This is a genomic window from Methylobacterium sp. A49B (assembly GCF_053346215.1).
The window spans coordinates 1-55462 of record NZ_JBKFBO010000084.1 but is presented as its reverse complement, the minus strand read 5'-3'; the positions used below and the strand labels follow the sequence as shown (position 1 = coordinate 55462).

Genomic DNA, 55462 nt, shown 5'->3' with positions numbered 1-55462 from the left:
TCGACGGCGCACGCCTCGCGGCCCTGCCGGAGGCCGTGGCCCTGCGCTGCGTCGATCTGGCCCTGTCGCGGGCCGGGGCCGCGCCACGCCGTCTCGACCGTCTCGAGGCGCTCGTCCTCGAATCCCTGCTGCCGGCCCTGCGGCGCAACGCGCCGATCCGGCGCACGCTGGCCGGGATTCTGATCGCGTCCGACGCGGCGGCGACCGTGAGTCTGGCCCCCGCGCCGCCGCGACGACACCCGCAAGATGCTGCCCTCGCCGCAGGGGATCCCCGATTACTTGGCAAGGGAGGGCCCCCCGCTTACATTGGCGAGGTGTGCACGGATGGGCCGGCCGAGCCGGGTGACGCGTCCATCCGGGGGCCGCACACGCCAGGGATTGATCGATGAACCCGAATTTTCGCAACTTTGCCTTGTGGGTCGTCATCTTCCTGCTGGTGCTGGCCCTCGTCACCCTGTTCCAGAATCCGGGACACCGGGGCGGCGGCAGCGAGATCGCCTACAGCCAGCTCCTGAACGACGCCGATTCCGGCAAGATCCAGTCGGTGGTGATCTCCGGGCAGGACGTGTCCGGCACCTATGTCGGCGGCGGCAACTTCACGAGCTACGCGCCCAACGACCCGAGCCTGGTCTCCAAGCTGCAGGGCAAGGGCGTGACGATCACCGCCCGTCCCCCGTCCGACAACACCCCCTGGTTCATCCAGCTGCTGGTGAGCTGGCTGCCGATCCTCGTCTTCATCGGCGCCTGGATCTTCCTCTCGCGCCAGATGCAGTCGGGCGCCGGCCGCGCCATGGGCTTCGGCAAGTCGAAGGCGAAGCTCCTGAACGAGGCCCACGGCCGCGTGTCGTTCGACGACGTCGCGGGCGTCGAGGAGGCGAAGGAGGATCTCCAGGAGATCGTCGAGTTCCTGCGCGACCCGCAGAAGTTCCAGCGGCTCGGCGGCCGGATCCCGCGCGGCGTGCTGCTCGTCGGCCCGCCCGGCACCGGTAAGACCCTGATCGCCCGGGCGGTCGCGGGCGAGGCCAACGTGCCGTTCTTCACCATCTCGGGCTCCGACTTCGTCGAGATGTTCGTGGGCGTCGGCGCCAGCCGCGTGCGCGACATGTTCGAGCAGGCCAAGAAGAACGCGCCCTGCATCATCTTCATCGACGAGATCGACGCGGTCGGCCGCCACCGCGGCGCTGGCCTCGGCGGCGGCAACGACGAGCGCGAGCAGACCCTCAACCAGCTCCTCGTGGAGATGGACGGGTTCGAGGCCAACGAGGGCGTGATCATCATCGCGGCGACCAACCGCCCCGACGTGCTCGACCCGGCCCTGCTGCGTCCCGGCCGCTTCGATCGCCAGATCATGGTGCCGAACCCGGACGTCACCGGCCGCGAGCGCATCCTGCGCGTCCATGTCCGCAAGGTGCCGCTGGCCCCCGACGTCGACCTGAAGACCATCGCGCGCGGCACCCCGGGCTTCTCGGGCGCCGACCTGATGAACTTGGTCAACGAGTCCGCGCTGCTCGCCGCCCGTCGCGGCAAGCGCATCGTCACGATGCACGAGTTCGAGGACGCCAAGGACAAGGTCATGATGGGCGCCGAGCGGCGCACCCTGGTGATGACCGAGGACGAGAAGCGGCTCACCGCCTACCACGAGGGCGGCCACGCCATCGTCGCCCTCAATGTCCCGGCCACCGACCCGGTGCACAAGGCGACCATCATCCCCCGCGGCCGGGCGCTCGGCATGGTCATGCAGCTGCCCGAGCGCGACAAGCTCTCCATGAGCTTCGAGCAGATGACCTCGCGGCTGGCGATCATGATGGGCGGGCGCATCGCCGAGGAGATGATCTTCGGGCGCGAGAAGGTGACCTCGGGCGCGCAGTCGGACATCGAGCAGGCGACGCGGCTCGCCAAGATGATGGTCACCCGCTGGGGCTTCAGCCCCGAGCTCGGCACCGTCGCGTACGGCGACAACAACGACGAGGTCTTCCTCGGCATGTCGATGGGCCGGCAGCAATCGGTCTCGGAGTCGACCGCCCAGAAGATCGACGCCGAGGTCCGCCGCCTCGTCGAGACCGGCCTGGAGGAGGCGCGCCGCATCCTGGCCGAGCACAAGGACGACTTGGAGGCCCTGGCGCAGGGGCTCCTCGAGTACGAGACCCTCTCGGGCGAGGAAATCCGCAACCTGCTCAAGGGCCAGCCCCCGATCCGCGACGGCGGCGACGTGCCGCCGACCCCGGCCCGGGGTTCCTCGGTCCCCTCGGCGGGCCGCGGCCGGCCGAAGGAGACCGACGGCGGGCTGGAGCCCCAGCCGCAGGCCTGAGACCCTCCTGAAACCCTACGGGTCGGATGAGCGAAGAGGGCGCCGCGAGGCGCCCTTTTTCGTTGCGCGTGCCGGTTCGGGATAGCGCAGTCCGGATCGCGCAGACATCTCGCCCTCGGGCTTGCAGAGTCGGGATTCAGATCGGCGATGCGTTCTCGGGAGTTGCAGCCCCATTCCGGGACGGCCGGCGCTCCGCGCTTGGTCCGGGTGGCCACCCGGACCAAGCATCCCGCTTGCGCGGAACGGCCTGACCTTAGCAACACCGCAACAGACAATTCCGGGGCGCCGAAGGCGAGCCCGGACCCGAAGGGGCACGCCGGAGGCGGGCGATCCAGAACCTCTATCGGTGCAAGGTCTTGCCGCACCAGCGTCTCTGAATCCCGGGCTCCGCTGCGCGGCCCCGGGATGACGGGATGAAACGGAGACGCTGCGATACAGAGAAGAGAATCGAGACATTCCCGCAAACAGGAGATGACGATCGCCCACTGTGCAACCCATAGCCCGTGCGGGAAAGGGACAGGGTGAGGGATCGGGTCCGTCCGGAAGTGGCTCGTCGCGCGCGCGACGATGGCGGGTCCTATCCGGATCCGTCGTATCCCTCACCCCAACCCCCTCCGCACGGGAGAGGAGCCTGTCGCCCCCGGCCGCGCGCGTCGGTATTCGCCAAAGCCGCGGGCTCATCGTTGCGCCGAGAGGATCGAAGAACGCATCGCGTCTCCCGTGACAAACCGCTTCCCCTGTCGGCAAACCGACGCTGCCAGCTTGGCCGGAGCCTCGGCCTCCCACCGCGAATCGGAAACACAGGGTCCTCCTCCAGGCAGCGCACCCAAAAGCCCCGATGCCGGTCTCGACCTATCTCGTCGTCGCCCTGGGCGCGGTCGTCGCCGGCTTCGTGCAGGGCCTCTCGGGCTTCGCCTTCGGGCTCGTCTCCCTGTCGTTCTGGGCCTGGGTGATCGATCCGCAGCTCGCCGCCGTTCTGGCCGTGTCCGGCGCCTTCACCGGCCAGGTCGTGGCCGCCCTCTCGGTCCGGCGCGGGTTCGACCTCCGGCGCCTCGCGCCCTTTGTGCTCGGCGGCCTCGCGGGGATCCCCCTCGGCCTCCTCCTGTTGCCGCGGCTCGACGCCGACTGGTTCAAGGCCCTCCTCGGCGCCCTGCTGATGGTCTGGTGCCCGGCCATGCTGTTCGCCCAGAACCTGCCGCGGATCACGGCCGGCGGCCGGCTCGCCGATGCCGCGGTGGGACTCGGGGGTGGCCTGATGGGCGGGCTCGGCGGCTTCACCGGCGTGCTGCCGACCCTCTGGTGCACCCTGCGCCGCTACGAGCGCGACGTGCAGCGGTCGGTGATCCAGAACTTCAACCTCGCCATGCTCAGCGTGACCATGGCGACCTATCTCGCCTCCGGGCTCGTCACCCGGGCGGCGCTGCCGATGCTGGCGGTGGTGCTGCCGGCGATGCTGGTCCCGACCTTCCTCGGCGCCCGGATCTACCTGGGCATCAGCGAGGCCGCGTTCCGCCGGCTCGTCCTCAGCCTCCTGACCCTCTCGGGTCTCGCGCTGGTCTCGGCCTCGGTGCCGCGGCTCCTGGAACGCGGCTTCCGGAGCGCGCCGGGCGCCGCATTTCGACCGCCTTTGTCGCGGAGCACCCGATTCATCCTTCCGGTCACTAGGCATCCGGAAGCACCGGTCATCTGCTAGGCTATGTCGGGTCCGCGGCCCGGCATCGGAGACGTCATGGCGCGCAAGTATTTCGGAACCGACGGCATCCGGGGCCGGGCCAACGGGGTGATCACCCCCGAACTCGCCCTCAAGGTCGGTCAGGCGGCCGGCCTCGTGTTCCAGCGCGGCGACCACCGCCACCGGGTGGTGATCGGCAAGGACACGCGCCTGTCCGGCTACATGATCGAGACCGCGCTGGTGGCGGGCTTCACCTCGGTGGGCATGGACGTGCTGCTGCTCGGGCCGGTGCCAACGCCCGCCGTGGCGATGCTGACGCGCTCCATGCGGGCCGATCTCGGCGTGATGATCTCGGCCTCGCACAACCCGTTCGAGGACAACGGCATCAAGCTGTTCGGGCCCGACGGCTTCAAGCTCAACGACGCGATCGAGCACGAGATCGAGGGGCTGATCGACGCCGACATGCACAAGCGCCTCTCCGGCGCGAACGACCTCGGCCGGGCCAAGCGGATCGAGAGCGTGCATGCCCGCTACATCGAGTTCGCCAAGCGCACCCTGCCGCGGCACGTGACCCTCGACGGCCTGCGGGTCGTGGTCGATTGCGCCAACGGCGCCGCCTACAAGGTCGCCCCCGAGACCCTGTGGGAACTCGGCGCCGACGTGATCGCCATCGGCACCGAGCCGGACGGGTTCAACATCAACCGCGCCGTCGGCTCCACCGCCCCGGCGGCCCTGATCGACATGGTCCGCGAGCGCCGGGCCGATATCGGCATTGCGCTGGATGGCGACGCCGACCGGGTGCTGATCGTCGACGAGAAGGGCCAGGTGGTCGACGGCGACCAGCTCATGGCCGTCGTGGCCCGCTCCTGGAAAGAGGACGAGCGCCTCACCCAGCCGGGCGTGGTGGCGACGATCATGTCGAATCTCGGCCTGGAGCGCTATCTCGGCGGCCTCGGCCTGACGCTGGCCCGCACCGCGGTGGGCGATCGCTACGTCCTCGAGCACATGCGCGAGCACGGCTACAACCTCGGCGGCGAGCAGTCCGGCCACATCATCATGTCGGACTACACCACCACGGGCGACGGCCTCGTGGCGGCGCTGCAATTGCTCAGCGTCGTGCAGCGGCAGAACCGGCCGGTGAGCGAGGTCTGCCACTGCTTCGACCCGCTGCCGCAGATCCTCAAGAACGTCCGTTACCGGACCGGGGAGCCGCTGCGCCAGGACAGCGTGGTCAGCGCCATCGAGCACGCCCGCCAGCGGCTGGGCAATGCCGGGCGTTTGGTGATCCGCCCCTCCGGCACGGAGCCGGTGATCCGCGTGATGGCCGAGGGCGACGACCGCAGCCTCGTCAACGAGGTGGTCGACGAGGTGGTCGACGCCGTGACCCGCGCGGCGGCCTGAAACGGGCCTCAGCCGGCCTGCTCACGCGTCCTGGTAGAGGGCGCGCAGCTCCGGCGGCGCCGTCCTGCGCCACGCCGCCAGCAGGGCGTCGCGCAGCGTGTCCTCCGCGCACAGGTCGAGGTCGAGGTTGGTCCAGCCGCGCCGGCCCCAGGCTCCGTCCAGCGGCGTGAACAGGTCGGGCTCGGCCTCGCACAGGGCCGCCTGATCCTCGGGCGCGAGGCGCAGCACCACCCGCGCCTCCTCGACCCACAGGGTGGCCAGCACCCGGCCGCCGACGCGGAAATCCGGGTTGCCGCTGTGCGCGCCCGCCACCGTCTCGGGCAGCATCAACGCCAGGATGCGCACGTCCTCCGGCAGCACGGAGCGCTCAGCCGACCTGAAGGGGCCGGGCCGGTCGGCCCTGGCCGCCCGGAGGGCCGTCCGCGATCGGATTCACCATGGGCACGCCTTCGTACGTAGAGTTGATGCCCGGAACGCCGCAGCACGGCGCCAAGAAGATAAACAAATACTTCCCGTTCGCCAGTTTCGAAGGACGCGCAATGAACGTGCAAGCATAACATTTAACGTTAAGCCGGATTTAAGACCTTCCGGACATCCTTCACCAAGTGTCCCCGAGCCGCGCGCTGCGTGTCCGCTCATGAGTCCGGAAGGAAGTCCTATGGCCCGCTCCAAGCTGAACGCTTTGGTGCGTAGCCTGACGCTCGCGGCGAGCGTCGGCGCGCCCTGCCTCGCCGCCGCTGCAGATCTGCTGCCGCCACCCCCGCCGCCTCCGCCCCCCCCGATCGAGGTCGGCGGCGGCTGGTACCTGCGCGGCGATGTCGGCGCGAGCATCTACACCCGCCCGAAATACAGCGAGGCCTACGACTACACCGGCTACGCCGACGCCAACCGCTCCTTCGGGAACGTCATCGGCAGCGGCGGCTTCGCGGGTGTCGGCGTCGGCTACCAGTTCACCCCGTTCTTCCGCGGCGACATCACCGGAGAGTACCGCTACTCCACCGGCCTGCGCGGCAGCGAGTACTATCGCGGCCCCGACTACGACGACGGCCTCGGCTCCTACGGCGTGAACAAGTCGAGCGGCAGCTTCGACTCCGCGGTAGTGCTCGCCAACGCCTACTTCGACCTCGGCACCTGGTATGGCATCACGCCGTTCATCGGTGGCGGCGTCGGCTACGCCTTCAACCACGTCTCGTCCTACTCGACCAACCAGCAGTTCACGAGCCCGACCTACGGCTACGATTACGCCAACCCGATCTACGGCTGCGACTGCGGGGCACCCTCGTACAACTACAGGCCGGTCTACGACAACAACGGCAATCCGGTCTACAACACCAACAGCGGTACCAAGTTCTACAAGGACAAGTCGAGCGGCAGCTTCGCCTGGGCGCTCCACGCCGGTCTGGCCTACAACGTGACCGACGCGTTCAAGGTCGAACTGGCCTACCGCTATCTGAACCTCGGCAAGGCCGAGACCGGCGCCGGCTATGTGCCGTGCTGCACCGGTGCCCTGCCGGCGGTCAAGGTGAAGGACATCGAGGCGCACGACGTGAAGATCGGCCTGCGCTACTACCTCGGCGGCTTCGTCGCGGCCCCGCTGCCGCCGCTGATGCCGGAGCCGGTCCCGGGCCCGCTGGTGCGCAAGTACTGAGCACCGACCGGACCTGATCTCACCGCCAAGGCCTGACGGCGCGGAGCTTCTCCGCGCCGTTTCGCGTTTTCACGGCCGCGCCGCGGTCCATGCCGGACCTGCGAGGAAGATCAGTCCTGAAGCCCGGCATTTCCGTCAGAAACAGGATTGTTTCGGCGGGAAACCCGAGATTACCCCGAAGCAACGGACAATTAAGGTTACTCGTCTATCACTGCGTCGAGGCTCGATCAGCCGTCCGCCTCGTAGTGCCAGGACGATCCCGATGCGTACCGTCACCTTTCCGTTGTTGGCAGTTCTCGGCCTCTGCGGCGTGAGCACGGCCCGGGCCGCCGATCTGGACTACGATTACCTGCGCGGCGCCGAGTATGATCCGCTGCCCGCCCCCGCGGTGGTCGACTGGAGCGGCATCTATGTCGGCGGCCACGGCGGCTACACGTCCGCGGCCCTGGGCAGCCGGGGGGCGCTCCAGCCGCTGATCTACCGCGACTCGCACAACACGACCGGCGAGTCCGACTTCGGCGCCTCGACCCTCCTGAGCCCGCCGTCGCGGCGCGTCGGCGACATGAGCTTCGGCGCCTTCGCGGGCTACAACGTCCAGTACGATCAGTTCGTCTTCGGCGTGGAAGCCGATTACACCTATTTCGGCCGGATGGGCGTGTCGAGCGACGGGCTCGGGCGCAGCCAGATCTCGGCCGCGGGCCAGTACGAGGCCGTGAACCTGTCGGGTTCCACGGCCACACGGGTCAACGATTACGGGACCCTGCGCGCCCGCATCGGCTACGCGTTCGAGAACTTCATGCCCTACGTGACCGGCGGCGTGGCCATCGGCCGGGCGCGCATCGCCGACGCGACCAGCTACCAGAATTACGGGTTCAACCTGACCGCCTACAACGCGACGCTGGCAGGGACGCCGACCTCCGTGAGCAACTTCGGCTACGCGAGCTTCAACCCGGGCGCGCCCTACAGCAGCACGCCGTACACCTCCCTCCAGGCGCAGTCGAAGACCAAGGTCGTCGCCGGCGTGGCGGCGGGAGCCGGCATCGAGTACGCGATCACGCCGAACATCCTGCTCCGCGCCGAGTACCAGTACGTGCTGTTCAACGATTTCGACGGGCACAAGGTCAACCTGAACACCGTCCGCGCCGGCGCCGCCGTCAAGTTCTGAAAGCCGGGCCCGCGGCCGGCGACCGCGGGTCGATGTCCCTCTCGTTGAAGCGCCTCGTCTTGAAGCGCCTTGTCTTGAAGCGCCTCGTGCCGCGCTGGCGGAGCCTGCACATGCGAACACACCGGTTCCTCCGGCTTGCCGCGCCCCTCCTGCTCGCCGGGCTCGTCCTGGCACCGGAGCCCTCCGCAGCCCGGCACGGGCACGGATACAGGCATGAAGACAGGCATGGACACAGGCACGCGCCGCGCGTGATCCGGCACCACCGGGTCCGCCTGGACCCGGTCCCGGTCGCGCCGCCGCCCGTGCTCTTCCGGGACTATCTGCCGCGCAACCACAACGTCCCGATGTACAACGAGCCGCCCCGGCGCGGGCCGGCCTGGTGACGCGTCGGCGACGCCCTCAGCTCTCCAGCTCGCTGTCCCAGTACAGGTAGTCGAGCCACGTGTGGTGGTACTGCCGGTGGTCGAACTCGGGCTGGCGGTGGTGCAGCTCGTAGCGCGTCGGCCGGCGGGGCGCGTTCATCAGCGGCATGTCGGCCTCGTCGGGCGTGCGGTTGGCCTTGCGCAGGTTGCAGGGCGAGCAGGCCGCCACGACGTTCTCCCAGCTCGACAGGCCGCCCCGGGAGCGCGGCACCACGTGGTCGAAGGTCAGGCCGCCCGAGGGCAGCCGCAGGCCGCAATACTGGCAGCTGAACCCGTCGCGCAGGTAGATGTTGTAGCGCGTGAAGGCCGGGCTGCGGGCCAGCGCCACGTAGTTCTTCAGCGCCACCACGCTCGGCACCCGCAGGGCGCGGGACGGCGAGCGGGCCTCCACGTCGTAGCTCGCCACCAGGGTGACCCGGTCGAGGAACAGGGCCGTGAACGCGTCCTTCCAGGACCAGAGCGAGAGCGGATTGTACGAGAGCGGCCGATAATCCGCGTTGAGGACGAGGGTTTGGAGATCCATCATCGGCGCGACTCTTCGGACTATCTCGAACGCGGATAACGCGCGGGACCGCGCCACCGCCCCACAGGCCCGTCCGGACCGGCCCAGGGCCGATGCGGGACGGGCCGGCGCGCGGCGCGTCGGCTTGGCGGGAGAGGCGGAGGGAGCAACAGGGCGGCGGGCCGGCGCGCGGGGGCGCCGGTCGGGGCGGTCACATCCGGAACGCGGCCGGGCCGGGCCGGCGCTGTCACCGGCCGTGCCCTTTCGCGTGATGACGAAAAGGCCCTGTCCATCAGGTGTTCATCTAATCCCAGCGTGACACCCTTGTGAAGCTTTTCCCGCCGGGCCCCAGGGACGCACCCACAGGCCGCCCGCCGGGCGTCGAATCCGCCCGAGGGTGGGCAGGAGCAACGTTTCGCCCTAAAGCTCGCCCAGAGCGCTGGGCCGCCATGCTGGGCCACTGAGCGGCCAGCCCCGGTCCCCCATCGCCGCCGATTCGCCGATGCCGGCCCCGTGACCCCGCATCCGGCGCACCCGACGAGAGGTTGCCCATGACTCGTACGCCAGCGCGGATCTGTCCGCGCCCGTTGCTGCTCCTTCCGGTTCTCGCAGCCCTCGTGCTCGGCCCCCCCGCGGTCGCACCGGCCCTCGCCCAGGCTCAGAGCCAGACGCAGCCTCAGGGGCAGACCCAGAATCACGCGCCGGCCGGGCAACCTTCGGAGGCCAAGCCTGCCGGGCAACCTTCGGAGGCCAAGCCGGCGGAGGCCAAGCCTTCGGACACCAAGCCGGCGGTTGCGAAGCCCAGCCCGGCACAGGCCGAACTTCCCGAGCAGTTCAAGGCGGTCCGGGCCAAGATCGACGCCGCCAAGGCCGAGCTCGATGCCCGCGAGAAGCAGCTCGGCCATAACGACCTGACGGTGGCCGACCTCACCGCCATCCGCGACAGCGCCGTCACGGTCACGGACGAGATCCGCACCCTGGTCACCCGCCTCGACGCGCCGCTGGAGGCCGCCCGCGAGCGGCTCGCCCAGCTCGGGCCGAAGCCGAAGGACACCCAGGAGAGCGCCGACGTCGCCGAGCAGCGCCTCGAGCGCGAGGCCGCCGTGACCCGGATCGACGAGACCCAGCGGCTGGCCCGCTCCCTGGTGGTGCAGGGCGACCAGATCGTCGACCGGGTCTCGAACCGCCGCCGCGAATCCTTCACCCGCGACCTGTTCCAGCGCTCCCAGCCGCTGGTCGGACCGGGCCTCTGGGCCAAGGTGATGGGGGACATCCCCCGGGACACGCGCGCCCTGCAGAGCGCAGTCTCCGATATCGGCCTGCTGTTCTCCCGCAACGGCAGCCTCGGCAACCTGCTGCTCCTGGGGCTCGCCTTCGGGATCTCGGTCGCGCTGTATTTCGGCCGGCGCAACATCGCCCCGCGCGGCGCCCGCCGCGACGCCGGCAAGACCGACCCGTCGCGCCGGGCCGTGATGCTCGCCGCGTGGCGGGTGATCCTGCTCGGCACGGTCCCGGCGGTGGCCGGGTCCTACGCGGTCTACTACGCGCTGGACGCCACCAACCTCCTGCCCTCCCGGCTCCTGCCGGTGGCGGCCGCGATCCTCGGCGGCCTCGCCTTCATCGCCTTCGTGGAGGCCCTCTGCGACGGGCTGCTCAGCACCGAGAAGCCGGCCTGGCGCCCCGCGCCCGTGAGCGACGCGGCGGCGGTCCGCCTGACCCGGCTCGCGGTCGGCATCGCCACGGTGATCACCGTGGTGAAATCCGTGGAGGCCCTGAATTCCGGGATCTCGGCGGCTCTGCCGATCTCCATCGCCACGCGGGGCATCGGCGCCGTGGCGACCGCGCTGATCCTGGCGATCGGTCTGCACCGCTTCGCCGACACCGAGCAGGAGGAGGAGGCCTGCTTCGGCCCCTACGTGCCGACCAAGACCACCACGGGCATCGGCGGGCCGGCCCGGCTCCTGGGCTGGGCCGCGGTGGCGCTGATCGGGCTCGGCGCGCTGGTGGGCTACGTCGCCTTCGCGGCCTTCATGATCGACCAGCTGATCTGGGACGCGGGCGTCCTGGTGATGCTCTACCTCCTGGTCCAGAGCGTCGACATCTTCATCGGCCGGGCGCTCTCGGACGAGACGCGGCTCGCCACCACGCTCCAGGCCAATACCGGCCTGCGCAAGCGGTCGCTGAACCAGATCTCGGTCCTGGCGACCGGCGCGGCCCGGCTCGTCCTGTTCCTGGCGGCGGCGGTCCTGGTGCTGGCGCCCTGGGGGCTCGACTCCACCGACATCCTCTCGTCGGTCCGGCAGGCCTTCTTCGGCTTCAAGGTCGGGGACGTGACGATCTCGCTGTCCAGCATCGCGCTGGGCGTCGGCATCCTGGTGCTCGGGGTGTTCATCACCCGCGGCGTGCAGCGCTGGCTGGAGAACACCTACCTGCCGGCGACCGACCTCGACGCGGGCCTGCGCAACTCGATCACCACGGTGGCGGGCTATTGCGGCTTCCTGATCGCGCTCGCGCTCGCCTTCTCGTATCTGGGCCTGAGCCTGGAGAAACTCACCATCGTGGCCGGCGCCCTGTCGGTCGGTATCGGCTTCGGCCTCCAGTCGATCGTCAACAACTTCGTCTCGGGCCTGCTGCTCCTGTGGGAGCGCCCGATCCGGGTCGGCGATCAGGTGGTGATCGGCGATTCCGAGGGCATCGTGAAGCGGATCTCGGTCCGCTCCACGGAGATCCAGACCTTCGACCGCTCGGCCGTGATCGTGCCGAACTCGAACCTGATCTCCGGCGTGGTCAAGAACCGGGTGCGGGGCGACCGCTCCGGGCGGGTCAGCATCACGGTCAGCGTCCTGCGCAACCAGGATCCGGTGCGGGCCGCCGAGATGATCGTCGGCTGCGCGCAGGCGCATTCGGACGTGCTCAAGGACCCGGCCCCGCGGGTGGTGTTCAAGAAGATCGGCGACCCGTTCCTGGAGTTCGAGCTGCTGGTCTGGATCGTGGACGTGAGCCTCGGCCAGAAGGTCCTGACCGACCTGAATTTCTCCGTGTTCGCGACGCTCTCCGGGGCGGGCTTCATCCCGCCGCTCGGCCCCGGCTCCAGCATCGTCACCATCCAGGGCCTCGACACGATGCAGAGCGCCATGGGCGAGATCGCCAGCCGGTTCGGGCTGCCGGCGCCGGCCGCCGAGGCGGCCGAGGCGGGGGAACCGGCCCGGGCGCAGCGGGACCGGGCCCTGCGGAGCGCGGGGGGCTGAGGGACCGATGCGGTTTGGCCCGGGGCCGCCTATATGCCTCGGGCGGCCGTGCCGGCTGCCGAGCGGGGACCAGAGACACGTGGGCGCACGAGACACGAGACGGATCCTGAGGCGGGCGGCCTGCATCCCGGTGCTGGCGCTCCTCGGCTCCTGCAACACCGAGGCGCCGACGACCTCCGCCTTGCCGAGCATCTACCTGCCGCTCGCCAGCAACAGCGCCCATATCGACGTCGAGGCGGCGCGCGACATGATCTCGTCCTATCGCCGCAACCGCGGCGCGGCGCCGCTCGCGGTCGATCCCGAATTGCAGCGGCTCGCGGAGGCCGAGGCGGCCGCCATGGCGCTCGCCGACCGGCCGAGCCGGGCGCAGACCGTCAAGGCTGCGGTGGAGCGGCTCGGATACGCGGACGTGAACGCCAACCTCTCGGCGGGCTATCACACCCTGGCGGAGGCGTTCTCCGGCTGGCGCGAGAGCGCGCCGCACGACGCCACCATGCTGGCGCCCCGGGCGACCAAGATGGGGATCGCCACCGCCTACGCGCCGGGGTCGAAGTACAAGGTCTACTGGGCGCTCCTGACGGCCAAGTAGCCGCGGTTCCCATCGCCTCGGTCCCTCCGGCAGTCCCGTCCCGTTCGGGATCGGCGGCGCCTCCTCGATGGCCCTGTCGAAGACCCTCACGACCACGCGGCGGTTGGCCGGCCTGGAGGGAGCGTCGGGGAACATCGGCCCAGTGGCGGCCTTGCCGGCGACCGAGGCGAACCGGTCGTCCGGAACTCGGTACCGGCCGGGATCGCGCGAACAGGAAATCTTGCTTAGCGAATCGTAAGAAAACTGTTTCGAACCTGTATCGGCCCGTCATCGCCCGTTCAGGCGGAAGCTGGCATAGCCGTTCTCCAAGAGGGGTTTGACCCGGATCCGGCGCCGATGCCGACCGCGCGGAGCTCCTCAGATAAGGCGTGAGACCCGGGTCACACGGGCCGCGCCAGGGGTGGCGGAGCGGTACGATGGTTCGTCTGTACGGGCGGGTCCTGGGATTCCTGAAGGCGGAAAGGCGGCTGGCCATAGGCTTGGCCGTCACCAACGTGATCCTGGCGATCGCGGCCTTCGCCGAGCCCCTGCTGATGGGCCGGATCATCGACCAGCTGACCCATCTCAAGCGCGGCGGCGACGCCATGGGCACGATGCTGCCCCTGCTCGCCGCCTGGGTGGCGTTCGGCTTCTTCACCATCGCGGCGGGCGTGTTCATCGCCCTCCACGCCGACCGGCTCGCCCACCGCAACCGCCTGTCGTCGATGGCGAGCTACTTCGAGCACGTCCTCGACCTGCCGCTCGCCTTCCACTCGGCCAACCATTCCGGCCGTGTCCTGAAGGCGATGCTGGAGGGCACGAACGGGATGGCATGGCTGTGGCTCGGCTTCTTCCGCGACCACCTCGTCGCCCTGGTCTCGCTCGGCGTGCTCCTGCCGATGACCCTGTTCATCAACTGGCAGCTCGGCTCGATCCTGGTGGTGCTGGTGCTCGCCTTCACGGCGCTGACCACCTTCGTGATGCGCCGGACCGAGGCGCTCCAGGGGCAGGTCGAGGAATTCAATTCCGGCCTCGCGGCCCATGCCTCGGACGCGCTCGGCAACGTCGCGGTGATCCAGTCCTTCACCCGCGCCAAGGCCGAGAAGGAGGCGATGCGCGGCATCATCACCAACCTGCTCGCCGCGCAGATCCCGGTCCTGTCCTGGTGGGCGCTCGCCAACGTGGCGACCCGGGCGTCCGCGACCATCACCATGACGGCGATCTTCGTCACCGGCATCTGGCTCTATCAGGCGGGCTCCACCACGGTGGGCGAGGTCGTGGCCTTCATGAGCCTCGCCACCGCCTTCGTGGCCCGGCTCGACCACGTGGTCGGCTTCGTCAACGGCCTGTTCCAGCAGGCCCCGAAGATCGCCGAGTTCTTCGAGATCTACGACACCGTCCCGGCGGTGGCCGACCGGCCGCACGCCCGGCAGGTCGCCCGGTTCGAGGGCGCGGTCACCTTCGAGGACGTCGCCTTCTCGTATGACGGACGGCGCCAGGCGCTGGACGGCGTCTCGTTCTCGGCGCGCCCCGGCGAGACGATCGCGCTCGTCGGCACCACCGGCTCGGGCAAGTCGACGACGCTCGGCCTCCTGCACCGCAGCTTCGACCCGTCCGCCGGCGCGATCCGCATCGACGGGATGGACATCCGCGACGTCGGCCTGTCGTCCCTGCGCCACAACATCGGCGTGGTGTTCCAGGAGCCGATGCTGTTCGCCCGCTCGATCCGCGAGAACCTGCAGGTCGGCTGCCCCGACGCGACGGACGAGGAGATGCTCGACGCCCTGGAGCGGGCTCAGGCCAGCGCCTTCATGGCGCGCCAGGCCGACGGGCTCGACACGGTGATCGGCGAGCGCGGCCGGTCGCTCTCGGGCGGCGAGCGCCAGCGGCTCTCGATCGCCCGGGCGCTCCTGAAGAACCCGCCGATCCTGATCCTCGACGAGGCGACCTCGGCGCTGGACGCCGCCACCGAGCGCAAGCTCCAGGGCGCGCTGGAGACCGTGATGGAGGGGCGTACCACCTTCGTGATCGCCCACCGCCTCGCGACGATCCGCGACGCCGACCGGATCCTGGTGTTCCACGAGGGCCGGATCGTCGAGGCCGGGACCTTCGACCAGCTGGTGGCCCAGGACGGCCGCTTCGCCGACCTCGCCCGGGCGCAGTTCATGGCGACCCAGGCCGAGGAGGAGGAAGGACTGGCGCTGGCCGCCTGAGAGGGCGGGAGGCCGCCCCCGCGGCCGGTGGCCTGTCGTGCCGTGCCCGCTCGGGTTGCGCCCGGGCGGAAGCCGCGTCAGGACCGGCTGCCCCATCCTTCCGCCCCATCCCGGGATGCGCCGCGGGACGTGGGCCGGACAAGGGCGGGACATGGGTCTGGCGCGCCGTCAGGCGGAGGCCCGGTGCCAAGCCGGGATCCTGCAGGCCCATTCCCCATCCGGGCGGAACTTCAATCCGGGCGGACTCGGAGGTCGCCACCCCGGGATGGCAGGCGTTCCGCCCCGGCCGGGCGGGCGCCAGGGTTGACGGGCCCGGCCGTGCTTGAGAAACGTCACGGAACCTGACCTATCACCTGTTGGGAGCGGCCGCGCCGTGAGACGGACAGCCCCGCACGAGGAGTCCTTCGCGGCAAAGCCCGTCCCGGTCGCCGCGCAGGCCGCCCTCGGCAGCGACGACCTGATCGAGCTCCTGTTCTTCGCCTACCGCGACTTCGTGGGCGATCCGGACCGGATCCTGGCCGCCTACGGCTTCGGCCGGGCGCACCACCGGGTGCTGCACTTCGTCGACCGCTACCCGGGCCTGACCATCGCGGAACTCCTCGACATCCTGCGCATCACCAAGCAGAGCCTGAACCGGGTCCTCAAGGACCTGATCGGCCAGGGCTACGTGGCGCAGAAGCCCGGCTCCAGCGACCGGCGCCAGCGCCTGCTGTACTGCACGGTTGCCGGCGCCGGCCTGGCGGCCGACCTCACCCGCGTCCAGGCCCGCCGCCTCTCCCGGGCGCTGGCCGCCCCGGATGCGCGGGGCTCGCCGGAGGAATTCCTGATGGCCATGATCGAGCCGGAGGATCGCCCGGCGGTCCAGCGCCTGATGGCGCGGCGCGGGAGCGGCGCGTGACGATCCCGGTCCGGGCCGAACTGCCCGACGAGGCCCCGCACGTTTTGGTGGTCGACGACGACCGCCGCCTGCGCGAGCTGCTCGCCCGCTACCTCACCGACCAGGGTTTTCGCGTCACCGCGGCGGCGAGCGCCGCGGAGGCCCGGGCGCGGGCCCAGAGCGTGGTGTTCGACGCCATGGTGCTCGACGTGATGATGCCGGGCGAAAACGGCTTCGACTACGCCCGCAGCGTGCGCGAGACCTCGCGGGTGCCGATCCTGATGCTCACCGCCCGCTCCAACACCAACGACCGGGTGATGGGGCTGGAGATCGGCGCGGACGATTACCTGCCGAAACCCTTCGAGCCGCGGGAGCTGACGCTCCGGCTCAACAACATCATCAAGCGCAACGGCCGCCCCCGCGAGGTGAGCGCCGAGGCCGTGACCTTCGGGCCGTTCGCGTTCCGGATCGACCGGGGCGAATTGCGCCGCGACCACGAGCTGATCCGCATCACAGAGCGCGAGCGCGAGATCCTGACGATCCTGGCGATGGCGGGCGGCGCCAATGTCGAGCGCGAGCAGCTCGCGGGCAGCGGTGGCGCGGCGGCGGAGCGCACCGTCGACGTCCAGATCAACCGCCTGCGCCGCAAGACCGAGGTCGATCCCGCCAACCCGGTCTTCCTGCAGACCGTGCGGGGCGTGGGCTACCGGCTCGCGGTGGACTGAAGCGGCGTCCGGATCACACGACGCGCGGCTCGTCGGGCTTCAGCTTGAGGGCCTTGGCGATCCGGGTGGACAGGCTGCCCACGACGGCCACGGCGGCCTCCCGACCGGCGAGGGCCCGGATCGCCTCCAGTGCCTCCTCGGCTCCGGGTTTCATCACCGCGTAGACGGTGGAACCCTGCGCCTTGCCGGGTCGCCCCGTCGTGACGGAGACGAGGAAAGTCGTGTAGCGTCTCCGCAGGCGTCCGGGCATGTCTCAGCATGTGCCATGTCGGCTAACCATCACCAACACCTGATTTCTCGCGCCGATCCGACACGGGGGATCCGGCCGCAGCGCCACATCAGATCAGGGCAAGATCCAGGCCCGGCAGCGGCAGGCCCGCCAGCCGCGCGCTCCACACCTGCCCGGATTCCACCGGCAGGGCGTCGGTCAGGGTGCCGGTGGTGACGACCTCGCCGGCCGCCAGCGGCGGCGACGCCAGATCGTTAGCCAGCACATCGACGAGGTGGCCGAGGGCCGTGAGAGGGCCTGTCCCGAGCACGTTCCGGCCACCGCCACGCTCCGCCACGGCGCCGTCCCGCAGGAGGTCGACGGTGAAGGCTTCGAGCGCCCCGATCCAGGCCGGCCGATCCGCCGGGGCGATCGGGACCCGCTCGCCGACCACCAGCAGCCCGTGCAGCCCGAAGGCCGCCACGGTGTCGGGGGCGGCGAAGCGCCATCCGGGATAGAGCGACTGCACGATCTCGAAGCCGCAGGCCGCCCAGTCGAGGCACGCGATCAGGGCCGCGGCGTCCATGCCCGGCTCCGGCGCGTGGGCGAGGCCGAACACGATCTCGGGCTCGATCCGCGGTTCCACGAAGGCGGCGAGCGCCACCGGCTCCGCCAGCGCGTCCCGGTCGCGCAGGGTCGTGTCGTAGATGTGGCCCCAGATCGGGGCATCGACGCCGTACCGCGCCCAGATCGTCGTGTTGGTGAACCCGATCTTGCGGCCGACCGGCCGCTCGCCGCGCGTCTCACGCAGCCGCCGGACTTCCGCGGCCACCCGATAGGCGGCCGGCAGATCGAGGCCGGGATCCCAGCCGGTCAGGGGCGGGATCCGGCGGCGATGCTCGTGCGCGGCCAGGACGGTCCGGGCATGGGCGGCGGCGGATACAGGCTCGGTCATGGCCTGACGTAGCACGCCGGCCCGCCGCCGTAGACCGGCGCGGCCCTACCAGACCAGCCGCTCGATCACCGCGTCCGGATGCACCGCCTGCCGGCCGAGCCACTCCGCCACGTCGCCGAGCCGGTGGTGCTCGGCCGTGACGCCGAGTTCCTCCGCGTGGATGCCCCGTGCCACCAGGAGGCTCGCGATGCCGAAGCCCCGGGCACCGGCGATGTCGGTGCGGATCGCGTCGCCGATCGCCAGGACCCGGGCCGGATCCACCGGGGCGCCGATCAGGTCCGCCCCCCTGGCGAGCGCCGCCTCGTAGACCGGACGATGCGGCTTGCCGGCATAGACGGCCGTGCCGCCGATCTCCGCGTAGGCCGCCGCCAGCAGGCCCGCGCAGGGGATCAGCCGGTTGCCGCTCTCGACCACGAGGTCGGGATTGGCGCAGATCATCGTCAGCCCGCGGGCGGCGAGGCGCCCGAGCTCGTCGCGGTAATCCTCCGCGGTCTCGCTGCGGTCGTCGAACAGCCCCGTGCAGACCACGAGGTCGGCCTGCGCCTCCGGGACGAGGCTGAGGTCGAGATCCTGGAAGATGCCGAGGTCGCGCTCCGGCCCGATATGGCGGATCCGCGCGCCCGGGCGCTGGGCGATCAGGTCGCGGGTGAGGTCGCCCGAGGTGAGGATCGCGTCGTAGGCCTCCCGCGGCACCCCGAACCGGTCGAGGATGCGCCCCACCCCGTCGCCGGGCCGCGGGGCGTTCGAGACGAGGACGACCCGGCGCGGCCGGTCTCCGGCAAGGCCGCGGAAGCGGATCAGCGCCTCGCCGGCGGGCCCGTGCGCCTTCTGGCCGTCGTGCAGCACGCCCCACACGTCGCAGAGGATCAGGTCGTATCGGTCGGCGATCGCGGCGAGGCCGTTCAGGGTCGGGATGGCGGTCATGATGGTCCGTGGACGTCCTGGTTTCAAAAGGTCCGGGACCTTTTGCGGGTGCAGGGCGGCGCCCTGCAAGCGGGCGAGCTCCTCAAGGCCAGGGCTCCGCCCTGGCGACCCGCCAAAGGGCGCGCCCCTATGGAAACCCGTTACCGGCGTTGCGGGCCCAGCCGGTGCTCGGCGAAGAAGTCGAGCATGGCGCGGGAGGCGTCGGGGCCCTCGCGGTCGGTGTAGCTGCCCTCGGGGCGGCCGCCCGACCAGGCGTGGCCGGCGCCGCGCACGCGCCAATCCTCGACGACCACGCGGCCCGCCGGGTCCCGGTAGCGGGTGCGAGTGAAGGGATGGCCGCGGCCCTCGATGGTCTCGGACCGGGCGGTCAGGCCCGCGACATTGGCCTGCGCCAGAACCTGATCGGCGTTGCGCACGCTCACCGTGCCGTCATCCTCGCCGTGGAAGATGATGGTGGGCACGCGCGTCGCCGCGGGGGGCGCCCCGAAGGGCGTCGGGCTGCCGAGGCCCGGGGCGCCGACCTGCATGGCCATCAGCGCCGAGCCGAGGTCGCGGGCGCAGCCGGCGGCGAGGCCCGAATGGACGCCGACCGCCGCGTAGAGATCCGGATAGGCGCGGGCGATGTTGAGAGCGGCCGCGCCCCCGGCCGACAAGCCGGCGATGTAGACCCGGGCCGGGTCGATCGGGTGCTCCGCCAGGAGGGCTCGGGTGAGACCCGCGACGATCGCCGGCTCGCCCGATCCGCGGACCTGATCGCGGGGATCGTACCAGTTCCAGCAGCGCTGGGCGTGGGCCTGACGGCTCTGGGCCGGGTAGGCGACGTACACGCCCGCCCGCTCGGCCAGCGCGTTCATGCCGGTGCCGGCGGCGAAATCGTCCGGATTCTGCGTGCAGCCATGCAGCATCACGACCAGCGGCGCGCGCCTGTCCGGATGGCTCGGGATGAACAGCTTGTACTCGCGGGTGCCGGCGGTCTCAGTGTGGCTCAGGGTCACGAAGCTGCCCCCCGCCGGACGCTTCCGCTCGGGGGGCGAGGCGGGCTGGCGCAGCGGGTTGCCGAGGCCCTTCAGCACCGGCGCGAGGCCGCGCACGACGTCGCCCACGACCTGGCCGACCACCTCGCGCACCCGCGTCCCCGGCTCCGCCGCGGGGCGGGTCTCCTCGCGACGCACCGGACCCTCGGGCGGCGCGGACGGAGGCCTCTGGCCCCCGAGGCTGCGCTGGATCAGGGCGGTCGCCTCCTCCAGCCGGCCGAGGCCGGTGAGCCGGGTGGCCTCGATCATGTCGGCGAACGGCGATGCGCCTGCCTTGGCGCCGCGATCCGCACCGTGGTCCCCGTCGCGGCCACCGATATCCTCGGTCATGCGTGCACGCCTCGTTGCCTCAGCAATCCTGTCGCGGTCGGGACCGGAACGCCTGTGCCGCCGCACGAATCGCCCTCAACCCCCCAGGTCGAGATGGTGGGCCGACGGCTTATTGTGCATTGCAATAAACGCCGATGTGCGCTGCGGCAACAGCCGCCCGGCACGGGGCAGGCCGGCGGACCGGCCGGCACGACCGGGGCGCATCAGGTCAGGCGGGATCCTCCGCGCCGATATAGTCGGCCCAGATCGCGGCGGGACCGAGGCTCGCCCGGAAGCCGTCGTGCCGGGCCCGCTCCGCCTCGGTCAGGCGGCTCCGGTAGGGCCGGGGCGCCGCGGGAGCCGCCGCATCGAGGACGGATCCGGGGACCGGGGCGGCGATCGCCGCCTCCGTGAGGCCGAGGCTGGTCTGCTTGCCGCCGAGCAGCTCCACGTAGACCTCGGCGAGGATCTGCGCGTCGAGGAGCGCCCCGTGCTTGGTGCGCTTCGTGTTGTCGATGCCGTAGCGGGCGCAGAGGGCGTCGAGGTTGTTGGCTGCTCCGGGATGCTTGCGCCGGGCCATCGGCAGGGTGTCGACCACGTCCTCCAGCTGGATCGGCGGCGGGGCGTCGGCGCCGAGCCGCGCGTATTCCATGTTGAGGAAGCCCACATCGAAGGGGGCGTTGTGGATGACGAGGCGCCCGTCGGCCAGGAAGGCCAGCAGCTCGCCCACGATCTCCGCGAAGGCCGGCTTGTCGGAGAGGAAGGCGTCGGAGAGGCCGTGAACCTTGAAGGCGCCCTCCGAGACCGCGCGCTGCGGGTTGCAGTAGCGGTGGAAGGTCCGCCCCGTGGGGATGTGGTTGAGGAGTTCCACCGCGCCGATCTCGATCAGCCGGTCGCCGCCCCTGGCCTCCGTGCCGGTGGTCTCGGTGTCGAGGACGATCTCGCGCAGCATGGGTCTCGCGGTTCCCAGATGAGGGGCGGAAGCTATCCGCATAGACCGGCGCGGTTAAGCGCCCGTGCGCGCCTCACCGGGAGGTGTTGCGATACACGCAGACGCGGCCCTGGTCCTCGTAGCCGGCCGGGCAGGCCGCCACGCAGGCGCCGGCCGCGAGCTTCCTGGGCGGCGGGCAGCTGGTGGCGTACTGCGCCTGCGCCGGCGCGGCTCCGAGCAGGGCCATCACGGCCAGGATGCGGGCAACACAGGCGAACAGTCCGGCGTGAGACATGGGATGCTGCCCTCTCGGAAACGCTCCGTGGCTCGAACGGCATCTGCTCAGTCTCCGGGACTTGCCGCGGTGCCGGCGAGCAATCCGCCGTCGATGCTGATCTCCGAACCGGTCATGTAGGCGGCCTCGTCCGAGGCGAGCAGGACACAAACCGCCGCGACCTCTTCCGGGGTCCCGAAGCGCCGCAGCGGCGTGTCGGCGACGAGGGCTGCCATCCGGTCCGCGCGTCCGGGTCCGTCTCCCAGCATCGGCTCCCACATCGGCGTCAGTACCGCGGCCGGATGGATCGAATTGCAGCGCACATTCAGGCCCTGCGCGGCACAGTAGAGTGCCACCGACTTGGTGTGGTTCCGGACCGCCGCCTTGGAGGAGGCGTAGGCTGCGGCCATGGGAATGCCGACGAGGCCGGAGCGCGACGAGATGTTGACGATGGCGCCCGAGCCCCTGTGCCGCATCGCCCGGATCGCGTGTTTGCAGCCGAGGAAGACGCCGTCGAGATTGATCGCGTGCACGGCCCGCCAATCGGCGAGCGTCGCGTTCTCCGGATCGTGCGCGGCAGGCCCGTCCTCGAATCCCGTGATGCCGGCATTGTTGACGAGCCCGTCCAGGCGGCCATGCCGGGCGAGGAGGTCGGCCATCACGGCCTCCCAGGCCGCCTCGTTGCGGACATCGAGCTGCGCGAAGTGGGCTTGATCGCGACCAATCGCTTCGGCAACCGCTCGGCCCGCCGTGCCGTCGCGATCGGTGACCCACACGAACGCGCCCTCGACGGCGAAGGCCCAGGCCACAGCCTCACCGATCCCGCGACCTGCGCCGGTCACGAGCGTCACTTTGCCCAGCAGCCGTTCCGCCATCGAAACCCCCTGTCCCGGGCCGAGCACGCGGTCGGCCCCTCAGGCCTCCCCATCGGGTCGCGGCGCACGGCCCTCCGTCAGTTGAGCCACGATCCGCGCCACCTCGGCCTCGGCGGCGGGGAACCCCCGGCTCGTGTCGATCACGAAATCCGCCCGGGCGCGCTTCTCGGCATCGGGCATCTGCTTGGCCAGGATCGCCGCGAAGGCCGCCTCGGTCATGCCGGGGCGGGCGAGCACCCGGGCGCGCTGGATCTCGGCCGGGGCGCTCACCACCGCGACCGCGTCGCAGCGCGCCTCGCCGCCGGTCTCGTACAGGAGCGGGATGTCGAGGACGACGAGGGCCGCCCCCGCGTGGCGCGCGAGGAAATCCGTGCTGGCCGCCCGGACCAGCGGGTGGACGATTCCCTCGAGGGCCGCCATCCGCTCGGGGGCGCCGAGCACCGCGGCGCGCAGGCGCGTCCGGTCGACGCCGCCGTCCGCGTCGAGCACGCCCGGGAAGGTTTCCGCGATGGCCGCCCCCGCCGCGCCGCCGGGCCCGTAGAGGGCGTGGACGGCGGCGTCCGCGTCGTGGACCGGGACGCCGAGCCTCGAAAACATCGCCGCGGTGGCCGACTTGCCCATCCCGATCGAGCCTGTCAGCCCGAGGACGAGGGGTCCGGATCCGGCCCTGGGTCTCATCCGCCGAGATCCGCCACGATCCGGTCCCGCAGGTCCGGCGTGACGGCGGGGCGCAGGCCGAACCAGGCCTCGAAGCCCGGCACCGCCTGGTGCAGCAGCATGCCGAGCCCGTCCACCGCCGCGAGGCCCCGGCGCCGGGCGGCGGCGAGGAGATCCGTCTCCAGGGGCGCGTAGACGATGTCGGCCACCGCGGCCCCGGCGGGCATGGGGGCGAGGTCGAGCGCCAGGGGCGGCTGCCCCTTCATGCCGAGCGACGTGGTGTTGACGAGGAGACCGGCCTCGCTCAGGGCGGCCGGGAGGTCGTCCCAGGCGATGGCATCGGCGATGCCCGGCGCGAGGGCCGCGACCGCCTGGGCCCGTGCCGGGGTACGGTTGGCGACGAGGATGCGCGCCGCCCCGCGCTCGGCGAGGCCGACCACGATGGCGCGCGCCGCCCCGCCGGCCCCGAGCACGACCGCGGTGCCGCCCGCCCGCGCCGGCCAGTCGGCACCGAGGCTCTGGTCGAGATGCGCGCAGAAGCCCGGCGCGTCGGTGTTGTCGCCCCGGATCCGTCCGTCCGGCCCGACCACCAGGGTGTTGACCGCGCCGATCTTTTCCGCCCGCGGCGTCAGCCCGTCCGCCAGCGCGAAGGCCGCCTCCTTGTGGGGGAGGGTGACGTTGCCGCCCCGGTAGCCGGACGCGGCCAGGCCGCGGACGAAGTCCGGAAAGGCCGCGGGCGCCACGTCCAGGCGCTCGTAGGAACCCGGGATCCCGTGGGCGGCGAGCCAGTGGCCGTGGATCAGCGGCGAGCGCGAGTGGGCGATCGGGTGGCCGACCACGAAGGCGCGGGGATGCGGACCGCTCATGCCGCGCAATCCCGCGCGAGCCGGCAGGCCGGGCCGCCCGCCTCCTCGATCTGCAGGGTCGCGTGGCCGATGCCGAAGCGGGCGCGCAGGCCCTCGGCGGTCTCGTTGAGGAAACCGTTGCCGGGCGCGCGATGGGCCTGATGGCCGTCTTCCATCACGAGATGGACCGTCAGGGCGACGCTGGTGGTGCTCATGGGCCAGATGTGCAGGTCGTGGAGGTCGGCGACGCCGGGGCGTTCGCGCAGGAAGCCGGTCACCGCCGCGGGGGAGATCTCCGGCGGCACCGCGTCGAGGGACATGGCCACGCTGTCGCGCAGGAGACCCCAGGTCGCCCAGACCACGAGACCCGCGACCCCGAGGCTGACCGCCGGGTCGAGCCAGACGAGGCCGGTGAGCTGGATCACGAGGCCCGCCACAACGACCCCGGCCGAGATGGCGGCGTCGGCCGCCATGTGCAGGAAGGCGCCGCGGATGTTGATGTCGCCCTTGGCGCCGCTGGCGAAGAGCCACGCGGTGACGCCGTTCACCAGGATGCCGATGCCGGCCACCACCATCACGGTCGTGCCCGCCACGGGCTCCGGGTGGACCAGCCGGACCAGCGCCTCCCACATCACCGCCCCCATGGCGATCAGCAGGAACACGGCGTTGAACAGGGCGGCCAGGATCGAGGAGCCCCGGTAGCCGTAGGTGAAGCGCGCGGTCGCGCGGCGGCGGACCAGGATGGCGGCGATCCAGGCCGCCGCGAGGCCGAGCACGTCCGACAGGTTGTGGCCGGCATCGGCCACAAGGGACATCGAGTTGCTGAGGTAGCCGTAGATCGCCTCGACCACCACGAAGACCGTGTTGAGGGTGATCCCGATCGCGAAGGCCGGCCCGAAATTCTTCGGCGCGTGGGCGTGGCCGCCGAGGCCGCCATGGGCGTGGCTGCCGTGCGAATGGCCGCCATGGGCGTGTTCGCCATGGACGTGTTCACCATGGGCATGGCCGCCGTGCGCATGATCGTGTCCGGCCAAGTCGGTGCTCCCTCAGAAGGCCAGGTAGCCGGCGGCGCGCAGCCGTGCGAGGAGCGGCAGCAGCGGCAGGCCCAGCACGGTGCTGTGATCGCCCGCGACCGACTCGAACAGGTGGATTCCCGGCCCTTCGAGCTGGTAGCCGCCGACGCTCGACCGCACGCGGTCTTCGCCGGCGCAGTCCACATAGGCCGCGATGGCCCGGTCATCGAGGGGGCGCAGGGTCAGCCGGGCGGTCTCCACGAAGGCATCCTCCACCGCACCGGCGAGCGCCACGGCGGCATGCAGGGCGTGGGTCCGGCCGGCGAGCCGGGCGAGCTGCGCCCGGGCCGAGGCGGCGTCGGCGGGCTTGTGGAACACCGCGCCGTCGCGGTCGAGCACCTGATCGGCGCCGATGACCAACCGTCCCGGGAACCGCGCCGCCACCGACCGGGCCTTGGCGCGGGCCAGCGTCAGGGCGAGGTCCGGCGGGGAGAGGCCGGCGCTCTCCGCCTCCAGGGCGCGCTCGTCCACCTCGGGCGCGGCGGTCTCGACCGGCAGGGCGGCGCTCTCCAGCAGGAGGCGCCGGGTCGGGCTCGTGGAGGCGAGGAGGAGCGGGTCCGGACCGGTCCAGGGCGTGCGGGGCATCGCGCCAGTGTCACGGATCCGCGGACGGGTGCAAGTCGGCGACCGCGCCGATGACGGGGCTGCGACGAGCCCCGCCGCCGGGATGGGCCGGCCGGCGGGGCTGTCGCGGGGCCGATACGCAACCTGGCGCCCGGGGATGACCTTAGGCAGGGGCCGGTTAGGGGAAGGTCAACGGGCGAATCGCGTCGTCTGGCCGTTCCGTGCCGCGGCGGGACAGGGAGTGGATGAATCCCATTCCGCTTCCCTCCCTCCCCCACCGAGGGGGGAGGGGGACGCGCGGTACCGCCTCAGGTGTTCATCGAGTCGAAGAAGTCGCTGTTGCTCTTGGTCTGGCGCAGCTTGTCGAGCAGGAACTCGATCGCGTCGGTCACGCCCATCGGGTTGAGGATGCGGCGCAGCACATAGGTCTTCTTGAGCGAGTCCGGCGGGACCAGCAGCTCCTCCTTGCGGGTGCCCGAGCGGGTGATGTCGATCGCCGGGAAGATGCGCTTGTCGGAGACCTTGCGGTCCAGGATGATCTCGGAATTGCCAGTGCCCTTGAACTCCTCGAAGATCACCTCGTCCATGCGCGAGCCGGTGTCGATCAGCGCCGTGGCGATGATCGAGAGCGAGCCGCCCTCCTCGATGTTGCGGGCCGCGCCGAAGAAGCGCTTGGGCCGCTGCAGGGCGTTGGCGTCGACGCCGCCGGTGAGCACCTTGCCGGAGGACGGCACCACGGTGTTGTAGGCGCGACCCAGCCGCGTGATCGAGTCGAGCAGGATCACCACGTCGCGCCCGTGCTCCACGAGGCGCTTGGCCTTCTCGATCACCATCTCGGCGACCTGCACGTGGCGGGTGGCCGGCTCGTCGAAGGTGGAGGCGATGACCTCGCCCTTCACCGAGCGCTGCATGTCGGTGACCTCCTCGGGCCGCTCGTCGATGAGCAGCACGATCAGGTAGCACTCCGGGTGGTTCAGGGTGATCGACTGCGCGATGTTCTGCATCAGCACGGTCTTACCCGTGCGCGGCGGCGCCACGATCAGGGCGCGCTGGCCCTTTCCGATCGGTGCCACGATGTCGATGATCCGCGGCGAGAAATCCTTCTTGGTCGGGTTGTCCAGCTCGAGCTTGAACCGCTTCGTCGGGAAGAGCGGCGTCAGGTTGTCGAAGTGGACCTTGTGCTTGATCTTCTCCGGGTTCTCAAAGTTGATCGTGTTGACCTTCAGAAGGGCGAAGTAGCGCTCGCCGTCCTTGGGGCCGCGGATCGGGCCCTCGACGGTGTCGCCGGTACGCAGGCCGAAGCGGCGGATCTGGGTCGGCGAGATGTAGATGTCGTCGGGACCCGGCAGATAGTTCGAGTCGGAGGAGCGCAGGAAGCCGAAGCCGTCCTGCAGCACCTCGACGGTGCCCGAGCCGATGATCTCGACCTCCTTGGCAGCGAGCTGCTTCAGGATCGCGAACATCAGCTCCTGCTTGCGCATGGTCGAGGCGTTCTCGACCTCGACCTCCTCGGCGAAGGCCGTGAGGTCGGTGGGCGTCTTGGACTTGAGGTCCTGGAGCTTGACCTCGCGGACGCCTTCGAGGGCGGCGGGCATGGCGGGCCGCTCGGCGGTCGCGTCGGCCGGCTCCGCGGTTTCGAGGTCGGCGAGGGCGTCGGGGTTTGGCGTCATGGGGTGTCTTGCAACCGACGGAGAAGGTGGGAGGGCCGGTTCTATGCCAGGCACCCGGGGGACGGGCGCCGAAGGGCGGGCCGCGCTGCGGCGAGGGGCCCGGAGATCAGGTTGGCAAAACCGTTTTGGCAGGACCCTCGCGGCTCACGGGCGCGCTGCGGCGCAGACCTTGTGATGAGGGCAAGGGAGAAATAACGCGTTTCCTCACCGCACTCAAGGGGGTAGGCCGAGGGGGCAGGCCGAGGGGGTAGGCCGGGGGGCACGCGGGGTCACAAGCGCCCGGCAAGATTGATCCCTCAGGATCGGCTGACTCGGGACCGGCCGCGCCGATGCGCCGGCGCGGTGCGGGCGCCGATTCGGAACCGTGCCCGCGCGGGGCCGTTCATCGTGCCGGCGCCGCAGCGCAACAGAGATCCACCCGAGAACCACCTGAACGCCATGCGCGACGACGCCACCGGACGCACCCTCACCGCGCACGAGCCGCGCCGGATCCCCTGGCTCGACATCGTCTTCGGCTTCGGTCCCATGGTGCCGATCGCCGTCGGCGCCGCGGCGGCGTGGTGGATGAACGGGCAGCCCCTCGATTACCTGGTGGCCCTGTTCACCCTTCTCTACGCCGCGTCCATCCTGCTGTTCCTGGCGGGCGTGCACCGGGGCGTCAGCTTCCGGACCGAGGGCGGCCCGCAGATCTCGCAGATCGTCACGATGCTGGTCCTGTACGCCCTCGGGCTCGCCAGCCTGTTCGCCGCCGTGTTGGGCAAGGCGGTCCCGGCGCTCGCCATGCTGATCCTCGGCTACGCCCTCATCGGGATCCTCGACCCGATCGCGGCGCGCGCCGGCGAGGTGCCCCTCGCCCATGCCCGCCTGCGTCCCCTGCAGATGCCGATCGCCGTGGTGAGCCTCGCGGCCCTGATGTGGCTCAAGCTGACCGCGCCGTACTGAGTTCTTGTTCCGGGGCGAACCACCCACGTCCTGTCCCCGCTTCAACGCTTCGGTTGATGCGCCCCGCCCGTCATCACGAGCGCAGCGACGTGACCCCGGGCAGGGTGACCCCGGTCAGCGTCGCGCCGCCTGGATTGCCTCGCTCCGCTCGCAAGGATGGCGGCGCCGTCTTGCGCCGGCTGGTCGGGTGCCGAGAGTGCCTGCAAAGAGCGCCGCCGAACCGAATTCCCCTTTCGCCCGGCATGCTCTAGAGCCCGGCCGCAGGATCTCCGTGCGCCGGAGACGATCGACGATTCGATGTGGGACCCAGGACTCGGGTCCGCGAGAAGCGAATGCACCCATGTCCAAAGCTGAAACTCCGAAGGCCGAGAAGGCCGAGACCCTGAAGCCCCGCCTGCCGCGCGGCTTCGTCGATCGGCGCGCCGGCGAGATCGCCGCGCAGGGCCGGATGCTGGAGACGATTCGGCGGAGCTTCGAGCTCTACGGCTTCGAGGCCCTGGAGACGCCCTTCGTCGAGTACACCGAGGCTCTGGGCAAGTTCCTGCCCGACCTCGACCGGCCGAACGCCGGCGTGTTCTCGTTCCAGGACGACGACGAGGCGTGGCTGTCGCTCCGCTACGACCTCACGGCGCCGCTGGCCCGGTTCGTGGCCGAGAATTTCGACGCGCTGCCGAAGCCGTATCGGAGCTACCGGGCCGGCTACGTCTTCCGCAACGAGAAGCCGGGGCCGGGCCGCTTCCGCCAGTTCATGCAGTTCGACGCCGACATCGTCGGCGCCGGCAGCGTCGCGGCGGATGCCGAGACCTGCATGCTGATGGCCGACACCCTGAACCGCCTCGGGCTCGGCGGCCAGTACGTGGTCAAGGTCAACAACCGGAAGGTGCTCGACGGCGTCATGGAGGCGATCGGACTCGCCGGCCCCGACAAGGCCGGCCAGCGCCTGACGGTCCTGCGGGCCATCGATAAGCTCGACCGGCTGGGCGTCGACGGGGTACGCGACCTCCTCGGCGCCGGCCGCAAGGACGAGAGCGGCGACTTCACCAAGGGCGCCGGGCTCGACGCGACGGCGATCGGCCGGATCCTCGCCTACGTGTCGTTCCAGGCGGACGCCGCGGACGGGGCCGACAAGGTGGCGTTCTGGGAAAGGTTCTTCGCCGGCTGGCACGACGCGGTGGGCGATTCCGAGACCGGGCGGGCCGGCATCGCCGAGCTGCACGCGATCATGCGCCTCTGCGCCGCCGCCGGGTACGGCCACGACGTGATCCGGGCCGATCCGAGCGTGGTGCGCGGGCTCGAATACTACACCGGCCCGGTCTACGAGGCCGAGCTGACGTTCCCCGTCACCAACGAGGACGGCCAGACCGTGCGCTTCGGCTCGGTGGCGGGCGGCGGGCGCTACGACGGGCTCGTCGGGCGGTTCCGGGCCGAGCCGGTGCCGGCCACCGGCTTCTCGATCGGCGTCTCGCGGCTGTTCTCGGCGCTCCAGCTGGTGAACAGCCCGCTGCTCGCCGGCGCCGAGGCGCCGGGGCCCGTGGTGGTGCTGGTCCTCGACCGGGAGAACATGGCCGATTACCAGCGCCTCGTCGCGCTGCTGCGGGCGGACGGCATCCGGGCCGAGCTCTACCTCGGGTCTGCGGGCATGAAGGCGCAGATGAAGTATGCCGACCGCCGCCGCGCCCCCGTGGCGGTGATCCAGGGCTCGAACGAGCGGCTGGCCGGCGAGGTCCAGATCAAGGACCTGATCGAGGGCGCCCGGGCGGCCGAGTCCATCGCCAGCAACGCCGAGTGGAAGGCGGCGCGACCGGCCCAGTTCTCCTGCCCCGAGGCCGATCTGGTGGCGCAGGTCCGCGCCGTGCTGGCCCGGCACTTCTCATCCGCCGCGGATTGAAACGCCGCGGCTGCAGCGGCGTTGGTTCCGGGTCTGGGCCGCGACGCCGTCGGCCGGGAGACCCGGGGATGCGTGCCGAGTTCCTGTTCAAGATCCTGTTTCTGCCGGCCGGGCTGGTCCTCGCCGGCGCGGCACCGGCCTCCGCGGCCCGTCCGCTCCCCGGCCGGCTGCCGAGTGCCGTCGCGGCCGCCACGCCCGGCACCGGGAGCGCCCCGATCCTCAGCGCCGGCGTCGCGGGCGCCCCCGCGCTCGCGGCCCTGACCCGGCGGAAGCCGGCGCGGCGGCCCCGGGGGGCGCGGCTCGGCAGCCTCCGCCCGCTCTGAGGGCAGGCGTTACCGGACGCAGGCGGGCGGGAGCGCGGCGCGGACATTGGCCGCGAAGGTCTCCAGACCGCAGGCCCCGTCCCGCGCCTGGCAGATCCCGATCGCCAAGGGCAGCGAGACCGGCGGATCGAGGGGGGCCGAGGACCCGGGCAGAGCGCAGCTGGTCGAGGGTCTGGGCGTAGATGCGGATCCTGACCGTCCGTGCGCCCGTCTCCGGGGTGCGCCAGACCTCGAAGGCGAGGGTGGCTCCGGGGGCCGTGGGGTCCGGCTGTCCCGGGAGCTGCCAGCCCAGGCCGAGGGCGCCGGCCAAGTTCGATAGGGTGGTGTCGTGGCCGGCCAGGACGAGGAGGCGCGCGCGCGGCCCGATCGGCGGGACGCCGAGGCCCCGGGGCGCCTCGCCCGCCAGCAGGTCCGCGAGCATCCGCAGCAGCGTCGCCGCGCGGAAGACGGCGAGCTCGGGCGTCCGGTACAGGAGGTCGGCCGCGCGGCGATGGGCGGCGGCGAGGACCGCCAGGGTTCCGAGGGAGCCCTGGCCCCAGGCCACTTGATCGGCCGGCAGGCCTTCGGCGTAGGCTAGGAGCAGGTTCTCCGACACCGGGGCGGCGAGCGCCAGCGGGCCGGCGATCCTCGGCTTGGCGGGGTCGGCGACCAGGGTGCTCGGGCCATCGAGGCAGGCGGCCGGGACCGCCGCGCAGGCCTCCGGTCCGAGGATCCCTTTCAGCACCGCGACGGCCTTGTCGGCAGGCTTGTCGGTCACGGCGGTCCCGCCCGCCGTCCGGCGCTGGATCGCCGCCAGGGCCTCGGCCGGATCGAGGGGGCAGACCCGCCCGCTGTCGAAGACCGGGTCGAGTGCGCCCGCCGGTCCGTGACGCGCCACGAGGCCGCAATCCGGCGCGAGAGCGTCGGCCAGGATCTGGCCGCTGCGCAGGGTGCGGCTCGCCGATCCGTCCGCCCAGACCTGGACGGCGCTCACCGCCGGGCAGCCGGTCTCCGGGAGCAGCTCTGCCCGGGCATAGACGGTCCGCAGATAGGCCCCCATCCGGGACAGCGCCTCGGCGCCGTGCCGTGTGAGCTCGCCCGGCTCCGCCGGGAAGGCCGGCCAGGGCCGACCTGTCACCTTGTCCAGCGCGGCCGGCGAGGCGGTCGGCGCGGGCACCCCGTGGCGCGTGATCAGCACCACCCGGTCCAGCTTGAGCTCGGCCCCGGTGGAGGCCGGTGCGCCGAGGAGGAGGGTCAGCCCGGCGCCGAGCCCGGCATGGCGCAGCCGGCCGAAGGCTCCAAGAACCCGCCGAGATATCACGGTCTTTGCCCCTGTCTTCGCCGGATGCGTGAGCCGCGGAATCATGGATCAAGCGGGAGGGCGGGTGCAACCGTTCGTATTTTCGCTCCTTTTTTCGACATGAAGTATCGCTCGATATTCATTCTCGAGGTATATTAATTACACAACTTCAGATCATGGCGCCCTTAACGGACGGATCCTGCAGCGTTGGATTTCAAATCGGGATCCTGATCTTCAGCGACGGGCCCGATCGAAGCTGGCCGGCGGCTCCCCCCGCCATCCCACACCACGGCGCGGTCGATGAGCACATCGCTTTCTCCCCGCGCGCGGGGCGAGGCAGCGGCGCGAATATTATCCGGGACAAGCCGCCGGCCGCATTCCCCTGAGCCCTGTCGCCGAGCCCTGTCGCCAAGCCGGGTCGCGGTTGCTACAGAGCGCCCGCGAGGTGGATCGCCCCGCGAGGTGGATTGCGATGACACGACCGGAGCCGGGCGAGACGGGGGCGGGGGATTCGGCGCGCGCGCGTCTCTCCGCACATCTGGCGGCGGCGGGCTACCGGCCGGTCACGCCGCCGGTGCTGCAGCCGCTGGAGCCGTTCCTCGAGCTGTCGGGCGAGGATATCCGCCGTCGGATCTTCGTCACCCAGGACACGGGCGGGGCCGAACTGTGCCTGCGGCCCGAATTCACCATTCCCGTCTGCCGCCTGCACCGGGCGGAGGCCGACGGGCAGGCGGCCGATTACAGCTATTGCGGCCCGGTCTTCCGGCTGGCCGCCGATGAGCCCGACGAGTTCTTCCAGGCCGGGATCGAGTCGATCGGGCGGACCGATACGCCGGCGGCCGACGCTGAGGTGCTGGGCCTCGCCCTGGAGGGGCTCGCGCTGTTCGGCCGGACGGACCCGGCGGTGCGGCTCGGCGACATGGGCCTGACCGTGGCGCTCCTCGACGGGCTCGCGGTCCCGCCCGCGGCCAAGCGGCGGACGCTCCGGGCGCTGGCGGCCGGGCGCTCGCTCGACGCCGTGACCAACGGCGCCGAGGGCTCGCGTCCCGAGGATCCCCATGCGGGCCTGCTGGCGGCGATCCAGGGCCAGGACCCACGGGGCGTGCGCGCCTTCGTGGAGGACGTGCTGGCAATCGCCGGGATCTCGGCGGTGGGCGGCCGCAGCGCCGGCGAGATCGCCGAGCGCTTCCTCGCCAAGGCCTCCGCGCAGGCCCATGGCGGGGCCGGGCTCAACGCCGAGAACCGCGCGCTCCTCGACCGCTACCGGGCGATCGGCGGCCATCCGGACGCCGCCGCCCGCGACCTGCGGGCGCTGGTCGCCGACGCGAACATCCGCCACGACGCCCTGGCGGCCGCCCTCGACCTGTTCGAGGAGCGCATCGGCTTCATCGCGGCCCGCGGCCTGCCGATCGAGCGGTTCCGCTTCCAGGGCGGCTTCGCCCGCAACCTCGACTACTACACCGGCTTCATCTTCGAGGTGACCGAGCGGGATGCCTCGGGCGAGGGTCCGACCCTGGTCGGCGGCGGCCGCTACGACGGCCTGCTCGGCCATCTCGGCAGCCCGGTTCCGCTGCCCGCGGTGGGCTGCACCTTCTGGATCGCGCGCGTGGCGGGAGCCGGCCGATGAGTTCTTCCGAGGGCGCCCTGATCCTCGCCGTCCCGTCCAAGGGCCGCCTGCAGGAGAATGCCAGCGCGTTCTTCGGCCGGGCCGGGCTGAAGCTCGCCCAAGGCGCGGGCGCCCGCGACTACCGGGGCAAGCTGCTCGGCGTGCCCGACGTCGAGGTGCGCTACCTCTCGGCCTCCGAGATCGCCGCGCAGCTCGCCTCGGGCGCTGCCCATCTCGGCGTCACCGGCGAGGACCTGATCCGCGAGACCCTGCCGGACGTGCGCGGCCAAGTGGAGTTGCTGACGCCGCTCGGCTTCGGCAACGCCACCGTGGTGGTGGCCGTGCCGCAGGCCTGGATCGACGTGCGCGACATGTCCGACCTCGACGAGGTGGCGGCCGGGATGCGGACCCGCCACGGCCGGCGCCTGCGGGTCGCCACCAAGTACGTGAACCTGACGCGCCGGTTCTTCGCCGAGAAGGGCGTGGCCGATTACCGGATCGTCGAGAGCCTGGGCGCCACCGAGGGGGCGCCGGCCGCGGGCTCGGCCGAGATCGTGGTCGACATCACCACCACGGGGGCGACGCTCTCGGCCAACGCCCTGAAGGTGCTGGACGACGGCATCATCCTGCGCTCGGAGGCGAACCTCGTCGCCTCGCTCAAGGCGCCCTGGGGCGAGGGCCAGCGGATCGCGCTCCGCACCGTGCTCGGCCGCATCGCCGCCGAGGAGCGCGCCCGCACCACCCGGGAGGTGCGCGCCGCCCTGCCGGAGAGCTGCACGATCGACCTCGCCACCCTGGCGGGCCTGCATGAGGCCGAACTGCCCTACGGCGCACCACGCGGGGCCGAGGGCGAGATCGTGCTGCGCTGCAGGGAGGCCGCGGTGTTCGACCTCGCCGGCGCCCTGGTCGAGGCCGGGGCGCGGGCCGTGACGGTGCGGCGGGTGGATTATGCCTTCGCGGCCGAGAATCCGCTGGCGGAGCGGCTGCTGGCGCGGTTGTGATACCGTTTTCGGTGGATCAGATCGGTTCCGCCGTCTTTGCGAGCGGAGCGAAGCAATCCAGCCGGCACCACGTTCCCTGAGGTACCGCAGCCCTGGGTTGCTTCGCTGCGCTCGCAAAGCCGGAGTGGGCTGCACCGACCGACGCGTTCAACCGGAAACGGTATAAGCGCCCGGTTCATCGGCCGATCCGGTGCCGGACAGCGGGAAGACTCACCAGCCGGAGCGTATATCTCGCGCGTGGGTGACACGGTGACAATCTGCCTGCCGCAGCACCGTCGTCCTTGCGGATGACGGGAGCGCCATGCGGGGTTCCGGCAGGCCCCGCCCCACAGCATCAGGAGGCCTCGGCCTCCTTTCGCGTTTTCGGGACCCGGGTCGGAAGTCGGCTCTACTGCGGCCCCTGCTTGGCGAATTCCGCCAGGACCCCGCGCAGCACCTTGAGCCGGGCGTCGTAGGCGGCCGTCAGGCAGGCGACGTCGCCGCCGCAGGCCTGCCGCTCCTTCAGCCACGCCTCCTGGTCGTCGCGCAGCTTGGCCTGGCCGCCCATCGGCAGCACGCTCTTCAGGATCTCGAACCGGGTCGCCATCTCGACGTCCCGGTCGTTGAGCGGGAGATGCCCGCAGATCGCCGCCTCGTCGGGCGCCGCGGCCTTCGCACACGGGAAGCTGGCAGCCCGGGCGGGGGATGCGCCGGCGAGGGCGGCCAGCGACAGGGCGAGGACGAGCGGCTTCGACATGGCCTCCCAACGGCCCGCTGCCCGAAAGGCTCCGGCCCGTGCGGCGGCAGGGTGAATCGTCCCGGGATCACGGGATCCTAGGATCAGAGGCCCGGCTTGACGATCGCCAGGATGACGATGCCGATCATCAGCAGCGTCGGCACCTCGTTGAGCACCCGGTAGAACCGGTGCCCGCGGGTGTTCCGGTCGGCGGCGAAATCCTTGACCATCCGGGCGAGCCAGCCGTGGATCCCCGACATCGCCAGCACCAGCACGAACTTCGCCTGCAGCCAGGGACTCGCGTAGAAGCCGCTCATCCAGGCGAGCGCCAGCCCGAACGCCCAGGTGGCGATCATGGCCGGGTTCATGATCGCCTTGAGCAGGCGGCGCTCCATCACATTGAAGGTCGCGGCCTGCGCCTGCGAGCCGGGCGGCAGGCTCGCGTGATAGACGAACAGCCGGGGCAGATAAAGCATCCCGGCCATCCAGGCGATCAGGCTGATGACGTGAAGGGCCTTGATCCAGTCGTACAGCACGCCCGGCCTCAGCCCTGGCCGCGCAGCCGCGCGAGCATCCGCTCCACATGGGCCACCGGCGTCTGCGGCGTGATCCCGTGGCCGAGGTTGAAGATGTGCGGCAGGCCGGCGGTCGCCGCCAGCACCGCGTCCACCGCGGCGTCGAGGGCCGCGCCGCCCGCGATCAGCGTGTCGGGATGCAGGTTCCCCTGCGTCACCGTCGTGGCCGGCACCGTCTGCCGCAGGGCCTTCAGGTCCACGCCCCAGTCGACGCCGACGGCGTCGGCGCCGGTCTCCGGGACGACCCGGGCATGGCCGTCGAGGCCCGAGCCGCGGGCGAACACGATGATCTTGGCTCCCGGCACCCGGGCACGGACCCCCGCCACCATCCGGGCGATCGGCTGCAGCGACCAGCGGGTGAGGGCGTCCGCGGCGGGCGGGTCCGCCGCGGACGCGGCCGGCAGGGCGCTCTCGGCCACGTCGCCCACGGGCTCGACGCCGCCGCCGGAGGCCGGCACGGCGCGGGGGAGGGTGCCGGCATGCGACTCGAAGATCTGCACCGCGTCGGCGCCGGCCTCGAGCTGGCGCACGAGGTACTCGGTCTGCACGGTGACGAGGCGATCGATCAGGGCGTCGACCAGGGCGGTGTCGCCCTCGGCGAGCGCCCGCGCGGGGGCGAGGTCCGGCGTGCCGCGGCCACCGATCATGTAGCTCGCCACCGTCCAGGGGGCGCCGCAGAAGCCGAGCAGCGTGGTCTCGCCCGGCAATTCCGCGCGCAGCCGCGTCACCGTCTCGAAGACCGGCGTGAGATGGGTCATCACCGTTGGGTCGCCGGCCTCGCGCAGGCGCGCGAACGCGTCCCGGCCGTCGAGCGGGTCGAGCCGGGGCCCCTCGCCCTCCACGAAGCGCACGTCCTGGCCGAGTGCGTGGGGGACGACCAGGATATCGGAGAACAGGATCGCCGCGTCGAAGCCGAAGCGCCGGATCGGCTGGAGCGTCACCTCGACGGCGAAGTCCGGGCTGTAGCAGAGGTCGAGGAACGAGCCGGCCTCCGCCCGGGTCGCCCGGTATTCCGGCAGGTAGCGCCCGGCCTGGCGCATCATCCAGGCGGGGGGCGGCCCGATCGCCTCGCCCTCGAGGACCCGCAGCACCTTGCGCTCGGACGTCGTCCCCGACGTCGTCTGCCCGGGCTCGCGCTCCGTCCCCGTCATGGTCGCTCCCATCCCGTATCCCTCACCCCGCATGCCCGTCGGCGGGCGTCCTGTCGAGTCGAGGCGCGCCGATCCCCACACAGGCCCCTTCGAAAAGATAAGAGAGACTCTTGGAGTCTGTTTTTTCTCTTGGAGGGCCGAATCGCGGGGGCACAAAAGCGTCCACAGGCGGTCCCCGGCGCCGCGCCGTTAACGGGGCTTTAAAGGATTTCCTCCAACTTGCGAGAACCGGATGGTCCGACAGCGGCTTGGCAACGCCGAGTCGTGTACGGGCGCCGGATTCGCGGCCGATTCGTCCAGAGAGCCGGATTTCGCCTGTCCCGATGATCTGCCTGTGAACGGCGGAGTCGATAGCGCGCATCGGGATCGCCCTGGACCGGCCCGGCGGGGCATCCTATCCACACTCATCGACTCCCCTGGCGGCCGGCGGTGGACAACGTGGGCGCCGCGCGAGGCGACCGCACAGTCGGCCGAGAGGTCGACCGCAGAGGCGATCGGAATGGGCCGCAGCTACTTCCACCTCCACCTCGTCTCCGACTCCACCGGCGAGACGCTGATCAATGTCGGGCGCGCGGCCGCCGCCCAGTACGAGGGCGTGTCGGCGATCGAGCATGTCTACCCGCTGGTGCGCTCGGCCGCGCAGCTCGACCGGGTGATCTCGGAGATCCGGGCCGCGCCGGGCCTCGTCCTGTACACGCTCGTGGGGGGCGACCTCGGCGAGCGGCTGGAGGAGGTCGCCCGGGAGACCGGTTCGCCCTGCCTGTCGGTGCTGCGGCCGGTCCACGACCTGTTGCGCGCCTATCTGGGCGCCGAGACCACGGCGCGGCCCGGCGCCCAGCACATGCTGAACGCCGAGTACTTCAAGCGCATCGACGCGATGAACTTCACGCTGGCCCACGACGACGGCAACCTGCCGGACGATCTGGAGGAGGCCGACGTGATCCTGCTCGGCGTCAGCCGGACGTCGAAGACGCCGACCTCGATCTATCTCGCCAACCGGGGCCTCAAGACCACCAACCTGCCGCTGGTGCCGGGCATGCCGCTGCCGCCGGCGATCGAGCGGGCGCGCAAGCCCCTCGTGGTCGGCCTGTTCGCCTCGCCGGAGCGCATCGTGCAGATCCGGCAGAACCGGCTGTCGAGCCTCAACGCCGACGAATCGTCCCTCTACGTCGACCGCTCGGCGGTGGCGGACGAGATCACCGCCTCCCGCCGGCTGTTCGTCAAGAACCGCTGGCCGACGATCGACGTGACCCGCCGCTCCATCGAGGAGACGGCAGCGGCGATCGTCGATCTCTACCGGGACCACCGCCTGAAGTTCATCGCGGATTGAAACCGGGTTCCCAAAGGGCAAGCTCTTTGGCGGGGTTCAGGGGCGGAGCCCCTGAATGACCAGGGCTCCGCCCTGGACCCGCGAAAGGTCTCGACCTTTCGAAACCAGGACTTCTCAGCCCCCGCTCAGGACCGCCCGGACCAGGGCGAGGCCGGCCACCAGCCCGATCAGCCCGGCCCCCACCGAGGCCACCACGTAGAGCGCGGCCGCCGCCGTCTCGCCCCGATGGTACAGGCTGACCGCGTCGAGCGAGAAGGTCGAGAAGGTGGTGAAGCCGCCGAGCACGCCGGTGGTCAGGAGCAGCCGGGCCGGATGTCCGGCCGCGCCCCGCAGGGCGAATCCCTCGGCCAGCACGCCCATCAGGAACGAGCCCAGCACGTTGATGATCAGCGTGGCCAGCGGGAAGCCGAGGCCCGGCAGAAGCCGGGCCACCGCGACGTTGACCCCGTGGCGGGCTCCGCCGCCGAGCCCGGCCCCGAGGATGACGATGAGGGTGTTGATCATGCCTGCCCTTCCTGTTCGGTCGGGCGGCCCCGTCACGTCGCGGCTTCGGCGCACGGCCCCACCGCGGACGGCGAGAGGCGCGCCCGTGCGGTAGGAGCCATCAGCCCGGCGCGGGAGGCCGGGCGGTTGTCGGGGAGCTCCATCCCCATCGCGGACAGGCTTAGCGCAGGAGACCGGGCAGGGGAATCCGGTTTTCCGGCCCCCGCACGCCGCCTCGCCGCGTCAGCGCGCGTAGGCGAAGTGGCTGCGCTGCTCGATCTGGGCGGCGTAGAAATCCTCGACGACCTCGCGGACCACCTCGGCCAGCTCGTCGCCCCGGTGCTCGTCGAGCTGGATGTCGCTGCCGACGGTCCGGCCGACGGAGCAGCTCGCGGCGCCGGGCACGAGGCGCTCGTTGTAGCGCTGGTTCAGGCCCGAGACCGAGATGTAGTTGCTGCCGCCGAGTTCGGGCCCGTACTTGATCTTGATCTTCTGCTCCGAGTCGGTGCCGCGCAGCTGCGCGCAGAGACTGATGAAGTTGTCCTGATCGATCTTGGCCTCGAGGCCGGTGATGCTGCCGTGGACGTTGTCCTCCTCGTTGAGGACCTCGGCCATGAGGTTCAGGACGCCCACGACCGGCTCCAGCGCCCGCGCGCCGTCCGCCAGAAGCTTCATGCGGAAGTCGTTGCTGCGGGCATCGGCCTCCTGCAGCCGCGCGCGGAACCTGTCCTTGATCTCGTTCGCGCGTGCCATCGCGCTCCTCCCTGGTGGTTCGGCCCGATGCTTTGGCTCGGACACTGGGAGACTACGAAGGCAATTCAGATGATGCAAGATCGTGCAAAATATTGATGCTTGCTCAGATCTTGAGCCGTTGCACAGGAATAATACTTGCTCACGAACTGTGCAGCGGCGGATCGATCGTGCCGGGTGCGCTGCGGTGCGCTTACTTGAGGAGCTGCAGCAGGCTCCGTCCGGCCGGGGTCTTGAGCTCCTTGACGTCGAGGGTGCCGTCGTTGTCGGGATCGGCCGCCTTGAAGCGCTGCTCGACCAGCGCAAGGTATTCCTTGCGGTCGAGGGTACCGTCGGCATCCGTGTCGGCGGCCTTCAGCTCCTTCTTGCTGACGCGGCCCTTCAGCTCCTTGGCGTCGACGGTACCGTCTTTGTCTTTCTCGGCGCCGTCGAAGACCTTTCCGGCCGCGGCCTGCGCCTCGGCCAGATCGATCGAGCCGTCGTGGTCGGTGTCGACCATCTTCAGCGTGCGCTCGGTGCCGGCGGACCGGGCCAGGGCCGGGCCGGAGAGCGCGGCCGGCAGGACGAGGATGGCGAGGGTCGCTGCGAGCGTCGCGGCGCGGGCGGGGCGGTGCAGGGTCGCGGGCATGGACTGGAACCTCCGGTGGCGATCAGCGCCGGCAGCCCAAGCCGTCACGGCTCCGGCCGTTCCCGAAGGCGCCTTCACAAGGCGACGATCAGAAGCCGGCCATCACGGGCCGACGTTCAGCGGGCCGGACCATCCAGCGGCATCAGCCGGTCCGGACCGGCCGCGGCGGCGACCGTCTCGGGACGCGACAGGGCGCGTGCGAGGGCCGGCAGGTCCGGCGCCGCCGCGCCCGCGGCTCCGAAGACCGACCGGTCGAGGGCCGCGAAGGCGGCCGCGAGATCGGGCCGCGTCCGCCAGATCCGGGCGAGGTCCGGCGCCTCCCGCATCGCCCCGTCGAGCGCCGCGCGGAACCCGGCCGGATCGCCGGCCCGGGCCGCCGCGTGGAGCGCCCGGCGGGCCGGAGCCGACAGGCGCAAGGCGGGCCGGCCGAGGCCGAAGCCGATCAGCGCCAGCCCCAGCCCGAAGGCGGCGAGCGCCGCGGCGGCGACCACGAGGGGCGAGGGGATCGATGGCGGCGCCCGGTCGGTCTCGCGGTCGGGCAGGCCGCCGCCGATCTGACGGGCCGGGATCTCGGTCTCGCGCAGGGTGCGGGTGCTGGTGTCGAACCACGGGATCGCGATGGCGTCGAGGGGGATGATCTCCGGGACGCCGGGCTTCACGTCCCACTGGTAGGTGGCGCGGGCCACGGGACCCGAGGGCGTCAGCAGGGTCTCGCGGGTGACGGGCCCCGCGAAGGTGATGATGCCGCGGGTGCGCATCACCGGCCGGGGCGGCAGGCCTTCGGCGATCATGCCCTGGGCCTCCAGGGTGACGATCCGCCGGGTGGTCTCGCCGACCTTGATGGTCTCGGGATCGGGGCTCCAGGAATCGGTGATGGCAACGTCCTTGGCCGGCAGCCACCAGGGCTCCTTGGCGTCGGGGCCGCCCGTGGGGTCGGTCCATTGCGCGACCGGGAAGGGGATCGGCTTCGAGCGGACCTCGACGATGCGCCGCTCTCCGACATCGTTGATCGTCAGCTTGTGGGTGAAGGGCTCGATGGTGAACTGACCGGCATGGTGCGGGAAGATCGCCACGGTGCGGTCGAACGCGATGGCGCTCTGGCCGTCGGGGAGCTTGGCCTTGCTCCAGTGGTCCCGGCCGAGCTGCGTCCACGAGAAGTTGGCGAGCGAGGGCTGCACCACCTCCTCCAGCAGGATCGGCTGCTTGTAGACCCCGTGGATCTTCAGCAGCACCATCTCGCGGGGGAAGGGCGCGCTGTTGCCATTCAGCTCCGCGGTGACCGTGAGGGTGAGGTCGCCCGGCTCGATCTCGGCCTGGGCGGGGAGGGGGGCGAGGACGAGGAACAGGGCGAGGCGCCACGCGTGCGTCCCCCTCCACTGCGCGAGGGCTCCGATGTTCACGCGTCGTCGGCCGCCGGGCTCTCTCCTCCCCTGGCGATCCCGGGCTTGCCCGGGATCGCTCGAGCTTGCGGGGAGCGGTTGGAGGTGGGGGTGGTGCAGACGGCACCGCTGCGCTCGATCCTGGGCCACCCCCACCCCTGACCCCTCCCCGCAAGGGGGAGGGGATGGGCGCATCTCGGCAAGGGTACGCCGACTCAATACCCCGAAAAACATCACCACGGGTTGCTCCCGGCGGGAATCGCGGTGCCGGCCTCGACCCGGCGGGTCTGCTCGGCGCGCAGGCGCAGCTTGAGGTACCGGCCCGGATCGTCCGGCAGGGTCTGGAGCCAGAGCCGGTCCGGGCGGATCTCGTGCGCCTCGAAGCTCTTGGTCACCCGGCGGACCTCGCGCTCGGGCGCCTCGGCCACCATGGCGGAGCCGCCGCCGGTCCGGCCGCGGCCGGCCGCGTCGCCCGCGGAGCCGCGGGCCTGGCCCTTGCCGGCGTCGATCGACTGCTGCTCGGCCTTGCCGCGGCGGGCGACCTTGCTGTTGCCCGGCAGCGAGGCGCTGGCGTTCGACTCCTTGTTGCCGGCGAGCCCCTCACCGCTGGAGGCGGCGTTGATGTCGTTGTTCTGGTCCTGGTTGGCGGTGTTGTTGTAGCGGGCGCCGTACTGGGCCGTGCCGTTGGCGATGCCGCCGCCGGGACCGCGGTCGATCACCTCGGCCCGCATCCGGGCGATGAGCGAGCGGTTGGCCTGGGCATCGGCGTCGCGGGGGTTGAAGCGCAGGGCCTCGTCGTAGGCGGCCAGCGCCCCGTCGAGGTCGCCGGCCCTGGCGAGCGCGTTGCCGAGGTTGTAGCTCGCGCGGCGGCCGCCGGCGCGGAACAGCGCGATCGCCGCGTCGTAGCGGCCGGCCTCGTAGAGCGCGGCGGCGCGCCAGGCTGGGTCGATGAAGACGTCGGCCGCGAGGCCCGGCAGGCCGAGACCCATGAGCAGGCGCCCGAAGCCGGTGCGGGGCTGCGAGACGGCGAGCAGCGCCAGAAGGCCGACGCCGGCGAGCGCCAGGCCGGCGATGCGGGCGCGGCGCCGCCAGCGCGGCGGCAGGCCGGCCCGGAGCGGGACGGCGAAGCCCGTATCGGGAAGGGTCAGCCGCATCACGCGCTCCTCATCAGGCGCTCCTGCGGAACAGGATCAGGGCCGGCAGGCCGGCCAGCAGCAGCAGCCAGCGCCCGAGATCCGCGTAGGCCAGCACCCCGTAGCCGCCGGCCGCGAGGTGCTGCGCGAGACCGGCGCCGACCGCGTCGAGCACCGGGGCCGGGGTCGCGATGTCGGCGACCGTGCCGCCGCCGGCCCGTGCGAGGGCGTCGAGGGCGGTCCGGTCAGGCTTCGGCGCGCCGGGCGGGAGCGGCTTGTCGGCGGGGACGAACAGCGCCTGGAGGCGCCAGCCCTGCTGGGCGATGGCCCGCGCCTCGCGGGTGGCGGCCTCGCCGATGCCGTCGCCGTCGCTGATCAGCACCACGTCGGCCGCCACCACGTTGGCCTCCGCCAGCGTGCGGCGGGCGAGCGCGAGACCCCGCTCGGGATGCGTGCCGCGGTCCGGCACCGTGTCGGCGTCGAGGGCGAACAGGGTGGTGCCGAGGCTGTCGCGGTCGGTGGTGGGGGAGGCGGCGAGATAGGCGTCGCCCGCGTAGACCACGAGCGACACGGCCCGGGTGCCGGCGGCCTCGGCGACCGCGGCGGCGGCCTGCCGGACGCCCAGGAGGTTGCCGCCCTCCGTGACCGAGCGGGAGAGATCGACGACGATCACGGTCTCGTCGAGGTTGCGGTAGGTCCGCCCGTCCGCCCGTTCCACGGCCGGACCGGTCAGCGCGACGGCGATCAGCCCGGCCGCCAGCGCGGCGGCGAGGTTCGCCTGCCGGCGGCCGCCGAGCACCGCGCCGGCGCGGGCGAGATGGGCCATCAGCGCCGGGTCGACCGCCCGGGCCCAGTCGCCCAGCGGCGCCGAGCGCGAGGCGGCGCGGAGCGCCAGCAGGACGACGACCGGGATCGCCAGGAACCACCAGGGGCGCAGGAGCGCGACGGTGCCGAGGAGGCTCATCGGATGGATCCGCAGAGCGGGCGCGCCTTCCCTCCCCCCTCTGCGGGGGAGGGTGGCCCTCGCGTCAGCGAGGGTCGGGAGAGGGGAACCCGGCTTCCGGAAAGGGCACGGCCTTTATGCAGCACAAAGCCTTGTCCTCCACCGTCGCGCTGCCTCTCTTGCGGGACTACGTCCCGGCCCGACGCCCTTCGGGGGCCACCCTCCCCCGCAGAGGGGGGCGGGAGCAGCGCGCGGCTTCGGTCGTCGCCCCTATCGATCAGGCGCCACATCGCCGCCGCGGGTATCGATGCGTGATCGACCAAGACTGCGGACGACAGATTCATCACGCCCCCCTCCGGCTCGCGAGCAGCGCCGCGGCGGCCAGCAGCGCCAGGGCGGCCGGCCAGGGCCAGAGGTCCCGGCGCAGGGGCAGGGGCGGGGCGAGCGCCCGGCCGCCCTCCAGCCGGTCGATGGCGTCGGCGACCCGCACCAGATCCTCGGTGGTGCGCACCCGGAACGCCTCGCCGCCGCTGGCCTGCGCCATGTCGCGCAGCGTCTCGGTGTCGACCACGTCCTGCTCGCCGTCGGCGTCGGCCATGTCGCGGGGGCCCAGCGCGATGGTGTAGACCTTGATGCCCAGCGACTTGGCGAGTTCGGCCACGTCCTTGGGCGCCGTCTGGCCGGCATTGTTGGCCCCGTCCGAGAGCAGGACCACGGCTTTCGCGGCCTTCTCGCCGGCCCCGCTGCCCGACGCGGCGCCACCCTCCGCATCCCGGGGATCCAGCCGGCGCAGGGCCAGCCCGAGGCCGTCGCCGATCCCGGTGGAGCGGCCGCTGATGCCGATCGTCGCCTCGTCCAGCGCCCGGGCGACCGCGGCGGTGTCGAAGCTCGGCGCGGCCGCCACGTAGGCTTGGTCGGCGAAGATCACGAGGCCGATCCGGTCGCCGGCCCGGCGCCGGATGAAGTCGGTGCCGACGCGCTTCACGGCGGCGAGGCGGGTCACGGTCTCGCCGTCGAGGGCGAAGTCGCGCCGCTCCATGGAGCCCGACAGGTCCATGGCGATCATGATCTCACGGCCGGACGCCGGCAGCGCGGCCGCCGGCATGACGAGGCGTGGACCGCTCAGCGCCGCCACGAGGGCGGCCCAGAGCGTCCAGGTGAGCAGGGCCCTGCGCCGTCCCCGGGCGGTGCGGTCGGCGCCGGAGCGCGCCGCGCCCACCAGGGTGCCGGGCACGCGCAGGGCGCCGCTGCCGCCCTCCGGCTCGGCCGGGATCAGGCGGGCGGCCAGCAGCGGCAGGGGCAGGGCCAGCAGCGCCCACGGCGCGGCGAGGTCGAAGGCCGACAGGAGCGCGCTGAGCCACGCGGGCAGATGCGCGCTCATGCCCGCAGCCGTCCGATCAGGCGGCCGAGCTCGGCGTCCAGGGCGTCGAGGTCGGGATCCTGACGCCGGTACAGCCCGTCGGTCAGGACCCGGCCGGCACCCCGCGTGAAGAAGTCGGTCCTGAGCAGGCCGTCGAGGCGGGCAGCCCAGTCGGCGCCCGTGGCCCCGGCATCGTCGCCGAGCGTCCGGCCGAGGCGGCGCAGCAACCGGGCCTGGGCCACGAGGCGCGCCTCCGGAGGGAGGCCGCGGCTCCGGGCGAGTTCGGCGAGCGCCGCCCGGCGCAGGCTGGCCCGCGCCCGGCTGCGGCCGTACCGCACGAGCCCGACCAGCAGGGCGGCGAGGAAGCCCAGGACGGCCGCCGCGACGACCTCGCCCTGCACGGCGCCCGCGGCGCCGCCGGGCAGGTGCAGGCCCCGGAGCTGCTCGAGGGACAGGGGAATCTCGGTGGGCGTGACGGGAGTCATCGGATCGAGCCGGCGAGTATCCGACCGGCAAGTATCCGACCGGCACGGATCCGACGGGCAGGCCCGGCCTCACAGCACCGCATCGAGGCGCTCCATCAGCGGCGCGTAGGCCTCCGGGCCGGTCTCGACGTCGAGGCGCACGCCCGCGATGCCCCGGCGGGCATAGTCGGCGAGCCGCGCCTCGGCGGAATCCCCCGCTGCTCCGGCCGCGGTCGGCAGCGCGGTCCCGCGGCGGCCATCCGCGAGGGCGAAGGGATAGAAGCCCGGCGGCCGGGTCCGCTCGAAGGCGTCGCTCACCAGGATCAGCCGGATGGCGATCCGCTCGGCCAGCAGCGTCAGGAGCTCGTCGAAGCCCGGGCCGGGATCGTCCAGGGCGCTGGCGATGACGAGGTGGCCGCCGACGGGCAGCAGGCTGCGGGCAAGGGCGAGCGTCGCCTCGAGCGGCGGCTCCGCGCCGGTCGGCGCGCCGGACCCGGCCCCGAGGGCGTCGGCATGGGCCTGGGCGAGGGCGCCGGTCACCGCGATCATGGCGCGCTCGCCGCCCGCCGGCCGCAGCACGGTCGGCGCGCCCGCCGAGGCCACCGCGAGGCCGACCCGGCCGCCATCGGCGGCGACCCGCCAGCCGAGCAGCGCCAGGGCCTCGGCGGCGGCCACCGAGCGCAGGGTCCGGCGGGTGCCGAACAGCATCGCGGGCCGGAAATCGGCGAGCAGAACCACGGCGCGGTCGCGCTCGTCGTGGTGGGTACGCACGTGCAGCTGCCCGGTGCGGGCCGTGGCGTTGCGGTCGATGAAGCGGCGGTCATCGCCCTCGGACCACAGGCGGACATCCTCCGGCTCGGAACCGCGGCCACGGCGCCGCGTGACGATCCCGCCCGGCAGGCCCGCGAGCGTCCGGGTCGCGGGGGCCGAGCCCCGCCGGGCGAGGTGGCGCAGGCCCATCAGCGCCTCGCCCGAGAGGTGGATGCCGGTCTCCCGGTCGCCGTTCGCTGCCGGGAGAGGAAGATCGCGCCGCGCGCGCCCGAGCCCGAACACCGTCAGAGCGCCCGCACCCGCTGCACCAGCTCGCCGACGAGGCCGCGCGCCGTCTTGCCCTCGGCGGCGGCCCGCCATGTCAGGCCGATCCGGTGGGACAGGGCGTCCCGGGCCAGGTCGGTGACGTCCTCGGGCGTGACGTGGTCCCGGCCCCGCAGCCAGGCCCGGGCCTTGCCGGCCATCATCAGCGCCAGGGTCCCGCGCGGGGAGGCCGGATGCTCGATCATGGCGCGCAGGTCCGGGGCGGCCGCGTCGGTGCGGGTCGCCGCCACGAGCCGGACGAGGTAGTCCTTGAGGGCCGGCGACACGTAGGTGGCGAGCGCCGCCTCCCGGGCGGCGCGCACGTCCGCCAGCGACAACCGCATGGTCATCGCGTCGACGTGGTGGGTGATTTCGCCCTCCACGAGGTCGAGGATCGCCCGCTCGGTGGTCTCGTCGGGCATGTCGACCACGACGTGCAGGAGGAAGCGGTCGAGCTGCGCCTCGGGCAGGGGGAAGGTGCCGGCATGCTCGATCGGGTTCTGGGTCGCCACGACCATGAACGGATCGGACAGGCGGTGGGTCGTCCCCGAGACCGTCACCTGCCCCTCGGCCATGGATTCGAGCAGCGCCGACTGCACCTTCGGGGGCGCGCGGTTGACCTCGTCCACCAGCACGAGGGCGTGGAACAGGGGGCCGGGCAGGAACTCGAAGGTGCCGCTATCCTGCCGCCAGACGGTGGTGCCGGTGAGGTCGGCCGGCATCAGGTCCGGGGTGCACTGGATGCGCGCGAAGGAGCCGTCGAGGCCGTCGGCGAGCCGCTTGACCGCGCGGGTCTTAGCCAGACCCGGTGCGCCCTCGATCAGCAGGTGGCCGCCGGTCAGGAGACCGATCAGCAGGCGCTCGACCAGGCCGGCGCTGCCGATCAGGCCGCGCTCCAGCCCCTCGCGCAGCGCCATGACGCGGCCGTGCAGGGCCTGATCCGGGACGATTTCGGGCCGGCGTTCGGCGAGGCCGTCGCTCATGCGAGGACAAGTCCTGCGCGAAGGGGTTCTGCGCGAAGGGGTTCTGAGCGAAGAGATCCTGCGCGGACCGCGTCCGCCGCTCGGGCCATGTGCTGCATCCTGCACGTCTCCTCGGCCGGGTCCCGAATTCTTAAGGGATCCTCAGGCTCTTGCCGGTGTGCCCGCTGCCCGGTGCGGCCGTCAATCCCGCGCCGGACGCCCTTTCGCGCCTGTGCCGGGCCATGGTGTCACGGTTTCGTCACCGCACCGCTTTCTAGAACCGACGATGACCAGCTACGCCGCCCTCCCCGAAGAAGCGAAATCCGCGCTCGGCCTGCTCGTGGCCTTCGTGCTCGGCACGATCATCGGGGCCGAGCGCCAGTACCGGCAGCGCACCGCGGGCCTGCGCACCGCGGTCCTCGTCGCGGTGGGCGCCAGCGCCTTCGTGGATCTCGGCATGCGGCTCACCGGCCCGGACGGCGGTGTCCGCACGGTCGCCTACGTGATCTCCGGCATCGGCTTCCTCGGCGCCGGCGTGATCATGAAGGAGGGGATGAACGTCCGCGGCCTCAACACCGCCGCGACCCTGTGGTGCTCGGCCGCCGTCGGCGCGTTCTGTGGCGCCGACCTGCCGCTGGAAGCCCTGTTCGTGATGATCACGGTGCTCGCCTGCAACACGGCGCTGCGGCCGCTGGTGAACGCCATCAACCGCGCGCCGATCCGCGAATCCGCCACCGAGGCGACCTACGAGGTCCAGGTGACCACGGCGCCGGGGGAGGCCGGCCCGGCGCAAGACCTGCTGGTGGAACGCCTGGAGGCGGCCAATTATCCGGTGAGCAACGTCGAGGTGGAGGAGCGCGGCGAGAATGCGGTCGACGTCGTGGCGACGTTGACGGCGAGCGCCGTGAAGGCGGAGGAACTCGACGCCGTGACCAACGACCTCGCCCGCCTGCCCGGCATCCGCCACGCCACGTGGTCGGTCCAGACCGCCGACTGACTTTCCGGGATTGCCTTTCTCGAAGTGGGCCCGCGGTGAGGAAACCTCTGAAGGCGGCCGGACCTTACCGTGCCGAATCCGGAGATCCACCATGACCCAGTCTCAGAAGAGCGCGCTGATCGTCGGAGCCTCGCGCGGCCTCGGGCTCGGACTCGTCGAGTCCTTTCTGGAGCGCGGCTGGCGCGTCACCGCGACCCAGCGCACGCCGTCCGCCGACCTCGCCCGCCGCGCCGCGAAAACCCTGCGGGTCGAGACCGTCGACATCGACGAGGAGGCGAGCGTCGCCGCCCTGCACGACCGTCTGGCCGCGGAGCATTTCGACCTGATCTTCGTGGTGGCGGGCGTCGCCACCCAGGCCCACGACCCGCTGCACGCGGTGCCCCGGGCTGTCGCCGCGCAGGTCTATCTCACGAACGCGGTCAGCCCGATCCGCTTCGCGGAAGCCTTTCTGGATCGTCTCGCTCCCGGCGGCAGCGTCGCCCTGATGAGTTCGATCCTCGGCAGCGTCAGCCTGAACGACACGGGCGGCTGGGAGACCTACCGAGCCAGCAAGGCGGCGCTCAACAGCCTGGCCCGCAGTTTCGAGAGTCGCCATCGGGCCGAGAATCTTTCCGTCCTGATCCTGCATCCGGGCTGGGTGCGCACCGAGATGGGCGGAGCGGAGGCCGATATCGACGTGGCCACCAGCGTCAGGGGCTTGGCCGAGGTGATCGCGGCCCGGCTCGGCGAGCCGGGCGCGCATTACCTCGACTACCGGGGCGAGACGCTGCCCTGGTAGGGGCCGGATCGCCTCAGCGACGGGGATCGAGGGGACGGCCGCGGCGCTCGATCACCACGGTCGGGCGGGTGCGACGCTCGACCACCACCGTGCGGGGTGCCCGGCTCGGGCTCGCATGGGTCAGGATCCGCTCCGGCGTGCGCTCCGGCTTGGCCTTCTTGGCAGCCAGGACGTGCGGGCGGACCTCGTCGGCGGCCAAGCCCATCAGGCCCGCGGCGATCTCTACCTGCTGCTCGACGTCGTCGGCGAGATCCTGCGCGGCGGCCACCGCCTCGTTCACCGTCGGCGGCTCGCGGCGCACCCGGATCGGCGGCAGGTCGGCGAAGCTCTTCTGCGTCTTCTTCACGGGGCGACTCGCGGTCTTCATAGGACAGACATAGCGCCTTCCGGGCCGGTTGTGCAGTGCATCAAAAACGTGTGTCCGCCGTTCCCGGCACATGCCTGAGGGGTGATGGGGCCATTCCTGGCACTCCGATGGGCAGCCTGATGGCGGCGATGTCGAGCACACGAACACGCCTTGGGCAGATTCCTTCCCGGATCGCCGCGCCTGCGGCATAATGGCACGGTCCGGCCGCCGCAAGGGGAGGGGCTGCTGCGGACGGTCTGACCGGAGACGCCCGGGACCGCATCTGCGGGAAGCGGACAGGCTTAAGATCCGGCGTGTAGGATCGGCCCATGACCGAGCCGCTCGATCCCCGCCTGACCCCGGCCCGTCCCGAGGTCGCCGACATCCGCCTGCGCGGCCGGGTCGCGGCCGCGCGCTTCGTCGCCGCCACGCCGCGTCGGGTCATGGCACCGGCGGCTCCCCTGCACCGCGCTCCTTCGCCGGAAGCCGGGCTCGACACCGAGGCGCTCCTCGGGGACGCGGTCGCGCTCTACGACGAGGCCGACGGCTTCGCGTTCGTGCAACTCGTCCGCGACGGCTATGTCGGCTACGTGCCCGCCGCCTGCCTCGGCCCGGCGGAGCCGGAGCCGACGCATCGGGTCACGGCGCTGCGCACCTTCCTGTATCCCGAGCCGGACCTGAAGCGGCCGGTCCGCGCGCATCTGAGCCTCGGGGCGCGTCTGGTCGTGACCGGCCAGTCTGGATCGTACCTGGAGACGCCGGGCGGCTACGTCTTCGCCGCCCACTGCGCGCCCGTGGCGCATCGCGAGCCGGATCACGTCGCCACGGCCGCGCGGCTGATCGGAACGCCCTACCTGTGGGGCGGGCGCACCAGCCTCGGTCTCGACTGCTCGGGTCTCGTGCAGCTCTGTCTCGATGCCGCCGGCCTGCCCTGCCCGCGCGACGCCGACATGCAGGAGCGCGACCTCGGGCGGCCGCTGCCCCTCGACCTCTCCGGCCTGCGCCGGGGCGATCTCGTGTTCTGGCGCGGCCATGTCGGGCTGATGCGCGATCCCGAGACGCTGATCCATGCCAACGGACACCACATGGCGGTGGCGGCGGAGCCGCTGGCCGGGGCGGTCGCCCGGATCGAGGCCAACAGTTTCGGCGCGGTGACCGGCATAAGGCGCCTCTGAGCCGGCACCTTTCGAGGAAGAGGGTCCAAGTTCCGCGGCAAACGTGCTACAGAGCCGTCCCGCTTCCCTCTTCCTGCCCGGTTCGTGGGCCAGTCCTGTTGACAGGACAGCCTCACCCTCGCCACATCCCCCGCATGACCGTCGATATCGCGCCCTCCGAGCCCGTCGCGGGCACCACCGGCAAGCCGCCGCTGGAGATCCTGCTCTGTGCACCCCGCGGCTTCTGCGCCGGCGTGGTGCGGGCCATCGACGTGGTGGAGCGGGCTCTCGCCATCTACGGGCCGCCCGTCTACGTCCGCCACGAGATCGTCCACAACAAGTACGTGGTCGAGAGCCTGAAGCGGAAGGGCGCGGTGTTCGTCCGCGAGCTCGACGAGGTGCCCGACGGCGGCGCCCCGGTGATCTTCTCCGCCCACGGCGTCGCTAAGACGGTACCGGCCAACGCCGATTCGCGCGGCCTGACCACGATCGACGCCACCTGCCCGCTGGTGACCAAGGTCCACCGCGAGGCCGAGATTCACCACAAGCGCGGCCGCCACGTGCTGCTGGTCGGCCATTCCGGCCACCCGGAGGTGGTGGGCACCATGGGCCAGCTGCCCAAGGGCTCGATCACCCTGGTGGAGGACCTCGACCAGATCGAGGCCCTGACGCCGGAGAACCCCGACAACCTCGCCTGGGTGACCCAGACGACCCTGTCGGTGGACGACACCCGGCACATCGTCGACGCGCTGAAGCAGAAGTTCCCGACCATCACCGGGCCGCACAAGGACGACATCTGCTACGCCACCACCAACCGCCAGGAGGCGGTGAAGCAGGTGGCGCCGCTGGTGGATGCGCTCATCGTGGTGGGCTCGTCCAACTCCTCGAACTCGCAGCGCCTGCGCGAGGTCGCCGAGCGGGTCGGCTGCCCGATCACCCGCCTCGTGCTCCGCGCCGAGGAGATCGACTGGCCGGCCTTCGAGGGCATCCGGAAGCTCGGCCTCACGGCCGGCGCCTCGGCTCCCGAGGTGCTGGTCGAGGAGATCATCGACGCGTTCGCGGCCCGCTACGACGTGATGGTCGACACGGTCTCGACGGTGATCGAGGACATGGTCTTCCCGCTTCCGCGGGAGCTGCGCAGCGAGGCCGCCGAGTAGGCAGCCGCGACCAGGCAGCCTGGACACAGGCGCGGCAGGCTTTATGCGGGGGCGCTTCGGCGCCCCTCGTCGTATCGAAGTTCCAAAAATCCAGAGCGCAACACGTGGCCGTCTACACCGAGGTATCCGACGCGGCGCTCGCCGACTTCCTGTCCGCCTACGCGATCGGCGGCCTGCTCTCCTACAAGGGCATCGCCGAGGGGGTCGAGAACTCGAACTTCTTCCTGCACACCACCGACGGTTCCTACATCCTGACCCTCTACGAGAAGCGGGTCCGCGAGCAGGATCTGCCGTTCTTCATCGGGTTGATGGAGCACCTCTCCGCCCGCGGCCTCGCCTGCCCGCAGCCGGTGCGGGACCGGGCCGGCACCGCGCTCGGACGCCTGTGCGGGCGGCCCGCCGCCATCGTGAGCTTCCTGGAGGGCGTCTCGGTCAAGGCGCCGGGGGTGGAGCATTGCCGGGAACTCGGCCGCGCGCTCGCCGCGCTGCACGAAGCCGGCCGGGATTTCACCATGGTGCGGGAGAACAACCTCTCGGTCTCCTCCTGGCGCCCGCTCTTCGTGCAGGCCGAGGCGCAGGCCGATTCGGTCGAGCCCGGCCTCGCGGAGCGCACCCGCGCCGACCTCGTTTTCCTGGAGGCGCACTGGCCCCGGGATCTGCCGGGCGGGGTAATCCACGCGGACCTCTTCACCGACAACGTCTTCTTCATCGGCGATACCCTGTCGGGCCTCATCGACTTCTACTTCGCCTGCACGGACGCCTTCGCGTACGACCTCGCGGTGTGCCTCAACGCCTGGTGCTTCGAGGCCGACGGCACCTTCCATCGCGACATGGCGGCGGCGCTGATCGCCGGCTACGAGGCCGTGCGGCCCCTGGAGGCCGCCGAGGTCGCGGCCCTGCCGATCCTGTGCCGGGGGGCGGCGCTCCGGTTCATGCTGACCCGGCTGGTGGACTGGCTGAACGTTCCGCCCGGCGCCCTGGTGAAGCCGAAGGACCCGCGGGAATTCGATCGCCGGCTCACCTTCCACCGGCAGGCGCGGGATGCGCGGGATTACGGGCGGCAGGGCTGAGGGCGGCAGGGTCGAGGACGGGATGAGCACCGAGGGGACGGGGGCCGCCGCGGCCGAGCCGAAGCGCGTGACGATCTACACGGACGGCGCCTGCTCGGGGAATCCCGGGCCGGGCGGCTGGGGGGCGATCCTGATCTTCGGCGACACCCAGAAGGAGTTGTCGGGGGGCGAGGCCCACACCACCAACAACCGCATGGAGATCCTGGCGGCGATCGAGGCGCTGGAGGCGCTGAAGCGTCCCTGCCGGGTCGACCTGTTCACGGACTCGCAGTACCTGCGTCAGGGCATCACCGGCTGGATCCACAATTGGAAGGCTCGGGGCTGGCGCACGGCCGACAAGAAGCCGGTGAAGAACGAGGATCTCTGGCGCCGGATCGACGCCGCCCGCGAGCGCCACGACGTGGCATGGCACTGGGTGAAGGGCCACGCCAGCGACCCGCTCAACAACAGGGTCGACGCGCTGGCGGTCGCCGCGATGCTGCCGTTCAAGCGACGCTGAACAGCAGTTCCGCCCGGAGCCGGACCGGTCAGTCGGTCGTCCCGTCCAACCCCAGCCAGTGGCGACCGTCGCGGGCCAGCAGGTCGTCGGCCTCCTTCGGGCCGGTGCTGCCGGCCGGGTAGAACGCGACATCCCCCTGCGGCCAGCCCTTGAGCAGCGGGTCGACCGCCGCCCAGCCGGCCTCGATGTTGTCGGCCCGCTGGAACAGGGTCGCGTCGCCGATCATGCAATCGTACAGCAGGGTCTCGTAGCCGACATTGGGCTGGTCCGGAAAGAAGTCCTTGTAGCGGAAGCCGGAGCGCACCCGGCCGATCTTCATCTGCGGCCCCGGCACCTTCACGTTGAACTCGGTGCTGACCCCGTGGTCGGGATCGATCAGGATCCGCATCACGGTCGGCCCGAGGTCGGCGGTGGGCGTGTCCTCGAACATCCTGAACGGGGCCGGCTTGAACAGCACCGCGACCTCGGTGCGCCGGCCGGTCATGCGCTTGCCGGTGCGGACGTAGAACGGCACACCCGCCCAGCGCCAGTTCTCGATGTTGAGCTTCAACGCGGTGTAGGTCTCGGTCACGGAATCCTTCGCCACATGCGGCTCGTCCCGATAGGCCGGCACGTCGCGGCCCTCCGAGGTTCCGGCCGTGTACTGGCCGCGCACCGCGTCCCCGGGCGGGATCGGCCTCACGGCCTCGGCGAGCTTGGCCTTCTCGCTGCGCACCGCCTCCGCGTCGAAGGAGTTCGGCGGCTCCATGGCGACCATGCAGAGGAGCTGGAACATGTGGTTCGGCACCATGTCGCGCAGCGCCCCGGTGGGCTCGTAGAACCCGCCGCGCTCCTCGACGCCCACCGTCTCGGCGGCGGTGATCTGGATGCTGTCGATGTATTCCCGCCGCCAGACCGGCTCCAGCAGGCCGTTGGCGAAGCGGAACGCCATGATCGACTGGACCGTCTCCTTTCCCAGGAAATGGTCGATCCGGTAGAACTGGCTCTCGTCGCCCTGTTTCAGGATGCGGACGTTGAGGTCCCGGGCCGAGGCGAGGTCGGAGCCGAACGGCTTTTCGATGACCACCCGGCGGAAACGGTCGCCCTCTTGGCGGAGCAGGCCGGCCTGGCCGAGCCCGTCCACGATCGTCCCGAAGAAGCGCGCCGCCACCGCGCAGTAGAACACCGCGCTGCCGGTCACCCGCTCCCTGATGGCGGCGAACGTCTCGGGCTTCTCGAAGTCGCCCTTCAGGTAGTGCAGCCGGTCGCGGATGAAGCCCCAGCTCTTCGCGTCGATGTGGTCGGCGTGGAACTCGGAGGTCGGATCCTTGCTGAACGCCTCCATGGTCTGGGTGAGGCTGTCGCGAAGGCCCTCGTCGGTGCCGTCGTTGTGGTCGACGCCGAGGATGGAAAACCCTTCGGGCAGCAGCCCCGCGCCCGCGAGGTTGTAGAGCGAGGGCATCAGCAATCGCTTGGTCAGGTCGCCGCCCGCGCCGAAGATCACCAGCGTGCAGGGCGGCGCCGGCTTCGTGCCGCAGGCCGCCTTGTCCTTGAGGATCGTCTTGGGCTCGGCCATCCCTGCCTCCCGTCCGGCTGCGATGCAGCAAACCGGCGGGACAACCCGCCGCAGCGGGGCCCGTTCCGGGGCGCGTGGGGTCCGGCCCCAGAGTCGTTCCCGATCGGGCTGTGACAGTGTCGATGGCCGTGCCGAACGAGGCGTGGGTCCCCGCTTCCGAGCGGGCTTGTGGATTCACAGATCGGGCTCGGGATCGTTGTCAGGTCGATTGACCGGGATGTCCACGCGCCCTCCCTCCCCCCTCTGCGGGGGAGGGTGGCCCTCGCGTCAGCGAGGGTCGGGAGAGGGGAACCCGGCGTCAGGATTGAGCGCGGCCTTCACACGGCGCAGAGCCTTGTTCTGCAGCGTCGCTCCCCTCTCCCGACCCCCTTCGGGGGCCACCCTCCCCCGCAGAGGGGGGAGGGAGACGCGCGGGACCGTTCAGCCACTCTCCGAACCCGATCGAGACGGCCTCAGCCGACCGCGTCCTCCACCAGGATCTCGCGCTTGCCGGCGTGGTTGGCCGGGCCGACGATGCCCTCGACCTCCATCCGCTCCATGATCGAGGCGGCGCGGTTGTAGCCGATCTGCAGCCGGCGCTGGATGTAGCTGGTCGAGGCCTTCTGGTCGCGCAGCACCACCTGGACGGCCTGCTCGTAGAGATCGCCGCCGGCCTCGCCGAAGGAGCCCTGGTCGAAGACCGCGCCGTCGAGTTCGAGCTCGGCCGCGCCTGCCTTGCCCTTGGCGGCTCCCTTCTCGGGCGCGCCCTCCTCGTCATCCGCCGTGACGGCGTCGAGGTAGCTGGGCCGGCCCTGGCGCTTGAGGTGGGCGACCACGCTCTCGACCTCGCTGTCCGAGCAGAACGGCCCGTGC

54 protein-coding genes and 1 riboswitch (1 of these 55 cut by a window edge) are annotated in these 55462 nt (G+C 71.7%); of the genes, 23 read left to right on the top strand and 31 right to left on the bottom strand.

What is annotated here, in order from left to right; translation table 11 throughout:
* The 4 genes from tilS to glmM all read left to right on the top strand — a co-directional run.
* Window positions 1-389 carry the end of a tRNA lysidine(34) synthetase TilS gene (gene tilS / locus ACLBX9_RS11285; protein ID WP_447718986.1) on the top strand. 769 nt of this gene lie to the left of the window's left edge, so 389 of the gene's 1158 nt are visible here — the last part of the coding sequence; its start codon lies off the left edge, out of view; it ends in the stop codon at window positions 387-389.
* Complete coding sequence (gene ftsH, locus ACLBX9_RS11280) at window positions 386-2308, top strand: ATP-dependent zinc metalloprotease FtsH (protein ID WP_010685199.1); 1923 nt, start codon at window positions 386-388, stop codon at window positions 2306-2308. Before tilS ends, ftsH begins: the two co-directional genes overlap by 4 nt.
* Window positions 2309-3146: 838 nt before the next feature.
* Window positions 3147-4001: a sulfite exporter TauE/SafE family protein gene (locus ACLBX9_RS11275; protein WP_010685201.1), complete on the top strand. Its 855-nt coding sequence runs from the start codon at window positions 3147-3149 to the stop codon at window positions 3999-4001.
* A gap of 36 nt (window positions 4002-4037) precedes the next feature.
* Entirely contained in the window at window positions 4038-5381 is a 1344-nt protein-coding gene (gene glmM, locus ACLBX9_RS11270) for a phosphoglucosamine mutase (protein ID WP_010685202.1), read from the top strand.
* Between the two features lie 21 nt (window positions 5382-5402).
* Here the strand turns inward: glmM and ACLBX9_RS11265 are convergent, their stop codons facing one another.
* Window positions 5403-5741 carry an MmcQ/YjbR family DNA-binding protein gene (locus tag ACLBX9_RS11265; RefSeq protein ID WP_010685203.1) on the bottom strand — a complete coding sequence of 113 codons (339 nt, stop codon included), beginning with the start codon at window positions 5739-5741 and terminating at the stop codon, window positions 5403-5405.
* 298 nt (window positions 5742-6039) lie between these two features.
* Between ACLBX9_RS11265 and ACLBX9_RS11260 the strand changes: the two genes are divergently transcribed.
* The 3 genes from ACLBX9_RS11260 (at window position 6040) to ACLBX9_RS11250 (ending at window position 8577) form a co-directional block, all read left to right on the top strand.
* Window positions 6040-7029: an outer membrane protein gene (locus tag ACLBX9_RS11260; RefSeq protein ID WP_010685204.1), complete on the top strand. Its 990-nt coding sequence runs from the start codon at window positions 6040-6042 to the stop codon at window positions 7027-7029.
* A 262-nt stretch (window positions 7030-7291) separates the two neighbouring features.
* Window positions 7292-8194 carry an outer membrane protein gene (locus ACLBX9_RS11255; RefSeq protein ID WP_447718985.1) on the top strand — a complete coding sequence of 301 codons (903 nt, stop codon included), beginning with the start codon at window positions 7292-7294 and terminating at the stop codon, window positions 8192-8194.
* Window positions 8195-8226: 32 nt separating this feature from the next.
* Window positions 8227-8577 (top strand): hypothetical protein, encoded by a 351-nt coding sequence (locus ACLBX9_RS11250; protein WP_447718984.1) that lies wholly within the window; start codon window positions 8227-8229, stop codon window positions 8575-8577.
* A 16-nt stretch (window positions 8578-8593) separates the two neighbouring features.
* On the opposite strand, the gene ACLBX9_RS11245 is transcribed toward ACLBX9_RS11250, so the two are convergent.
* The gene (locus ACLBX9_RS11245; protein WP_010685206.1) at window positions 8594-9142 is read right to left on the bottom strand and encodes an HNH endonuclease; all 549 of its coding nucleotides are present in this window, start codon (window positions 9140-9142) and stop codon (window positions 8594-8596) included.
* 527 nt (window positions 9143-9669) lie between these two features.
* Between ACLBX9_RS11245 and ACLBX9_RS11240 the strand changes: the two genes are divergently transcribed.
* The 5 genes from ACLBX9_RS11240 (at window position 9670) to ACLBX9_RS11220 (ending at window position 16749) form a co-directional block, all read left to right on the top strand.
* Window positions 9670-12366 (top strand): DUF3772 domain-containing protein, encoded by a 2697-nt coding sequence (locus tag ACLBX9_RS11240; RefSeq protein WP_447718983.1) that lies wholly within the window; start codon window positions 9670-9672, stop codon window positions 12364-12366.
* A gap of 124 nt (window positions 12367-12490) precedes the next feature.
* Window positions 12491-12955 carry a CAP domain-containing protein gene (locus ACLBX9_RS11235; RefSeq protein WP_085988044.1) on the top strand — a complete coding sequence of 155 codons (465 nt, stop codon included), beginning with the start codon at window positions 12491-12493 and terminating at the stop codon, window positions 12953-12955.
* A 416-nt stretch (window positions 12956-13371) separates the two neighbouring features.
* Entirely contained in the window at window positions 13372-15147 is a 1776-nt protein-coding gene (locus tag ACLBX9_RS11230; RefSeq protein WP_010685209.1) for a glucan ABC transporter ATP-binding protein/ permease, read from the top strand.
* 373 nt (window positions 15148-15520) lie between these two features.
* Window positions 15521-16045: a MarR family winged helix-turn-helix transcriptional regulator gene (locus ACLBX9_RS11225; RefSeq protein WP_447718982.1), complete on the top strand. Its 525-nt coding sequence runs from the start codon at window positions 15521-15523 to the stop codon at window positions 16043-16045.
* Window positions 16042-16749: a response regulator gene (locus ACLBX9_RS11220; protein ID WP_447718981.1), complete on the top strand. Its 708-nt coding sequence runs from the start codon at window positions 16042-16044 to the stop codon at window positions 16747-16749. The genes ACLBX9_RS11225 and ACLBX9_RS11220 overlap by 4 nt, the downstream gene beginning before the upstream one ends.
* Before the next feature lie 13 nt (window positions 16750-16762).
* On the opposite strand, the gene ACLBX9_RS11215 is transcribed toward ACLBX9_RS11220, so the two are convergent.
* From ACLBX9_RS11215 to rho, 12 genes are all read right to left on the bottom strand, one after another.
* Entirely contained in the window at window positions 16763-16999 is a 237-nt protein-coding gene (locus ACLBX9_RS11215; RefSeq protein WP_010685212.1) for a hypothetical protein, read from the bottom strand.
* Window positions 17000-17087: 88 nt separating this feature from the next.
* Complete coding sequence (locus ACLBX9_RS11210) at window positions 17088-17912, bottom strand: 2-keto-4-pentenoate hydratase (RefSeq protein WP_447718980.1); 825 nt, start codon at window positions 17910-17912, stop codon at window positions 17088-17090.
* 45 nt (window positions 17913-17957) lie between these two features.
* Window positions 17958-18836: a TIGR01459 family HAD-type hydrolase gene (locus tag ACLBX9_RS11205; protein WP_039893864.1), complete on the bottom strand. Its 879-nt coding sequence runs from the start codon at window positions 18834-18836 to the stop codon at window positions 17958-17960.
* Window positions 18837-18976: 140 nt separating this feature from the next.
* A complete protein-coding gene (locus ACLBX9_RS11200; protein ID WP_447718979.1) occupies window positions 18977-20200 on the bottom strand; it encodes an extracellular catalytic domain type 1 short-chain-length polyhydroxyalkanoate depolymerase in 1224 nt (407 codons plus the stop codon).
* 208 nt (window positions 20201-20408) lie between these two features.
* Entirely contained in the window at window positions 20409-21131 is a 723-nt protein-coding gene (gene dnaQ / locus ACLBX9_RS11195) for a DNA polymerase III subunit epsilon (protein WP_447718978.1), read from the bottom strand.
* A gap of 73 nt (window positions 21132-21204) precedes the next feature.
* Window positions 21205-21405, bottom strand: coding sequence for a hypothetical protein (locus ACLBX9_RS11190; protein ID WP_010685217.1), 201 nt, complete (start codon window positions 21403-21405; stop codon window positions 21205-21207).
* Window positions 21406-21452: 47 nt separating this feature from the next.
* Complete coding sequence (locus ACLBX9_RS11185) at window positions 21453-22259, bottom strand: glucose 1-dehydrogenase (protein WP_447718977.1); 807 nt, start codon at window positions 22257-22259, stop codon at window positions 21453-21455.
* A gap of 39 nt (window positions 22260-22298) precedes the next feature.
* Entirely contained in the window at window positions 22299-22937 is a 639-nt protein-coding gene (gene coaE / locus ACLBX9_RS11180; protein WP_039893867.1) for a dephospho-CoA kinase, read from the bottom strand.
* Window positions 22934-23782 (bottom strand): shikimate dehydrogenase, encoded by an 849-nt coding sequence (locus ACLBX9_RS11175; protein ID WP_010685220.1) that lies wholly within the window; start codon window positions 23780-23782, stop codon window positions 22934-22936. Before ACLBX9_RS11175 ends, coaE begins: the two co-directional genes overlap by 4 nt.
* Window positions 23779-24795: a cation diffusion facilitator family transporter gene (locus ACLBX9_RS11170; protein ID WP_447718976.1), complete on the bottom strand. Its 1017-nt coding sequence runs from the start codon at window positions 24793-24795 to the stop codon at window positions 23779-23781. The genes ACLBX9_RS11175 and ACLBX9_RS11170 overlap by 4 nt, the downstream gene beginning before the upstream one ends.
* A gap of 12 nt (window positions 24796-24807) precedes the next feature.
* Window positions 24808-25419 carry a Maf family protein gene (locus tag ACLBX9_RS11165; protein WP_010685222.1) on the bottom strand — a complete coding sequence of 204 codons (612 nt, stop codon included), beginning with the start codon at window positions 25417-25419 and terminating at the stop codon, window positions 24808-24810.
* A gap of 287 nt (window positions 25420-25706) precedes the next feature.
* On the bottom strand, window positions 25707-27068 hold the full coding sequence (rho, locus tag ACLBX9_RS11160) for a transcription termination factor Rho (protein ID WP_010685223.1): 1362 nt from the start codon (window positions 27066-27068) through the stop codon (window positions 25707-25709).
* Between the two features lie 438 nt (window positions 27069-27506).
* Between rho and ACLBX9_RS11155 the strand changes: the two genes are divergently transcribed.
* On the top strand, window positions 27507-28010 hold the full coding sequence (locus ACLBX9_RS11155; RefSeq protein WP_447719033.1) for a DUF3429 domain-containing protein: 504 nt from the start codon (window positions 27507-27509) through the stop codon (window positions 28008-28010).
* Between the two features lie 340 nt (window positions 28011-28350).
* A complete protein-coding gene (gene hisS, locus ACLBX9_RS11150) occupies window positions 28351-29898 on the top strand; it encodes a histidine--tRNA ligase (protein WP_010685225.1) in 1548 nt (515 codons plus the stop codon).
* A gap of 219 nt (window positions 29899-30117) precedes the next feature.
* Here the strand turns inward: hisS and ACLBX9_RS11145 are convergent, their stop codons facing one another.
* Entirely contained in the window at window positions 30118-31521 is a 1404-nt protein-coding gene (locus ACLBX9_RS11145; RefSeq protein WP_447718975.1) for a histidine-type phosphatase, read from the bottom strand.
* A 451-nt stretch (window positions 31522-31972) separates the two neighbouring features.
* Here ACLBX9_RS11145 and ACLBX9_RS11140 point away from each other — a divergent pair, with 451 nt between their 5' ends.
* Together ACLBX9_RS11140 and hisG are read left to right on the top strand one after the other, a co-directional pair.
* Complete coding sequence (locus tag ACLBX9_RS11140) at window positions 31973-33127, top strand: ATP phosphoribosyltransferase regulatory subunit (RefSeq protein ID WP_010685228.1); 1155 nt, start codon at window positions 31973-31975, stop codon at window positions 33125-33127.
* Entirely contained in the window at window positions 33124-34107 is a 984-nt protein-coding gene (gene hisG / locus ACLBX9_RS11135) for an ATP phosphoribosyltransferase (protein ID WP_447718974.1), read from the top strand. Before ACLBX9_RS11140 ends, hisG begins: the two co-directional genes overlap by 4 nt.
* 388 nt (window positions 34108-34495) lie before the next feature.
* Here hisG and ACLBX9_RS11130 read toward each other — a convergent pair whose 3' ends face one another.
* The 3 genes from ACLBX9_RS11130 to ACLBX9_RS11120 all read right to left on the bottom strand — a co-directional run bounded on the left by ACLBX9_RS11130 (window position 34496) and on the right by ACLBX9_RS11120 (window position 36548).
* Entirely contained in the window at window positions 34496-34843 is a 348-nt protein-coding gene (locus ACLBX9_RS11130; protein ID WP_447718973.1) for a lysozyme inhibitor LprI family protein, read from the bottom strand.
* An 83-nt stretch (window positions 34844-34926) separates the two neighbouring features.
* Window positions 34927-35358 carry a protoporphyrinogen oxidase HemJ gene (hemJ, locus tag ACLBX9_RS11125; RefSeq protein ID WP_447718972.1) on the bottom strand — a complete coding sequence of 144 codons (432 nt, stop codon included), beginning with the start codon at window positions 35356-35358 and terminating at the stop codon, window positions 34927-34929.
* Between the two features lie 8 nt (window positions 35359-35366).
* Window positions 35367-36548: a uroporphyrinogen decarboxylase gene (locus tag ACLBX9_RS11120; protein WP_447718971.1), complete on the bottom strand. Its 1182-nt coding sequence runs from the start codon at window positions 36546-36548 to the stop codon at window positions 35367-35369.
* Between the two features lie 499 nt (window positions 36549-37047).
* On the opposite strand from ACLBX9_RS11120, the gene ACLBX9_RS11115 reads away from it, so the two are divergent.
* Complete coding sequence (locus tag ACLBX9_RS11115) at window positions 37048-37878, top strand: pyruvate, water dikinase regulatory protein (RefSeq protein ID WP_010685233.1); 831 nt, start codon at window positions 37048-37050, stop codon at window positions 37876-37878.
* Between the two features lie 114 nt (window positions 37879-37992).
* Here the strand turns inward: ACLBX9_RS11115 and crcB are convergent, their stop codons facing one another.
* The 10 genes from crcB to ACLBX9_RS11065 all read right to left on the bottom strand — a co-directional run bounded on the left by crcB (window position 37993) and on the right by ACLBX9_RS11065 (window position 47075).
* Window positions 37993-38382, bottom strand: a complete 390-nt coding sequence (crcB, locus tag ACLBX9_RS11110; RefSeq protein WP_010685234.1) for a fluoride efflux transporter CrcB — start codon at window positions 38380-38382, stop codon at window positions 37993-37995.
* 84 nt (window positions 38383-38466) lie between these two features.
* A riboswitch (Fluoride riboswitch) is annotated at window positions 38467-38538 on the bottom strand.
* Between the two features lie 66 nt (window positions 38539-38604).
* Window positions 38605-39114: a hypothetical protein gene (locus ACLBX9_RS11105; protein ID WP_010685235.1), complete on the bottom strand. Its 510-nt coding sequence runs from the start codon at window positions 39112-39114 to the stop codon at window positions 38605-38607.
* Between the two features lie 190 nt (window positions 39115-39304).
* Window positions 39305-39739, bottom strand: coding sequence for an EF-hand domain-containing protein (locus tag ACLBX9_RS11100; protein WP_447718970.1), 435 nt, complete (start codon window positions 39737-39739; stop codon window positions 39305-39307).
* Window positions 39740-39855: 116 nt separating this feature from the next.
* The gene (locus tag ACLBX9_RS11095; protein WP_447718969.1) at window positions 39856-41139 is read right to left on the bottom strand and encodes a hypothetical protein; all 1284 of its coding nucleotides are present in this window, start codon (window positions 41137-41139) and stop codon (window positions 39856-39858) included.
* A 212-nt stretch (window positions 41140-41351) separates the two neighbouring features.
* Window positions 41352-42272 (bottom strand): tetratricopeptide repeat protein, encoded by a 921-nt coding sequence (locus tag ACLBX9_RS11090; RefSeq protein WP_010685238.1) that lies wholly within the window; start codon window positions 42270-42272, stop codon window positions 41352-41354.
* 13 nt (window positions 42273-42285) lie between these two features.
* Window positions 42286-43215: a VWA domain-containing protein gene (locus ACLBX9_RS11085; protein ID WP_447718968.1), complete on the bottom strand. Its 930-nt coding sequence runs from the start codon at window positions 43213-43215 to the stop codon at window positions 42286-42288.
* A 322-nt stretch (window positions 43216-43537) separates the two neighbouring features.
* Window positions 43538-44575, bottom strand: a complete 1038-nt coding sequence (locus tag ACLBX9_RS11080) for a VWA domain-containing protein (protein WP_010685240.1) — start codon at window positions 44573-44575, stop codon at window positions 43538-43540.
* The gene (locus ACLBX9_RS11075) at window positions 44572-45039 is read right to left on the bottom strand and encodes a DUF4381 family protein (RefSeq protein ID WP_447718967.1); all 468 of its coding nucleotides are present in this window, start codon (window positions 45037-45039) and stop codon (window positions 44572-44574) included. The genes ACLBX9_RS11080 and ACLBX9_RS11075 overlap by 4 nt, the downstream gene beginning before the upstream one ends.
* Window positions 45040-45108: 69 nt before the next feature.
* Window positions 45109-45978 carry a DUF58 domain-containing protein gene (locus ACLBX9_RS11070; RefSeq protein WP_447719032.1) on the bottom strand — a complete coding sequence of 290 codons (870 nt, stop codon included), beginning with the start codon at window positions 45976-45978 and terminating at the stop codon, window positions 45109-45111.
* Between the two features lie 95 nt (window positions 45979-46073).
* Entirely contained in the window at window positions 46074-47075 is a 1002-nt protein-coding gene (locus tag ACLBX9_RS11065) for an AAA family ATPase (protein ID WP_010685243.1), read from the bottom strand.
* A gap of 265 nt (window positions 47076-47340) precedes the next feature.
* On the opposite strand from ACLBX9_RS11065, the gene ACLBX9_RS11060 reads away from it, so the two are divergent.
* Together ACLBX9_RS11060 and ACLBX9_RS11055 are read left to right on the top strand one after the other, a co-directional pair.
* Window positions 47341-48051, top strand: a complete 711-nt coding sequence (locus ACLBX9_RS11060) for an MgtC/SapB family protein (RefSeq protein WP_010685244.1) — start codon at window positions 47341-47343, stop codon at window positions 48049-48051.
* A 91-nt stretch (window positions 48052-48142) separates the two neighbouring features.
* Window positions 48143-48829: an SDR family oxidoreductase gene (locus tag ACLBX9_RS11055; protein WP_010685245.1), complete on the top strand. Its 687-nt coding sequence runs from the start codon at window positions 48143-48145 to the stop codon at window positions 48827-48829.
* Between the two features lie 13 nt (window positions 48830-48842).
* Here the strand turns inward: ACLBX9_RS11055 and ACLBX9_RS11050 are convergent, their stop codons facing one another.
* Complete coding sequence (locus ACLBX9_RS11050; protein WP_010685246.1) at window positions 48843-49175, bottom strand: hypothetical protein; 333 nt, start codon at window positions 49173-49175, stop codon at window positions 48843-48845.
* 329 nt (window positions 49176-49504) lie between these two features.
* Between ACLBX9_RS11050 and ACLBX9_RS11045 the strand changes: the two genes are divergently transcribed.
* From ACLBX9_RS11045 to rnhA, 4 genes are all read left to right on the top strand, one after another.
* Complete coding sequence (locus ACLBX9_RS11045) at window positions 49505-50350, top strand: C40 family peptidase (RefSeq protein ID WP_447718966.1); 846 nt, start codon at window positions 49505-49507, stop codon at window positions 50348-50350.
* A 134-nt stretch (window positions 50351-50484) separates the two neighbouring features.
* Complete coding sequence (gene ispH, locus ACLBX9_RS11040; protein WP_010685248.1) at window positions 50485-51486, top strand: 4-hydroxy-3-methylbut-2-enyl diphosphate reductase; 1002 nt, start codon at window positions 50485-50487, stop codon at window positions 51484-51486.
* 104 nt (window positions 51487-51590) lie between these two features.
* On the top strand, window positions 51591-52556 hold the full coding sequence (locus ACLBX9_RS11035; RefSeq protein WP_447718965.1) for a homoserine kinase: 966 nt from the start codon (window positions 51591-51593) through the stop codon (window positions 52554-52556).
* A 22-nt stretch (window positions 52557-52578) separates the two neighbouring features.
* Entirely contained in the window at window positions 52579-53055 is a 477-nt protein-coding gene (gene rnhA, locus ACLBX9_RS11030; protein ID WP_010685250.1) for a ribonuclease HI, read from the top strand.
* Between the two features lie 28 nt (window positions 53056-53083).
* On the opposite strand, the gene zwf is transcribed toward rnhA, so the two are convergent.
* Window positions 53084-54610: a glucose-6-phosphate dehydrogenase gene (zwf, locus tag ACLBX9_RS11025; RefSeq protein WP_447718964.1), complete on the bottom strand. Its 1527-nt coding sequence runs from the start codon at window positions 54608-54610 to the stop codon at window positions 53084-53086.
* A gap of 452 nt (window positions 54611-55062) precedes the next feature.
* The coding region (locus ACLBX9_RS11020) for a DNA translocase FtsK (protein WP_447718963.1) at window positions 55063-55462 on the bottom strand (400 nt) is incomplete at its 5' end.

Excerpts from the sequence above, each read along its gene's own strand:
- ACLBX9_RS11060 (WP_010685244.1), top strand. The coding sequence starts at position 47,341 with ATGACCAGCTACGCCGCCCTCCCCGAAGAAGCGAAATCCGCGCTCGGC.
- zwf (WP_447718964.1), bottom strand. The coding sequence starts at position 54,610 with ATGGCCGAGCCCAAGACGATCCTCAAGGACAAGGCGGCCTGCGGCACG.
- ACLBX9_RS11230 (WP_010685209.1), top strand. The coding sequence starts at position 13,372 with ATGGTTCGTCTGTACGGGCGGGTCCTGGGATTCCTGAAGGCGGAAAGG.
- ACLBX9_RS11105 (WP_010685235.1), bottom strand. The coding sequence starts at position 39,114 with ATGGCACGCGCGAACGAGATCAAGGACAGGTTCCGCGCGCGGCTGCAG.
- ACLBX9_RS11240 (WP_447718983.1), top strand. The coding sequence starts at position 9,670 with ATGACTCGTACGCCAGCGCGGATCTGTCCGCGCCCGTTGCTGCTCCTT.
- coaE (WP_039893867.1), bottom strand. The coding sequence starts at position 22,937 with ATGAGACCCAGGGCCGGATCCGGACCCCTCGTCCTCGGGCTGACAGGC.
- ACLBX9_RS11190 (WP_010685217.1), bottom strand. The coding sequence starts at position 21,405 with ATGTCTCACGCCGGACTGTTCGCCTGTGTTGCCCGCATCCTGGCCGTG.
- hisG (WP_447718974.1), top strand. The coding sequence starts at position 33,124 with ATGAGTTCTTCCGAGGGCGCCCTGATCCTCGCCGTCCCGTCCAAGGGC.
- ACLBX9_RS11250 (WP_447718984.1), top strand. The coding sequence starts at position 8,227 with ATGTCCCTCTCGTTGAAGCGCCTCGTCTTGAAGCGCCTTGTCTTGAAG.
- ACLBX9_RS11065 (WP_010685243.1), bottom strand. The coding sequence starts at position 47,075 with ATGAGCGACGGCCTCGCCGAACGCCGGCCCGAAATCGTCCCGGATCAG.
- ACLBX9_RS11260 (WP_010685204.1), top strand. The coding sequence starts at position 6,040 with ATGGCCCGCTCCAAGCTGAACGCTTTGGTGCGTAGCCTGACGCTCGCG.
- crcB (WP_010685234.1), bottom strand. The coding sequence starts at position 38,382 with ATGATCAACACCCTCATCGTCATCCTCGGGGCCGGGCTCGGCGGCGGA.
- dnaQ (WP_447718978.1), bottom strand. The coding sequence starts at position 21,131 with ATGCTGCGCGAGATCGTCCTCGACACCGAGACCACCGGCACGGAGGCC.
- ACLBX9_RS11085 (WP_447718968.1), bottom strand. The coding sequence starts at position 43,215 with ATGAGCCTCCTCGGCACCGTCGCGCTCCTGCGCCCCTGGTGGTTCCTG.
- hisS (WP_010685225.1), top strand. The coding sequence starts at position 28,351 with ATGTCCAAAGCTGAAACTCCGAAGGCCGAGAAGGCCGAGACCCTGAAG.
- ACLBX9_RS11100 (WP_447718970.1), bottom strand. The coding sequence starts at position 39,739 with ATGCCCGCGACCCTGCACCGCCCCGCCCGCGCCGCGACGCTCGCAGCG.
- ftsH (WP_010685199.1), top strand. The coding sequence starts at position 386 with ATGAACCCGAATTTTCGCAACTTTGCCTTGTGGGTCGTCATCTTCCTG.
- ACLBX9_RS11140 (WP_010685228.1), top strand. The coding sequence starts at position 31,973 with ATGACACGACCGGAGCCGGGCGAGACGGGGGCGGGGGATTCGGCGCGC.
- ACLBX9_RS11275 (WP_010685201.1), top strand. The coding sequence starts at position 3,147 with ATGCCGGTCTCGACCTATCTCGTCGTCGCCCTGGGCGCGGTCGTCGCC.
- ACLBX9_RS11120 (WP_447718971.1), bottom strand. The coding sequence starts at position 36,548 with ATGACGGGGACGGAGCGCGAGCCCGGGCAGACGACGTCGGGGACGACG.
- ACLBX9_RS11090 (WP_010685238.1), bottom strand. The coding sequence starts at position 42,272 with ATGCGGCTGACCCTTCCCGATACGGGCTTCGCCGTCCCGCTCCGGGCC.
- ACLBX9_RS11255 (WP_447718985.1), top strand. The coding sequence starts at position 7,292 with ATGCGTACCGTCACCTTTCCGTTGTTGGCAGTTCTCGGCCTCTGCGGC.
- ACLBX9_RS11080 (WP_010685240.1), bottom strand. The coding sequence starts at position 44,575 with ATGAGCGCGCATCTGCCCGCGTGGCTCAGCGCGCTCCTGTCGGCCTTC.
- ACLBX9_RS11215 (WP_010685212.1), bottom strand. The coding sequence starts at position 16,999 with ATGCCCGGACGCCTGCGGAGACGCTACACGACTTTCCTCGTCTCCGTC.
- rnhA (WP_010685250.1), top strand. The coding sequence starts at position 52,579 with ATGAGCACCGAGGGGACGGGGGCCGCCGCGGCCGAGCCGAAGCGCGTG.
- ACLBX9_RS11200 (WP_447718979.1), bottom strand. The coding sequence starts at position 20,200 with ATGACCGAGGATATCGGTGGCCGCGACGGGGACCACGGTGCGGATCGC.
- ACLBX9_RS11055 (WP_010685245.1), top strand. The coding sequence starts at position 48,143 with ATGACCCAGTCTCAGAAGAGCGCGCTGATCGTCGGAGCCTCGCGCGGC.
- ispH (WP_010685248.1), top strand. The coding sequence starts at position 50,485 with ATGACCGTCGATATCGCGCCCTCCGAGCCCGTCGCGGGCACCACCGGC.
- ACLBX9_RS11245 (WP_010685206.1), bottom strand. The coding sequence starts at position 9,142 with ATGATGGATCTCCAAACCCTCGTCCTCAACGCGGATTATCGGCCGCTC.
- ACLBX9_RS11185 (WP_447718977.1), bottom strand. The coding sequence starts at position 22,259 with ATGGCGGAACGGCTGCTGGGCAAAGTGACGCTCGTGACCGGCGCAGGT.
- ACLBX9_RS11165 (WP_010685222.1), bottom strand. The coding sequence starts at position 25,419 with ATGCCCCGCACGCCCTGGACCGGTCCGGACCCGCTCCTCCTCGCCTCC.
- ACLBX9_RS11155 (WP_447719033.1), top strand. The coding sequence starts at position 27,507 with ATGCGCGACGACGCCACCGGACGCACCCTCACCGCGCACGAGCCGCGC.
- glmM (WP_010685202.1), top strand. The coding sequence starts at position 4,038 with ATGGCGCGCAAGTATTTCGGAACCGACGGCATCCGGGGCCGGGCCAAC.
- ACLBX9_RS11115 (WP_010685233.1), top strand. The coding sequence starts at position 37,048 with ATGGGCCGCAGCTACTTCCACCTCCACCTCGTCTCCGACTCCACCGGC.
- ACLBX9_RS11075 (WP_447718967.1), bottom strand. The coding sequence starts at position 45,039 with ATGACTCCCGTCACGCCCACCGAGATTCCCCTGTCCCTCGAGCAGCTC.
- ACLBX9_RS11205 (WP_039893864.1), bottom strand. The coding sequence starts at position 18,836 with ATGACCGCCATCCCGACCCTGAACGGCCTCGCCGCGATCGCCGACCGA.
- ACLBX9_RS11070 (WP_447719032.1), bottom strand. The coding sequence starts at position 45,978 with ATGGGCCTGCGCCACCTCGCCCGGCGGGGCTCGGCCCCCGCGACCCGG.
- rho (WP_010685223.1), bottom strand. The coding sequence starts at position 27,068 with ATGACGCCAAACCCCGACGCCCTCGCCGACCTCGAAACCGCGGAGCCG.
- ACLBX9_RS11045 (WP_447718966.1), top strand. The coding sequence starts at position 49,505 with ATGACCGAGCCGCTCGATCCCCGCCTGACCCCGGCCCGTCCCGAGGTC.
- ACLBX9_RS11130 (WP_447718973.1), bottom strand. The coding sequence starts at position 34,843 with ATGTCGAAGCCGCTCGTCCTCGCCCTGTCGCTGGCCGCCCTCGCCGGC.
- ACLBX9_RS11175 (WP_010685220.1), bottom strand. The coding sequence starts at position 23,782 with ATGAGCGGTCCGCATCCCCGCGCCTTCGTGGTCGGCCACCCGATCGCC.
- ACLBX9_RS11210 (WP_447718980.1), bottom strand. The coding sequence starts at position 17,912 with ATGACCGAGCCTGTATCCGCCGCCGCCCATGCCCGGACCGTCCTGGCC.